Source organism: Parapedobacter luteus (assembly GCF_900168055.1).
In the GTDB taxonomy this organism is placed as follows: Bacteria; Bacteroidota; Bacteroidia; order Sphingobacteriales; family Sphingobacteriaceae; genus Parapedobacter; species Parapedobacter luteus.
This window is the reverse complement of sequence record NZ_FUYS01000008.1, coordinates 1-57,671: the sequence shown is the minus strand read 5'-3', so window position 1 is coordinate 57,671 and position 57,671 is coordinate 1. Positions and strand designations below refer to the sequence as shown.

50 protein-coding genes, 1 tRNA gene and 1 other RNA gene (1 of these 52 running past the window's edge) are annotated in these 57,671 nt (G+C 48.7%); 30 read left to right on the top strand and 22 right to left on the bottom strand.

Translation table 11 applies throughout. The features are described from left to right. The 6 genes in view from mraY to mraZ are tightly spaced (at most 28 nt apart) and all read right to left on the bottom strand, a layout consistent with a single transcriptional unit that may run on beyond the window. On the bottom strand, positions 1-564 hold the beginning of the coding sequence (gene mraY / locus B5X72_RS15015) for a phospho-N-acetylmuramoyl-pentapeptide-transferase (RefSeq protein ID WP_079717736.1). It extends 681 nt beyond the left edge of the window; only the first 564 of its 1,245 coding nucleotides appear in the window; its start codon is at positions 562-564; its stop codon lies off the left edge, out of view. A gap of 8 nt (positions 565-572) precedes the next feature. After that, on the bottom strand, positions 573-2,030 hold the full coding sequence (locus B5X72_RS15010) for a UDP-N-acetylmuramoyl-L-alanyl-D-glutamate--2,6-diaminopimelate ligase (protein WP_079717735.1): 1,458 nt from the start codon (positions 2,028-2,030) through the stop codon (positions 573-575). Next, positions 2,027-4,120, bottom strand: coding sequence for a penicillin-binding protein (locus B5X72_RS15005; RefSeq protein ID WP_079717734.1), 2,094 nt, complete (start codon positions 4,118-4,120; stop codon positions 2,027-2,029). Before B5X72_RS15005 ends, B5X72_RS15010 begins: the two co-directional genes overlap by 4 nt. Positions 4,121-4,148: 28 nt before the next feature. After that, positions 4,149-4,556, bottom strand: a complete 408-nt coding sequence (locus tag B5X72_RS15000; protein WP_079717733.1) for an FtsL-like putative cell division protein — start codon at positions 4,554-4,556, stop codon at positions 4,149-4,151. Between the two features lie 17 nt (positions 4,557-4,573). Beyond that, positions 4,574-5,503 carry a 16S rRNA (cytosine(1402)-N(4))-methyltransferase RsmH gene (gene rsmH, locus B5X72_RS14995; RefSeq protein ID WP_079717732.1) on the bottom strand — a complete coding sequence of 310 codons (930 nt, stop codon included), beginning with the start codon at positions 5,501-5,503 and terminating at the stop codon, positions 4,574-4,576. Further along, positions 5,496-5,969 (bottom strand): division/cell wall cluster transcriptional repressor MraZ, encoded by a 474-nt coding sequence (mraZ, locus tag B5X72_RS14990; RefSeq protein ID WP_079717731.1) that lies wholly within the window; start codon positions 5,967-5,969, stop codon positions 5,496-5,498. Before mraZ ends, rsmH begins: the two co-directional genes overlap by 8 nt. A gap of 316 nt (positions 5,970-6,285) precedes the next feature. On the opposite strand from mraZ, the gene B5X72_RS14985 reads away from it, so the two are divergent. From B5X72_RS14985 to ggpS, 5 genes are all read left to right on the top strand, one after another. After that, entirely contained in the window at positions 6,286-6,627 is a 342-nt protein-coding gene (locus B5X72_RS14985; RefSeq protein ID WP_139378719.1) for a hypothetical protein, read from the top strand. A 155-nt stretch (positions 6,628-6,782) separates the two neighbouring features. After that, on the top strand, positions 6,783-7,466 hold the full coding sequence (locus B5X72_RS14980; protein ID WP_079717729.1) for a response regulator: 684 nt from the start codon (positions 6,783-6,785) through the stop codon (positions 7,464-7,466). 88 nt (positions 7,467-7,554) lie between these two features. Beyond that, complete coding sequence (gene aspS, locus B5X72_RS14975; protein ID WP_079717728.1) at positions 7,555-9,297, top strand: aspartate--tRNA ligase; 1,743 nt, start codon at positions 7,555-7,557, stop codon at positions 9,295-9,297. Positions 9,298-9,376: 79 nt separating this feature from the next. Beyond that, entirely contained in the window at positions 9,377-10,762 is a 1,386-nt protein-coding gene (locus B5X72_RS14970; protein WP_079717727.1) for a LutB/LldF family L-lactate oxidation iron-sulfur protein, read from the top strand. A gap of 98 nt (positions 10,763-10,860) precedes the next feature. After that, complete coding sequence (gene ggpS / locus B5X72_RS14965) at positions 10,861-13,116, top strand: glucosylglycerol-phosphate synthase (RefSeq protein ID WP_245826946.1); 2,256 nt, start codon at positions 10,861-10,863, stop codon at positions 13,114-13,116. A gap of 5 nt (positions 13,117-13,121) precedes the next feature. On the opposite strand, the gene mgrA is transcribed toward ggpS, so the two are convergent. Together mgrA and tsaD are read right to left on the bottom strand one after the other, a co-directional pair. After that, entirely contained in the window at positions 13,122-14,153 is a 1,032-nt protein-coding gene (mgrA, locus tag B5X72_RS14960) for an L-glyceraldehyde 3-phosphate reductase (protein ID WP_079717838.1), read from the bottom strand. A gap of 37 nt (positions 14,154-14,190) precedes the next feature. Continuing rightward, entirely contained in the window at positions 14,191-15,192 is a 1,002-nt protein-coding gene (gene tsaD / locus B5X72_RS14955) for a tRNA (adenosine(37)-N6)-threonylcarbamoyltransferase complex transferase subunit TsaD (RefSeq protein ID WP_079717726.1), read from the bottom strand. 11 nt (positions 15,193-15,203) lie between these two features. Here tsaD and B5X72_RS14950 point away from each other — a divergent pair, with 11 nt between their 5' ends. Both B5X72_RS14950 and B5X72_RS14945 read left to right on the top strand, forming a co-directional pair. Further along, a complete protein-coding gene (locus B5X72_RS14950) occupies positions 15,204-19,601 on the top strand; it encodes a translocation/assembly module TamB domain-containing protein (RefSeq protein WP_079717725.1) in 4,398 nt (1,465 codons plus the stop codon). A gap of 398 nt (positions 19,602-19,999) precedes the next feature. Continuing rightward, positions 20,000-20,869: a hypothetical protein gene (locus tag B5X72_RS14945; protein ID WP_079717724.1), complete on the top strand. Its 870-nt coding sequence runs from the start codon at positions 20,000-20,002 to the stop codon at positions 20,867-20,869. Between the two features lie 94 nt (positions 20,870-20,963). Here B5X72_RS14945 and mnmE read toward each other — a convergent pair whose 3' ends face one another. The 5 genes from mnmE to B5X72_RS14920 form a co-directional block, all read right to left on the bottom strand. Beyond that, positions 20,964-22,322, bottom strand: coding sequence for a tRNA uridine-5-carboxymethylaminomethyl(34) synthesis GTPase MnmE (mnmE, locus tag B5X72_RS14940; protein WP_079717723.1), 1,359 nt, complete (start codon positions 22,320-22,322; stop codon positions 20,964-20,966). A 107-nt stretch (positions 22,323-22,429) separates the two neighbouring features. Then, a complete protein-coding gene (locus B5X72_RS14935) occupies positions 22,430-23,698 on the bottom strand; it encodes a glucose-1-phosphate adenylyltransferase (protein WP_139378727.1) in 1,269 nt (422 codons plus the stop codon). A 6-nt stretch (positions 23,699-23,704) separates the two neighbouring features. Next, positions 23,705-25,156 carry a glycogen synthase gene (locus tag B5X72_RS14930; protein WP_079717721.1) on the bottom strand — a complete coding sequence of 484 codons (1,452 nt, stop codon included), beginning with the start codon at positions 25,154-25,156 and terminating at the stop codon, positions 23,705-23,707. A 1-nt stretch (position 25,157) separates the two neighbouring features. After that, entirely contained in the window at positions 25,158-27,200 is a 2,043-nt protein-coding gene (gene glgB / locus B5X72_RS14925; protein ID WP_079717720.1) for a 1,4-alpha-glucan branching protein GlgB, read from the bottom strand. A gap of 48 nt (positions 27,201-27,248) precedes the next feature. Next, positions 27,249-29,705 carry a glycoside hydrolase family 31 protein gene (locus tag B5X72_RS14920; protein WP_079717719.1) on the bottom strand — a complete coding sequence of 819 codons (2,457 nt, stop codon included), beginning with the start codon at positions 29,703-29,705 and terminating at the stop codon, positions 27,249-27,251. 655 nt (positions 29,706-30,360) lie between these two features. Between B5X72_RS14920 and hisG the strand changes: the two genes are divergently transcribed. From hisG to rpsJ, 9 genes are all read left to right on the top strand, one after another. Next, entirely contained in the window at positions 30,361-31,212 is an 852-nt protein-coding gene (hisG, locus tag B5X72_RS14915; RefSeq protein WP_079717718.1) for an ATP phosphoribosyltransferase, read from the top strand. Positions 31,213-31,220: 8 nt separating this feature from the next. Next, a complete protein-coding gene (gene hisD, locus B5X72_RS14910) occupies positions 31,221-32,507 on the top strand; it encodes a histidinol dehydrogenase (protein ID WP_079717837.1) in 1,287 nt (428 codons plus the stop codon). 70 nt (positions 32,508-32,577) lie between these two features. After that, positions 32,578-32,945: a transfer-messenger RNA gene (gene ssrA, locus B5X72_RS14905) on the top strand. A 214-nt stretch (positions 32,946-33,159) separates the two neighbouring features. Further along, complete coding sequence (locus tag B5X72_RS20620; RefSeq protein ID WP_139378717.1) at positions 33,160-33,384, top strand: hypothetical protein; 225 nt, start codon at positions 33,160-33,162, stop codon at positions 33,382-33,384. Positions 33,385-33,423: 39 nt separating this feature from the next. Further along, positions 33,424-34,119 carry a hypothetical protein gene (locus B5X72_RS14900; protein ID WP_079717717.1) on the top strand — a complete coding sequence of 232 codons (696 nt, stop codon included), beginning with the start codon at positions 33,424-33,426 and terminating at the stop codon, positions 34,117-34,119. A 122-nt stretch (positions 34,120-34,241) separates the two neighbouring features. Further along, entirely contained in the window at positions 34,242-34,655 is a 414-nt protein-coding gene (gene rpsL, locus B5X72_RS14895; RefSeq protein ID WP_079717716.1) for a 30S ribosomal protein S12, read from the top strand. A 19-nt stretch (positions 34,656-34,674) separates the two neighbouring features. Further along, the gene (rpsG, locus tag B5X72_RS14890) at positions 34,675-35,142 is read left to right on the top strand and encodes a 30S ribosomal protein S7 (RefSeq protein WP_079717715.1); all 468 of its coding nucleotides are present in this window, start codon (positions 34,675-34,677) and stop codon (positions 35,140-35,142) included. 104 nt (positions 35,143-35,246) lie between these two features. Continuing rightward, the gene (gene fusA / locus B5X72_RS14885; protein ID WP_079717714.1) at positions 35,247-37,361 is read left to right on the top strand and encodes an elongation factor G; all 2,115 of its coding nucleotides are present in this window, start codon (positions 35,247-35,249) and stop codon (positions 37,359-37,361) included. A 61-nt stretch (positions 37,362-37,422) separates the two neighbouring features. Then, positions 37,423-37,728: a 30S ribosomal protein S10 gene (rpsJ, locus tag B5X72_RS14880; protein ID WP_079717713.1), complete on the top strand. Its 306-nt coding sequence runs from the start codon at positions 37,423-37,425 to the stop codon at positions 37,726-37,728. Positions 37,729-37,810: 82 nt separating this feature from the next. On the opposite strand, the gene B5X72_RS14875 is transcribed toward rpsJ, so the two are convergent. Further along, complete coding sequence (locus B5X72_RS14875; RefSeq protein ID WP_079717712.1) at positions 37,811-38,482, bottom strand: outer membrane beta-barrel protein; 672 nt, start codon at positions 38,480-38,482, stop codon at positions 37,811-37,813. Positions 38,483-38,719: 237 nt separating this feature from the next. On the opposite strand from B5X72_RS14875, the gene B5X72_RS14870 reads away from it, so the two are divergent. Together B5X72_RS14870 and B5X72_RS14865 are read left to right on the top strand one after the other, a co-directional pair. Beyond that, positions 38,720-38,790, top strand: a tRNA-Cys gene (locus B5X72_RS14870). 30 nt (positions 38,791-38,820) lie between these two features. Then, positions 38,821-39,003 carry a spore protein gene (locus tag B5X72_RS14865; RefSeq protein ID WP_079717711.1) on the top strand — a complete coding sequence of 61 codons (183 nt, stop codon included), beginning with the start codon at positions 38,821-38,823 and terminating at the stop codon, positions 39,001-39,003. Positions 39,004-39,014: 11 nt separating this feature from the next. Here the strand turns inward: B5X72_RS14865 and B5X72_RS14860 are convergent, their stop codons facing one another. Beyond that, positions 39,015-39,749 (bottom strand): copper homeostasis protein CutC, encoded by a 735-nt coding sequence (locus B5X72_RS14860; protein ID WP_139378716.1) that lies wholly within the window; start codon positions 39,747-39,749, stop codon positions 39,015-39,017. A gap of 152 nt (positions 39,750-39,901) precedes the next feature. Between B5X72_RS14860 and B5X72_RS14855 the strand changes: the two genes are divergently transcribed. The 6 genes from B5X72_RS14855 (at position 39,902) to B5X72_RS14830 (ending at position 47,035) form a co-directional block, all read left to right on the top strand. Then, positions 39,902-41,968, top strand: a complete 2,067-nt coding sequence (locus B5X72_RS14855; protein ID WP_217698151.1) for a TonB-dependent receptor plug domain-containing protein — start codon at positions 39,902-39,904, stop codon at positions 41,966-41,968. Positions 41,969-42,009: 41 nt separating this feature from the next. Next, positions 42,010-43,113, top strand: a complete 1,104-nt coding sequence (locus tag B5X72_RS14850; protein WP_079717709.1) for an HmuY family protein — start codon at positions 42,010-42,012, stop codon at positions 43,111-43,113. 91 nt (positions 43,114-43,204) lie between these two features. Next, positions 43,205-44,071 (top strand): heme/hemin ABC transporter substrate-binding protein, encoded by an 867-nt coding sequence (locus tag B5X72_RS14845; protein ID WP_079717708.1) that lies wholly within the window; start codon positions 43,205-43,207, stop codon positions 44,069-44,071. Positions 44,072-44,083: 12 nt separating this feature from the next. Next, positions 44,084-45,133: a FecCD family ABC transporter permease gene (locus tag B5X72_RS14840; RefSeq protein ID WP_079717707.1), complete on the top strand. Its 1,050-nt coding sequence runs from the start codon at positions 44,084-44,086 to the stop codon at positions 45,131-45,133. Between the two features lie 73 nt (positions 45,134-45,206). Next, complete coding sequence (locus tag B5X72_RS14835; RefSeq protein ID WP_079717706.1) at positions 45,207-45,998, top strand: heme ABC transporter ATP-binding protein; 792 nt, start codon at positions 45,207-45,209, stop codon at positions 45,996-45,998. 11 nt (positions 45,999-46,009) lie between these two features. After that, complete coding sequence (locus B5X72_RS14830) at positions 46,010-47,035, top strand: hemin-degrading factor (protein ID WP_079717835.1); 1,026 nt, start codon at positions 46,010-46,012, stop codon at positions 47,033-47,035. 383 nt (positions 47,036-47,418) lie between these two features. On the opposite strand, the gene B5X72_RS14825 is transcribed toward B5X72_RS14830, so the two are convergent. The 4 genes from B5X72_RS14825 to B5X72_RS14810 form a co-directional block, all read right to left on the bottom strand. After that, the gene (locus B5X72_RS14825; RefSeq protein ID WP_079717705.1) at positions 47,419-48,774 is read right to left on the bottom strand and encodes a M23 family metallopeptidase; all 1,356 of its coding nucleotides are present in this window, start codon (positions 48,772-48,774) and stop codon (positions 47,419-47,421) included. 260 nt (positions 48,775-49,034) lie between these two features. Beyond that, positions 49,035-49,358 (bottom strand): nuclear transport factor 2 family protein, encoded by a 324-nt coding sequence (locus B5X72_RS14820; RefSeq protein WP_079717704.1) that lies wholly within the window; start codon positions 49,356-49,358, stop codon positions 49,035-49,037. Between the two features lie 19 nt (positions 49,359-49,377). Next, positions 49,378-50,172, bottom strand: a complete 795-nt coding sequence (locus B5X72_RS14815; RefSeq protein ID WP_079717703.1) for an SDR family oxidoreductase — start codon at positions 50,170-50,172, stop codon at positions 49,378-49,380. 200 nt (positions 50,173-50,372) lie between these two features. Beyond that, complete coding sequence (locus B5X72_RS14810) at positions 50,373-50,717, bottom strand: winged helix-turn-helix transcriptional regulator (protein ID WP_079717834.1); 345 nt, start codon at positions 50,715-50,717, stop codon at positions 50,373-50,375. A gap of 117 nt (positions 50,718-50,834) precedes the next feature. Between B5X72_RS14810 and B5X72_RS14805 the strand changes: the two genes are divergently transcribed. Further along, positions 50,835-51,692: a pirin family protein gene (locus tag B5X72_RS14805; protein WP_079717702.1), complete on the top strand. Its 858-nt coding sequence runs from the start codon at positions 50,835-50,837 to the stop codon at positions 51,690-51,692. 223 nt (positions 51,693-51,915) lie between these two features. Continuing rightward, on the top strand, positions 51,916-52,539 hold the full coding sequence (locus tag B5X72_RS14800) for a DUF2652 domain-containing protein (protein ID WP_176146230.1): 624 nt from the start codon (positions 51,916-51,918) through the stop codon (positions 52,537-52,539). Between the two features lie 63 nt (positions 52,540-52,602). On the opposite strand, the gene B5X72_RS21200 is transcribed toward B5X72_RS14800, so the two are convergent. Together B5X72_RS21200 and B5X72_RS14790 are read right to left on the bottom strand one after the other, a co-directional pair. Beyond that, positions 52,603-52,719 carry an SDR family oxidoreductase gene (locus B5X72_RS21200; RefSeq protein WP_394332958.1) on the bottom strand — a complete coding sequence of 39 codons (117 nt, stop codon included), beginning with the start codon at positions 52,717-52,719 and terminating at the stop codon, positions 52,603-52,605. 40 nt (positions 52,720-52,759) lie between these two features. Next, positions 52,760-53,755 carry an SDR family NAD(P)-dependent oxidoreductase gene (locus B5X72_RS14790; protein ID WP_079717699.1) on the bottom strand — a complete coding sequence of 332 codons (996 nt, stop codon included), beginning with the start codon at positions 53,753-53,755 and terminating at the stop codon, positions 52,760-52,762. 339 nt (positions 53,756-54,094) lie between these two features. Between B5X72_RS14790 and B5X72_RS14785 the strand changes: the two genes are divergently transcribed. From B5X72_RS14785 to B5X72_RS14770, 4 genes are all read left to right on the top strand, one after another. Next, positions 54,095-55,207, top strand: a complete 1,113-nt coding sequence (locus B5X72_RS14785; protein WP_079717698.1) for a helix-turn-helix domain-containing protein — start codon at positions 54,095-54,097, stop codon at positions 55,205-55,207. A 129-nt stretch (positions 55,208-55,336) separates the two neighbouring features. Next, the gene (locus tag B5X72_RS14780; RefSeq protein ID WP_139378714.1) at positions 55,337-55,954 is read left to right on the top strand and encodes a hypothetical protein; all 618 of its coding nucleotides are present in this window, start codon (positions 55,337-55,339) and stop codon (positions 55,952-55,954) included. Positions 55,955-56,001: 47 nt separating this feature from the next. After that, positions 56,002-56,886 (top strand): hypothetical protein, encoded by an 885-nt coding sequence (locus B5X72_RS14775; RefSeq protein WP_176146229.1) that lies wholly within the window; start codon positions 56,002-56,004, stop codon positions 56,884-56,886. A gap of 194 nt (positions 56,887-57,080) precedes the next feature. Further along, positions 57,081-57,362 carry a hypothetical protein gene (locus B5X72_RS14770; RefSeq protein WP_079717695.1) on the top strand — a complete coding sequence of 94 codons (282 nt, stop codon included), beginning with the start codon at positions 57,081-57,083 and terminating at the stop codon, positions 57,360-57,362. Here the strand turns inward: B5X72_RS14770 and B5X72_RS14765 are convergent. After that, the coding region (locus B5X72_RS14765) for an IS66 family transposase (RefSeq protein ID WP_139378464.1) at positions 57,344-57,671 on the bottom strand (328 nt) is incomplete at its 5' end. The two genes, B5X72_RS14770 and B5X72_RS14765, sit on opposite strands and share 19 nt — an antisense overlap.

Sequence of the window (57,671 nt, the reverse complement as noted above, 5' to 3'; positions counted from 1 at the left end):
GACGCCCCTCGTATAAAATTTTCGACCTGTGTCTTCCTGCACCTGTACCTGCACCTCGCTGTTGGGTGTTGGATTTGCGACTTTTTCACGAACGACAATATCGGGGTGGAAATGCATGGTGCAGGCTATAATTGCACCCAATCCAACCTGACCGACGATTTTGAACCGTCCGGCCAAGCCTTCTTTATTTTTCCGGAATACCTTGATGTAATCGTCCACGAAACCAATTGTCCCCATCCATACTGTCGTGACCAGCATCAGAATAACATAGATGTTTTCCAATTTGGCAAACAATAAGGTGGGCAACATAATGCCGGCGATGATAATCAACCCGCCCATCGTGGGTGTACCCTGCTTTTGCTTTTCGCCTTCCAACCCGAGATCCCGGATAGTCTCCCCGACCTGCCTGGCTCGCAAAATGCGAATCAGCCGACTGCCGTAACCGGTAGTGACCACCAACGACACAATAACCGCCATAGCCGTACGGAACGAGATATACTGGAATAATCCCGATCCGGGAATGTGTGTATGTTCTTCTATCCAAGTAAATAAATAATATAACATATCGCGTGTTATTGTTCGTTAAACGCACCGACTAAAACCGCCTTATCATCAAAGTCATAGCGTTGCCCCTTAATTTCCTGATATTTTTCGTGCCCCTTGCCCGCGACCAATACGATATCGCCGGGTTGGGCCAGATGGCACGCCGCGCGTATCGCTTCGCGGCGGTCAGCAATGGAAAAAACGTTGCGTTTTTTGTCTTGGGGGATACCGCTTTCCATATCCTGGATGATCTGCATAGGGTCCTCCGTGCGCGGATTGTCCGATGTGATAACCACTTTATCACTGTACTTCACCGCGACAGCTGCCATCACCGGCCGCTTTGCTTTGTCCCTGTCGCCACCGCACCCGAGCACGGTGATGATATGTACCTTGTTCTTGCGCAAATCCCCGATGGTCTCCAGCACGTTCTGTACCGCATCCGGCGTGTGCGCGTAGTCCACAATACCAATAACCCCGTTTTTGGAAATGGTGGTATCAAACCGGCCTTCCGCCCCGGTAATGTTACTAAGTGCGGTAAGTATTTTCATCGTCTCCTGTTCCAGCAGTATGGCCGCTCCATATACGGCCAAGATGTTGTAGGCATTGAAATTACCGACCAACTTCACCCATACCTCCTGACCATCGAGATAAAGCAGCATGCCGTCAAAGTGGCTTTCGATTACCTTAGCCTTGAAATCGGCCATGTGTTTAAGCCCGTACGTCTTTTTATGCGCAAACGTATTTTGGAGCATCACCGCGCCATGTTTGTCGTCAGCATTGGAAAGCGCAAAAGCAAACCGATCAAGGCCGTCAAAAAACGTCTTTTTGGCCTTAATATACTCGTCAAATGTCTTGTGGAAATCCAGGTGATCGTGCGTAATGTTGGAAAAGATTCCTCCGGCAAAATTTAACCCGGCTATCCGCTGCTGTACAATTGCATGCGAGCTTACTTCCATAAAGCAATAGTCGCATCCGGCGTCGACCATCTCATGCAAAAGTTTGTTCAAGGCCAACGGATCCGGCGTGGTATGCGTTGCAGCTACCACGCGGTCGCCTACAAGATTATGTACAGTGGAAAGCAACCCCACCTCGTATCCCAGTTTACGGAACAGTTTATAAAGTAAGGTGACTATCGTGGTTTTCCCATTGGTACCGGTTACCCCCACAAGGCGCAATTTCCTGGAAGGATTTCCAAAATAATTGGATGCCGAAACGCCCAGTGCAAAAGCGCTATCATCGACCTGCACATAGGTAATATCGTCCTTTGTTATTTCGGGCAATTGTTCGCAGAGCACTACGGTCGCCCCTTGGTTTATGGCCGCATCAATATACTGATGTCCATCCGTATGCAGCCCTGCGACCGCCACAAACATACCATTGGGCATCACCTTGCGTGAATCAAAATTCAGGTCAGAAACGGCCACGTTTAAATTACCGATGACCTGACGCACCGGAATTCCATGAAGTATGTCTTTCAGCTCAATCATTTCAGCTCAATCAATACCGATGCGCCCATCTTTACTTTTTGCCCCGCGGGCAACGATTGCGCGATTACTTTTCCCTTACCTTTTACCTTGGTTCGATAGCCCGAGTTTTCAAGGGCATAGAGGGCATCGATAAGCCCCATACCTGTGACATCCGGCACGATTCCCTCCTTAATCTCTTCATCCGAAAACGAAATACCTTTCACCGTATCGATATGCTGCATTGGCTCCGCAGACGCATAGGTGGTCTTGACTCCCAGTGCATTGAAGACGCGCAATGTAGCGGCTTTTGATCCCTTAAGCGAGGGAGGAGGTTCGGTATTTCCCACGAACCGCATCCGTTCGAAATCCTGATGCAGGTTGAGATCATTTGCATAAACCATATCTGCCAGTTCACGGAATACCGGCCCGGCTATGGAGGCCCCATAATATCCATTGCGCGGATTCCGAATGACAACAATCATGGAATATTTCGGGTTGTCTGCCGGGAAGTAACCTGCAAACGACGACTGGTACCGGCGATTGGCATATCCGGCAGCGCCATCGGCCATCTGTGCAGTACCGGTTTTTCCGGCAGTGGCAAATTGCGGATTGCGCAACCGCTTGCCCGTGCCTTCAACCATGACACCTTCCAGCATGGCGCGCAGTTTGCCAATTGTTTGCTCGGACGCTATCCGTTCTTCAATGACCCGCGTTTCAAACCGTTCAACCGTATTGCCCAGGTGCCGGATTTCCTTCACAAACAGCGGAGCCACCATCTTGCCATTGTTGGCAACGGCATTATACAACGTAAGCATCTGCAGCGGTGTCATCTTCAACTCATATCCGTACGCCATCTGTGGCAATGACAGCCCGCTCCAGCTCTTACTGCTGGGTGTTTTGATCAACGGATTGCCCTCTCCGGGAATTTGCAAACCAAGTGGCTCGTTGAGGTGCAACGCGTGCAGGCGCTTGGTAAATGCTGCCGGATTTTCCCGGTAATGTGTATTGATAATTTTCGTGATGGCTACGTTGGAAGAAACCTCGAAAGCTTTCTTCACCGTCACCGTACCGTATGCATGGGTATCCCTGATGGTATGGCGGTGTACCTGATACGTACCGTTGCCGGTTTCTATGACCGTGTTCGTGTCTATCTTTCCATCCTCCAATGCCACGAGGTATGAAGCCAGCTTGAACGTCGAGCCCGGCTCGGCACTTTGTGCAATGGCATAATTGAATTTTTCGCGGTAGACGCCGTCTGCATCTTTCGTAAAATTGGCTACGGCCCGAATTTCGCCTGTCGCCACCTCCATCAGTATCACACAACCATTGTCCGCATTACTGGCGATGAGCTGTTTTTCCAATGCCCGCTGGGCCATGTCCTGCATGTTGACGTCAATGGTCGATATGATGTCTGCACCATCCACCGGTGCGACTTCAATTTCGCGATTTACCGGCATCCATACACCACCGGCAATGCGTTGAACCAAACGCTTGCCGCTCTTACCGTCAATATATTCGCCATAGGCGCCCTCCAGACCCACGTGCACATTTTCCGCAGGTATCTTATATCCGATCGTCCGCGCGGCCAGATTCGTAAATGGAAGTATCCGCTTGTTCTTACGCTCGGCTATCAACCCCCCTTTATATTTGCCGAGGTTAAAAATCGGAAACTCCATGATTTGTTTTAACGCTTGATGACCGACATTGCGTTTGAGCAAGTAATACCGATTTTTGCGCTTGCGTGCCTCCTTGAGCAAACGTGAATATTGGGCTGAAGATTTATCGTTAAAAAATGCGGAAAGCTTAGCAGCCAATGAATCCACTTTGGAGTAAAACACCTCATCTGATTCAATACCCGGAGCCAGCAAATCCATCCGCAAATCATATTCCGGTATAGACGTAGCCAATAAGCTGCCATCGTTTGAGAAAATATTGCCCCGCACGGCTTCAACATCCACATAACGCGTGGAAAGGCTATCGGCCATCTCCCGCCACTCAGCCCCTTCTACATATTGCAGATGAAAAAGCTTGGCCAACACCGCTATCGCAATAAGGACAATCAGCCCAAAAGACAAATATACCCTAAGCAGTATGTCGGTCCTGATGTTCATGCCACGTATATTATATTAAATACTTTTTCTATTTTTTTGATTTTACAACGACTATTTTTTTTGGCGGTTCCGTCCGCTCTTTCAAGCCAATGCTATCGGCCCGTTTGGCAATTTCCGTTTGGGTCGTCAGCTTCATCAGATCCGCCGAAAGCGATTTGTAATCCCAGTTCATTTCTTTCACTTCACGGCCCAAGCGATCAATTTCCCGAACGGTGCGTTCCGCATAATGCCGGTTGGCGATGTAAATGATCGCCAGTAGCCCAACGAATGCGATAAAAGGGATATAACCGACAAACGCCGAAGATGAAAACCGATCGGAAGCAAAGAGCGACTGAAAAAAGGTACGCGTGGCGTCCGCCTTTTCCTCCACAGTTTCCTGTAATTCGGCCTGCTGTTCATCACTCAACGGCTGCTGTTTGTACGCATTTCTTACCATAGTCAATTCATCTGAAATCAGCTGTCTAAAGTCCGGAACTCATTAACTTTTTCCGCCACCCTTAATTTTGCACTTCGTGCCCGATTATTGCGGCTTACCTCTTCTTCACTTGCGGTAAACGCTTTGCGGCTGATAACCTTGAACGGTTTAATCTCATTGCCAAAAAAATCCTTATCGACCTCACCCCTGAATTTCCCCTTCGCCATAAAGTTCTTCACCAACCGGTCTTCCAGCGAGTGGTATGACATGACCGCCAGCCGCCCACCCGGTTTTAAGACGGATACGCTCTGTTGAAGGAACTCCTGTAACGCATCCAATTCCTTATTGACCTCAATACGCAATGCCTGGAACAACTGAGCATAGTATTTATGCTCCTTGCCGCGGGGCACCACAACTTTTACAACCGTCTTCAATTCGCCAACTGTACGGATTGGCTGCGTAATACGCGCCGTAGCGATGACCTTCGCGAGCGTCCGTGCGTTCTGCAATTCGCCATACATGCCAAAAATACGATGCAGTTCGGCTTCCGGATAGGCATTGAGCACCTGCTTGGCGTCCAATTCGCCTGTCTGGTCCATACGCATGTCCAGCTCCGCGTCAAACCGCGTCGAGAAGCCTCGCGCTGCATCGTCAAACTGATGCGAGGACACGCCTAAATCGGCCAAGATACCGTCTACCTCCTTCACGCCATGAAGCCGCAGGTTGTTTTTTAAAAATCTAAAATTCTGATGGATAAGCACAAACCGCTCATCATCTATGACGTTTCGCAACGCATCGGGGTCCTGATCAAAAGCAAACAACCGCCCCTTTTCCTTCAGGTGTTTTAACAACTCCCTGGAATGTCCCCCGCCCCCAAAAGTCACATCCACATAAATCCCTTCAGGCTTAATCGCCAATGCATCCATGCATTCGCGCAACATCACCGGCACGTGGTATGCGTCATTCATCGTCATCGTCAGCCAAGTTATCATCCCCCATTACTGCTTCTGCCAGTTCGGCGAAGTCATCATCCTCACCATCCTCCCACAACTTATCATACGCTTCTTTAGACCATACCTCAATCTTACTAAACTGACACAGGAGTTTGACATCCGTCTCAATACCTCCGTATTCAAGCAAGGATTTGGGCAGCAGCAAGCGCCCTGCCGAATCGAGCGTTAATTCAGTGGCACCCCGGGTAAAATCGCGAATAAACTTCCTGTTCCTTGCCACATATTGATTTAACTTGGCCAGCTTACGCGTAATCTTATCCCACTCACTCCTTGGGTAAAGCACGAGGTTTTTCTCGAAACCACGACTGACAACAAGCCCATCACGCTCGACATCAACTATTTGTCTCTTGAGCGCGGCGGGAAGAACCATCCTTCCCTTTGCATCCAGCTTGCAATCAAATTCGCCAATCAAATGCCCCATAAATACACTTCACCCATAATCTGATGTAAAAGTAGGCATTTGCTCCACTTTCTCCCACTTTTCCCCACAAAAAAGTTTTCCACATTTAGTTTCAGCGAGTTCCGGCTGCCCACCAACCAATTTTACCCGCATGACGAAGGCAGTAGAGGTTGTAGTGGATCGCCTACAAAACAAAAAATAGCCGCGAGGTTTGTCGATATTACGGGTGTTTTATCGGCATCTTTGCGCTGTTAAATACCTGTCTACGACTATGCGCTTAGCGATTATAAAACTGATGGCCTTCATTCTATTCCCGTTTTTGTCTTGCGATAAAAACATGGAGTTGTTCCCTTGGCAGTGCGACTGTGACATCGACGTCATACGGCTTTCCAAGCCAAGTTCAGTCACGTACCGAGTTTTTGCCCAAGAGGGGGCCACGGTATCATCCATTACCTACCGGACGAGCTCCGGCTTGATGACCGCACAGAACCCGGAGCTTCCGTTTAGCACCATGATCCATTTAGACAAGGACCAACCCATGGCCCTTACCGCAAAGGGCAATCCAAAGGAAGGCAGTATCGTACTGACGTATGAGGTACAGGAGCATGGCGAGGCACCAGGCCTCCTGAGCAGCAGCGTTTCTAAAGTATGGATACTGAAGGACGGCGTTTGCGAATAACCGACACACCCACCATTAAACCACTTAATTACAAGCGACTTACAACAATGTAGCCATATTCCTACAGCAAATTACGTACAACCTGCATACTTTAGTTGCAACATTTAGATAAGCATCGAAACTGAATAATAACGTAGGATAACCGGATTAACCCCATGAAAAGAAAAAAAATACTTATCGTAGAAGATCAACTTATCATCACCATGGATCTGGAGTACATGCTGGAAGAATTAGGCTACCAAGTATGCGGCGTCTCTACAACCTACGAAGATGCGATAGCAGCCATTAAAAGCAGCCAGCCGGATCTTATCCTGGTTGACATTATTCTCTCCGGCGAAAAAACGGGAATCGATCTTGCCCACAAAATCAACAGCACATTCCATATACCATTTATTTTCCTTACTTCGCATGCCGATCGCAGTACGATCGAGGCTGCCAAATCCACCAGGCCGGCGGGGTACATTGTCAAACCGTTCAACCGGAATGATGTATACGCAGCCATTGAAATTGCGTTCAACAACATCGAGGCGCATGACGAAAGCGCCAACATTTTTCTTCCCGACGGGAAACACAAGACTAAAATCCACATAGACGAAATGATCTACGCGCACGCCGAGGGGAACTATACGACGTTTATCACAACCAATCGAAAAATCGTACTCCGCAAGTGCCTCAAAGAAGTTTCCGAAACGATCTTGAACAACAAGAAGTTTGTGCGGATACACAAATCATACTTAGTCAACAGAGATGCCATCCGTGCGCGTAGCGCGTCCAATATCCTGCTAAACAACGGGGAAAACGTCCCATTGGGCAGAGCTTACGCCGGATGTTTATGCTAATCGGCGCAGTGCTGAAAAATTCCTAAGCTAAACGCTGCGTGTTCTTTTTAAAAAACCGCTATTTTTGCCGCTTAAGACAAATGGTAAAATGCATAGAACACATACATGCGGCGAACTGACCATCGCTGATTTAGGAAAAACGGTTGTATTGAGCGGATGGGTCCAAAAATCCCGTGATTTGGGAGGAATGACATTCATCGACGTGCGCGACAGGTACGGTGTAACACAGCTGGTCTTTGACACCGCCGATGACGGGGCGCTGCGCAGTAAAGCGCGGGAGCTTGGCCGGGAATATGTCATCAAAGTCACCGGGCGCGTCATTGAGCGGGAAAGCAAAAACCCTAAATTGGCTACCGGAGAAATTGAAATCAAAGTTGTGTCGCTGGAGGTGCTTAACGCAGCAAAACTTCCCCCCTTTACCATTGAAGATGATACCGACGGCGGCGACGATTTGCGAATGAAATACCGCTACCTCGACCTCCGCCGCAATCCTGTCCGCCAAAACCTGGTGTTGCGACACAGGCTTGCCCAGGAAACCCGCAAATATCTTGACGCCCAGCATTTCCTGGAGGTGGAGACGCCGGTATTGATTAAATCCACCCCAGAGGGGGCCCGCGATTTTGTGGTCCCGAGCCGTATGAACCCTGGTGAGTTCTATGCCTTACCGCAATCTCCCCAGACGTTCAAGCAATTGTTGATGGTGTCGGGATTTGACCGCTATTTCCAGCTTGTCAAATGCTTCCGAGACGAAGATCTTCGGGCGGACAGGCAGCCCGAATTTACACAAATAGACTGTGAGATGGCTTTCGTAGAACAGGAAGACATCCTTAACCTCTTTGAAGGACTGGTGAAGCACCTGTTTAAGGCGGTCAAAGGCATCGACCTTGGCGCAATCCCGCGCATGACCTACGATGAGGCTATGCGACTGTATGGATCCGACAAACCTGACCTTCGGTTCGGGATGTCCTTCGTGGAGCTCAATGATATCGTCAAAGGGGCCGGATTCCCCGTCTTTGACAGTGCAGAGCTGGTTGTGGGCATCAATGCGGCAGGATGCGCATCCTATACGCGTAAGCAACTGGATGCATTGACGGATTTTATTAAACGGCCTCAAATCGGCGCAACAGGGCTTGTCTATGTCCGCGTCAACGAAGATGGTTCGCTCAAGTCCTCAGTCGATAAATTCTATAGCCCCGAGGAACTTCAAAAATGGGCGCAGGCATTTGATGCAAAGCCAGGCGATCTCCTGTTGGTGATGGCCGGCCAGGCCGATAAAGTACGCAAGCAGTTAAACGAGCTGCGGCTCGAGCTGGCTGCCCAATTGGGGCTGCGCGACAAAAACACGTATGCGCCGCTGTGGGTGGTGGACTTCCCGCTATTGGAATGGGATGAAGAAAGTGGGCGCTATCATGCCATGCATCACCCATTCACATCGCCAAAACCCGAAGACATTCCGTTGTTGGACAGCCAGCCGGGCGATGTACGGGCAAATGCCTATGATCTCGTCATCAATGGCACGGAAATCGGCGGCGGCTCCATCCGGATCCATGACCGCGAACTGCAATCGCTGATGTTCAAACATCTTGGATTTTCGCCGGAGGAGGCACAGCAGCAGTTCGGCTTCCTGTTAGATGCATTCACTTACGGCGCACCACCCCATGGCGGCATTGCGTTTGGCTTCGACAGGCTTGTGGCCATATTTGCGGGGCTCGATAGCATACGCGATGTGATCGCTTTCCCGAAAAACAACTCGGGGAGGGATGTGATGATTGATTCACCCGCGCCGATATCGGACGGGCAGCTGGCCGAGCTGGCAATTTCGGTCAAGTGACCCGGACGGTGCCGGCATTAAGCTCCGGCACAACACTTTCCGTCTTTTAACGTTATCATAATAAGAAAAACCGATACGTATGTCGTCTGCACAAGAAACCACTTTTCTGAAAGACAGTGCCGCAAAGGCCTTTGACATGCGCCATCGGCAGATTATCAATTACAACATTGATAAATATGACGTAGCTGTACAAAGCGGTCTGCTACAGTTTCAGCACCTTGAAAACGCCAGGCGGAAAGCCCATATCATCAAGTGGAAAGTGATGGAAAACCTGGACAAGCTATTGCCCGAGTTCGAATCGAACTTTCTGCGCAAAGGGGGCAAAGTTATCTGGGCCAACGACGCCGAGGAAGCTCGCCAGGAAATCTGGAAAATCATGGAACGCTCGGGCGCCAAGACTGTCGTTAAATCCAAATCGATGACCACCGAAGAAATCGAGTTGAATCACTTTTTCGAAGGAAAAGGTGTAAAAACGGTGGAATCCGATCTGGGCGAATACATCGTGCAGCTGTTAAACCAAAAGCCATACCATATTGTGACGCCGGCCATGCACCTGAGCTTGCAGGATATCGCGGCGCTCTTCCACCAGCATTTCGGCACCCCGCCGGATGCTACGGCACAGGACCTCACCCTGCAGGCACGTAAGCTCCTGCGTGAGCAGTACACAGCAGCGGACGTGGGTATTACTGGTGCCAACTTCCTCATTGCGGATACCGGTAGCATCGCACTTACCGAAAATGAAGGCAATGCCCGGCTGACCACCACATTTCCAAAAATACATATCGCCATCGTGGGCATAGAGAAAGTCATTCCATCCTTGGCCGACCTTGATCTCTTTTGGCCGCTGCTGGCTACTCATGGCACCGGACAGCGGCTTACGGTCTACAACAGCATCATCGGCGGGCCAAGACAAGAAGGCGAGACCGACGGGCCCGAGGAAATGTACGTTGTTCTACTTGACAACGGCCGTACGGATCTGCTCGCACAAAAGGAACAGCGCCAAGGCTTGTACTGCATTCGTTGCGGGGCATGCCTTAACGGATGCCCTATCTATAAAAATGTAGGCGGTCATACGTACAATACCACCTATAGCGGCCCTATTGGCTCCATCATTACCCCCCACCTTCGGGGAATGGAAGCATTCAAGCACCTAAGCTATGCTTCAAGCCTGTGCGGCAAGTGCACCGAAGTGTGCCCCGTAAAAATAGACATCCATCAGATGCTGTTACTCAACCGGCGCGATGCAGTAGCAAGCAACATCGTTTCCAAGTCTGAGAAGGCAACATGGAAAGGGTTTACTTTTGCCATGACGAAGCGCTGGGTAGTCGACTTATTAGGTGGAAAACTAAAAAACATACTGCTCAGCCGTTTTTTCAAAAAGGCTTGGGGAAAGCGCAGAAACCTGCCTTTCGTCGCCCCAAAGTCATTCGCCCAACAGTGGAAGGCTAAGGACAAGGCCGATTAAATTTGCCATTGGCCTGAGAAATTCTTATCTTTGCCCACCTTTCATCACCATTGCGGCATTATCGCTTTCATCATGCAATGGTCCAAAATCAAGTCAATATGATGCTATTAGCTACAGATCTCGATGGTACTTTTTTGGGCGGCAAACGTGTTGATAGGCTTCAATTGTATCGCCTTATCCGCCAAAATGAAAACATCAAATTGGTCTTCGTCACCGGAAGAGGCGTGGAGACCGTTCTTCCACTGCTCAATGATCCCATTATCCCACGTCCATCCTACGTCATCAGCGACGTTGGTGCGACCGTCGTAGATGGCCATACACTGGAACCCGTTGAACCTATCCAAGCGGGGATAGAGGACAAGTGGCCCGGTATTTTCACCATTAAGCAGGCCTTTAGCAACATCGAAGGATTGCGGTTCCAGGAGGTACCGCAGCAACGGCGCTGCTCATTTTATTATGATGACAGCACCGATTTAGACGCTGTCAACGCCATCGCCAGTGCCATGAACTGCTATGTATTGCTTTCGGCGGGCAAGTACCTTGACATCCTGCCTAATGGTACAAGTAAGGGCAGTACGCTTCGGCAATTGGTCGAACACATCGGCATCGCCGATAACGCGGTATTGGTCGCCGGCGATACGCTGAACGACCTATCGCTGTATCAAACCGGATATAAAGGCGTAGTGGTCGGCCAAGCCGAGGAAGCCTTGTATGAGGCCACCTCCGGCAATCCGACGGTGTATGCTGCGGAGGCACCGGGGGCAGGCGGCATCATCGAAGCTATCCAGCATTACACCGACTTCAGGAAGTTCTACCTGACGGCCGGGGCCAAAAAGAAAATCAAGCAATCGGGAGAAACACAATTGCTGATGGTGTATCATCGTTTACCGTTTGACAAAGAGGTAGTTGACGGCGTCGAAAGACGTGTACCGCCTAAAAGCCCGAATGGCATCATCCCCTCGCTGCTGGGCTTTTTCGAAAAAGGACGATCCGGGGTGTGGATCGGCGAGGATGTCGTTGAAAAGCATGAAACGGGCCTCGCCAGGAATGAATACATCAATGAAGATCGGTATCCCAATCTCATTGCATCGGCTATACCGCTTTCCAAGAAGGACATCGACCTTTTTTACCGCATTTTTTCAAAAGAAGCATTCTGGCCGACGATCTTTTCGTTTGTAGACAAGGCCACCTTCAACCACAGCCATTGGGCGCATTACGTCAAAATCAACAAGTTATTCGCTGACCGCATCGCCGAAGAAGCCGACCAGGATGCGCTGGTCTGGATACATGAGTATAATCTTTGGATGGTGCCCGGCTTCCTGCGGCAGCTGCGCCCTGACGTAAAGATAGGATTCTTCCATCACACCGCTTTTCCGCCAGCAGACGTTTTCAACATCATTCCCTGGCGACGCGAAATCATCGGCAGCCTATTGCAGTGCGATTTTGTTAGTTTTCACATTCCTCGATACGTTGAGAATTTTGTGGATGTCTTGCGCAGCCATGCTCCTGTAAAGGTGATCGAACGGGTCAATGCGGCAAAGCAATTTCTTACGTACAGTTGCGCGTTGGGTATCGACCAAATGACCAAAAAAGTCGAGGTTGGCAACCGCCTAATTCGATTGGGAGCTCAGCCAGTGGGCATCAATGTCGACAATATCAAACGCATCTATGCACTCAAAAAAACGAAACAACGCATTGCTACCCTGGAAAAACGCACCAGCGGAAAACAAATTGTGCTTTCTGTGGAGCGATTAGATTATGTAAAGGGTCCACTTGAAAAAATACAAGCCTTTGGCGAGCTATTGCACGAACATCCCGAACTGCACGGGAAAATCGAATTGATAAATATCTGTACGCCCCCTTCACAGGGCATGAAAGTATACGATAAAATACGGCAAGAGCTCGACCGTGCTGTCGGCCAAATCAACGGCAGGTACTCCAACCTCGAATGGACGCCCATTCGGTATTTTTACCGTTCTGTACCATTTGAAGAGGTGGTCACCTACTATGCCATTGCTGATATCGCATGGATCACCCCGCTGCGTGATGGGCTCAACCTCGTAGCCAAGGAATACGTAGCCGTTCAAGGCCAGAAGGAAGACGCCGACGGTGTATTGGTTCTGTCGGAGTTTGCCGGCGCGTCTGTCGAGCTCCCTTACGCTGTACTGACCAACCCCTATGATGCTAAAAACCTCAAGGACAGCTTACTGCATGCCATCCACATGGAAAAGAGCGAGCGGGTGTTGCGCATGCGAAGGCTGTACGAAATCATTTCTTATTATGATATCGAACGATGGGGAAAAGAATTCATCCAGGAACTGGAGTACGCTGCGCATAGTGAGCCATTGCGATAGCCGGGCTATTCCAATTCGGCCGATTTAGCCCAGATATTGATAGCGCCATCTTTGGCGTGGTTGTCTATCTCGGCCAATTCATCCGCTGAGAAATCCAGTTTGCTGAGCGCACCCACACAATCAACCACTTGCTCGGGCCTGCTGGCGCCGATCAATGCCGATGTCACACGGCTATCCCGCAACACCCAAGCAATGGCCATTTGCGCAAGTGTTTGCCCTCGCCGCTGTGCGATGGCATGAAGTGCCCGCACGTTAGCGAGGTTCTGATCGCTGAGAAACTCACGCCGAAAAAAGCCCCTGGTATTGGCTCGGCTGTCTGCCGGCACGCCATTCAGATACCTATCGGTAAGTAAACCCTGTGCCAATGGGGAAAAGACGATGGAGCCCATGCCCAGCTCCCCCAGCGTATCCAATAACCCGTCCGTTTCTATCCAACGATTGAGCATGGAATAGCTGGGTTGGTGGATGAGACAGGGCGTACCCAACTCGCTGAGGATAGCCGCCGCCTCCCGGGTACGCTTCGTATTATACGACGAAATGCCTACATAGAGTGCCCTGCCTGAACGCACAATGTGATCCAGCGCCATCATGGTTTCTTCAAGCGGCGTCTCGGGGTCAAACCGGTGAGAATAGAAGATATCCACATAATCCAATCCCATTCGCTTCAGGCTTTGGTCGCAGCTGGCAATTAAATACTTACGGCTCCCCCATTCGCCATAAGGGCCGGGCCACATGTCATAGCCGGCCTTCGAAGAAATGACCAACTGATCGCGAAGCCCGGCGAAATCCGCTTTCAGTATACGGCCAAACGCCAGCTCGGCGCTTCCCGGCGGGGGGCCGTAGTTGTTGGCCAGATCAAAATGAGTAATGCCCAAGTCCAACGCTTGCCGGCATATTGCTTGTTTGGTTTGATGCGGCACATCGTCACCAAAATTGTTCCACAGACCAAGAGAAATAGCAGGAAGTTTCAGCCCGCTTTTGCCGCAACGGTTGAACGGCATGTTTTCGTAACGGTCGACATTGGGTTTCCAGTTCATTTTTTCTATATGTTTTTTATTGGCTTTCAGCCGGATGCTATACACTGTATCTCGCCAGCGGTGCCACATCTTGCCCCACAAAATCACCGGCGCGATATTTATGATGCCCCGCAATCGCTATCATGGCTGCATTATCCGTACAATACTCAAAGCGCGGGATAAACACCCGCCATCCCAAGTGTTCGCCCAGCGTTATCAAGCTGTTGCGGAGGCCCGAATTGGCGGAAACTCCACCGGCGATGGCGACATCCCGCACGCCGGCCTCCTCTGCCGCCCGCCTGAGTTTGTTTAGCAAAATGGAGACAATACGTTCCTGTACCGAGGCACAGATATCGTGGAGCCGGCTCTGCAAAAACCCAGGATCCTCCTGTTCCTTTTGCTGGACGAAGTAAAGGATGGCTGTCTTCAAGCCGCTGAAGCTGAAATTAAGCCCCGGAATCTGTGGCTCGGGAAATGCAAATGCCTTTGCATTGCCCTGCTGGGCATAGCGGTCAATCAATGGACCGCCAGGATAAGGAAGGCCAAGGATTTTGGCGGTTTTATCAAATGCCTCACCTGCTGCATCATCCAGTGTCTGCCCCAGCAGCTCCATCTTAAAGTAGTCCTTAACCAACACCAATTGCGTATGGCCACCAGAGACCGTCAAACACAGAAAAGGGAATTCAGGCACCGGCTCCTCTATAAAATGAGCGAGAATATGCGCCTGCATATGATTCACTTCAATCAGGGGAATATGGCGTGCAAGGGCGAACGCTTTGGCGAACGAAGTTCCGACCAGCAGCGAGCCCAATAAGCCCGGACCCCGCGTGAAAGCCACCGCATCTATATCATTTTTATGTACTTTTGCCTCGCGAATGGCCTGCTCGACGGCTGGAATGATGTTTTGCTGGTGTGCGCGTGAAGCCAACTCCGGCACTACGCCGCCAAATTTTTCGTGGACGGTCTGGTTCGCAATAATATTCGATCGGATTTTTCCGTCTATACTAATGGCTGCTGATGTTTCATCACATGATGATTCGATACCGAGGATGACGGGCATGGGACACGATATTGGATACGTTTAAACGAAACAAAAATATAAAAAAAGTATTAAAAATAACGTTATGGACGCTGGCCGGGCTGTTGCTACTGCTTGCCGGGCTGACCTATTCGCTTCGGTACCCGGCTGTCCAGACCTATTTCGCAAAAAAAGCCGCTGCCTACCTTTCCCGGGAGCTGCACACCACCGTGTCGTTGGAAGGCTTATATTTCCGGCCGTTTTCCTCGCTGGTGCTTAATGGGCTATTTGTAGCAGACACCACCGGCGACACGCTGTTGTATTCGCGTCAGCTGACCGCAGCGGTAGATTTATGGACACTGCGTGAGGGCCGGGTGGTCGTCAAACATGCAAAACTCGCTGATGGCGGCCTGTATCTCAAACGGTCTGCAAACGGCAGCAACCTCTCGTTTATTCTGGATTACTTCCGCCCCACCGCGCCGTCGCAATCTTCAAAGCGGCATATATCGTTGGAAATCCGTTCCGTGGACCTATCCAATATCACATTGGAGTATACGGACCTGGAAGACCGTTCGGCTGTAAGCGGCATCAATTTCAAAGATATTCAACTGACAGCGCTTAAGGGCAATTTTTCTGAAATCGATTTTACCAATCATCTGTTTAAATCAACCATCAAAAACCTTTCGTTTCGCGAGAAAAGCGGGTTTGTCCTTCGCGAAATGAATGCAAAGGCGGTGGTAGACACGAGTAGTATTGAGCTGCAGGAGCTGTATGTCGAAACCAACCGGAGCCGGCTGCGGGATTACCTCCGGCTCGAGTATGATGATTTTTCGGCGTTCAACAATTTTGTCCACGATGTTACGGTGGAATTGAATCTCGATCGCTCGCAGCTCCATTCTGAGGATATCGCATTTTTTGCGCCAAACGTTGCGACCACCCGTTTTGACGTTGCACTCTCGGGCACGTTTAAGGGTCAAGTCGCCTCCTTCGTGGCCAGGCGTGTGGCCATGCAACTCGGCAGCAATACCCAATTACAGGGCGATGTTACCGTTGCCGGATTACCGGATATCAGCCAGACGGTGTTTGCCATGCAAATCCGCCGACTGGTCACCAGCAGCCAAGAAATCGAATCGTTGGTGCCTCAACTCAGTGGTATGCCTGAATTGGTTTTGCCAGCGCTGTTCGACCCGATGGAAACCATCGTTTACCAGGGTACGCTCAAGGGCTTTTACTACGATTTCGTTGCCGACGGCACGGTTGAAACCGCGCTAGGATCAATCACTGCCGATATAAACCTTGACATCCGTGATGGAGGGCGCTATCAGGGAAAGCTATCGTCTGAAAATTTCAATGTGGGGGTATTGTTTCCGGGGATGCAACTTGGCCATACGGGGTTCGATGTTACGATAGCCGGCACGGGCTTGGTCATCGACGAGATGGATAGCCGGGCGGCGGGCTATATCAGCCACTTGGACTTCAAGGGGTATCGCTATTCCCACATCGACGCAAAGGGCGCGCTCGCAAAAATGCGGTTTATCGGTAATGCAGCGATAAACGACCCGAACCTACAGTTGACCGTCGATAGCGACATCAGCTTTTCCCCCCAACAGCCTGAATACGGATTTAATGCCCATGTAAGATACGCGCATCTGCGCAACATCCACTGGTATGAAAATGATCCCGTTACGGTTAAAGAGGCTGACTTGACGACTCAGTTGACGGGCAACACGTTAAATACCCTCCAAGGCGCGGTTGCTATGCATAACGTTAGCTTTCAGGTGGGCGATGATACACATACCGTAGACTCGCTGGTACTTACCGCAGCAGGATTAGGAGCAGGACGGACGTTTCAGCTGCGTTCGACCATCGCCGATGCGGCCTTAACCGGAACAGTCGATTTAAATACACTGGCCGACGACTTCAAAGCCAATGCCATGCGTTATGTCCCAGCCTTGGGATGGGATGTAGGAGCCACCGGAAAACAGGCATTTGATTTCAATGTGACCCTTAAAGACGTCGCGCCCGTCGCCGCTTTGTTCGTGCCGAAGCTTACCTTGTCTGACGAAGTATCGATGACGGCTCGTTTTTCCACGACAGACACATCGACTTACGTCAACCTCCTGATCCCCCAATTGTCGTATGGCAACATAAGCCTGAAACGATTGATTATCGACGAATCCACGCGCGAAGGGATGTTGCGGCTACTGGTTACCGCCGATCGCCTGAGCCTCACCGACAGCCTCTATGTAGACAACGTAAATCTGGCGAACGTCATTGCAAATGACAGCCTGTTGTTCAATTTGAAACTTGCGGATGTGACAGCCCATAACCAATTGGATTTAAACGGGTTGGTAAATTTTGAAAGAAACGTACCCTTGCGGATGCAGTTGCTTCCTTCGGCACTGGTGTTGAATAAGGAACCATGGCGGCTCGATGAGAAGGCTTTGTTTTACCTCAATGAAGGCAAGGTTACCGTACATGGCCTCGAAATTTCAAACGACAATCAGGTTGTCCAACTTGATGGAACGATTTCATCCGCGCCAAGTGACAACGCATTACTGACCTTCGAAAACTTCGACCTGAAAACGCTGAACTCCCTGACCTTGCCCTCGGGCATCGAGCTTGAGGGGATACTGAATGGCCGCATGGATGTCTCGTCCGTCTTGAAAAACCCCTACGCTTTAGCCGACATGGAAGCCAGGAGCGTGCACTTCAACCGCACTGCGCTGGGCGATGTATTATTGCAGGCCGATTTTGACCGGACCACCGAATTGGTGAATGTAAGACTGGAAGTGGTCAATGGCCAAGTGAACACCCTTAGCGCCACCGGCACCTACAATGCCGCCGCTGCAACAGACAAATTGAACGTAAAGGCCACGCTCAACCAAAGCGAACTGGTCGTTTTCCAACCGTTTCTCAGCAACCTTGTTTCGGATATCAGCGGCACGGTCTCTGCGAATCTCCGCATCTCCGGCTCGGTGCTGGCACCGCAAATAAATGGCACCTGCTACTTACATCATGCCGGATTTACGGTCAACTACCTAAAAACACCTTATCGTATCAACGACGAAGTGTCGTTGTCAAACAGTACCATCATGTTTAACGATTTGGAGATCACCGACCCGGGAAATAATAAAGCCATCGCCAACGGAAAAGTGGACATGAGCAATCCACAGGTACCGGATATCGACGTCGCCGTTGATGCTACCAATTTCCTGCTGCTTAATACCACATTCAGGGACAATTCACTATATTATGGAACCGCGTACGGCACCGGAAGGTTTACATTCAATGGCCCGACAAACGCGATAACCATTAATGTGCAGGCCCGCACAAACGATAAGACAAGCCTGCATATTCCGCTCAATGCAGTGGGTACGGTGAGCGACAATGATTTTATCCGGTTTGTCAGCCATGATACATCGGGCACACAGCGTCCCCAATCACGCCTGTTCAAGGGGTTGAGCATGAACATGGATTTACAGATCACACCAGAGGCGGAAGCCAGTTTATATACCGACCTGGGCGAGCTTTCCGGGCGGGGAGAAGGGCTGTTGTCGCTACGCATTTCCAGTCTCGGCGACTTCGAAATGTTCGGTGATTATTCGATAAATACGGGCAAATTCACCTTTGTCGCACAGGACTTCATCAATAAGATCTTTGACATCAATCAGGGGGGGACGATCCGTTGGACAGGGCAGCCCGCTGATGCTACGATCAGCCTTTCGGCCGTCTATGGACATCGTACCAGCCTTGCCCCGTTGTACAATGCCGCGGGCAGGGAAACTGTGGAACAACGCGTATTGGCCCAAGCCGTTATGAACCTTAACGGCAACCTCATGCGTCCGGATATCACGTTTGCGCTCAACTTCCCAAATGATCCGTATGTGAAAGACGAGCTTCAGAGTTACCTTAGCGACATTAACAACATCAACCAACAGGCGCTTAGCCTTATCGTGCGCCGCAGCTTTGCCCCGGGTTCGGCTACCGACTTCAGCAGGGAACTGAATAACACGCTGCTGAGTGCCGGCACGGAGCTTGCTTTCAATCAGCTCAACAATCTCATTGCCCAGTCGCTCAACTTAAATTTTGTCGATCTCAATATCCGGTCACTCAACGACGCCAGTGCGTCATTCAGGTTTTTTAACGACCGATTGATTTTTACCGGCGGAGTCACCGACAGGCGGAATCTTAATGACCTCAATGTATTCAGCGATCGCGTTGTCACCGATGCCGAATTGCTGTACCTCATCCGCAAGGATGGGCGACTGGTGCTACGCGGTTCAAACCGGTTGAACAGCCGCAACTTCCTGCCACTGACAATGAATGAAAATTATGTCAGCGCCTTGGGGTTGGTCTATCGGCAGGAATTTTATACCTTTCAAGAGTATTTCCGGCGGTTATTTGCAATACGGCGGAAGACGGTGAAAGAAGAAGCCGATGCACAATAGCGAAGCCATCAACACAAGAGCCGTGATGACCTATTTGTGCTGAAACAGATTTGGATAATCGGTATCGATTGTTTAATTTTGGGTAGCGTCTGCCGATGCCCTGAACGTACCCTAATGATTGTTCGATACATAAATACACGAGCTTCGCGATTTCCGGGAGATTCCTTCGGGATGAGTCCATAATAAGTCCATAAAGAGTCCATGATGAATCCATTATTTGGGCATTATTTATGGAGTCATTATGGATTGTTTATGGTTACGCAATTTAGACATGGCGAAGGTATATCGAACATGGCCTTGCTTGGAGCTTTACGCGGCAGAAAAGAAAGGTAACCACAGGTCTTACGGTAGTTGACATACGAAGATAACATAATTAAAAACACGTCAAAACCATTATCATGGCATTACGGGATAAAAACGGGAAAATCCGGGGCAAAATCGACAACATCGTCTACCGGGGATATAAAGAAAAGCAAATCATGCAAATTGCGCCCAAACGAGTGAAACAGACGCTTTCCACAAAACTGAGTGCACTCGAATTTGGCCTGGCTGCGAGGCAAGCTAAATTCATACGCAGCATTTTCGATAACGTATATGAGGAATATGACGGCAATATGGTACGGCGGCTCACGGCGAAGGTAGCGGCCTGCATCCGTACGGCCGAATCGGAGATTGGCGAACGGGATCTCCACGATGCTGACCTCAACCAATTGAAGGGGTTTTCATTTAACGAGAACGCACTATTTGAAAAACTTGTCGCTGTACCGCCGTCCTTTAATGTGGCGCCCAACGGCACCATCCGATTCAAGCTAGGGCCTTTCATTCCAGCGGACGATATCGTATATCCGCCGAATTTCTTGCGGCCCAATTGCGGTTTCGGTATTTTCGTTACGGCGCTCGATTTTAGGGAAGGCAATGCGTACATCATAGACTGTGCAGGATTTGATGTTGCAAAAACCGACCATGACTATACCGAAATCGATTGGCAATGCAGCAAACTGCTGCCCGAAGGGTATATCGTGTTTGTCGTGTTGAATTTGCGTTATTTCACGTTGAACTGGCTGGGACAACGCTCACAAACGACCGACAAAGCCTTCTATCCCGCTATCATTTTGGATGCCTTCCATGTGACGCCCGAAATGGCCGCATCGGGAGCGCGCGATCTGCTCGAACCACCGTCAGATGAAGATTTTCAATCCTTTGGAGATACCCGGCAGCAAATCTCGCAGAAAGTATCACGGTTAAAAGCCAATGCGCCAAAAAGGTAGCGTTATTCCGATGCAAAGACAAACCGTTGTTGTATTCCGTAATCGGCTCAAATATAAATAAAAAATGAGCCGATTATACACTTCCCAAGTAGCCTCACTTCCCGATGCAAAACTTCGAGAAAATATTATCCAACAAATCATCGGTAGATACGCTTCCGGTGATCTCGCCCAAGTGATGCAATGCCTGCCGGATATCCATAGCGAGAAAATCGGATGTCACCGTGCTATCGATACCTGCCAGCACACGCTGCAGAGCACCTTCCGTCTTTCGCAGGGCGTCCACATGGCGGATGTTGGTCACCAACACGTCTTCCGCATCAAGGTTATGCAGATTTACTTTGCGCAATAACTCGTATTTCAGATCCTCTACGCCGACATTGTTTTTGGCGGAGATAAACAACGGTTCGATGGCACGAAGCGCCTCAAGCTTGTCTTGTTTCAGCAAATCCACCTTGTTGACCACCACCACGAAGGGCACGTCAAGCTGGGCCACTTCGGCAATCTGGCTTTTTATTTCGTCAACGTCATCTTGCTGCGGATCTGCCAAGTAAATGATGAGCCGAGCCTGCCGCATTTTCGCTCGGGTACGTTCGACACCCTTTGCTTCAATGATATCGTGCGTATCTCGGATACCCGCTGTATCAATGAACCGGAACATGACACCACTGATATTGATTTCGTCTTCGATGGTGTCGCGCGTGGTGCCTGCTATATCCGAGACAATGGCCCGCTCTTCATTTAGCAGCGTATTGAGCAACGTAGACTTTCCGACATTGGGCCTGCCTGCAATGACCACGGGCACACCATTTTTGAGCACGTTGCCCCGTTCAAACGAAGCAATGAGCTTCTGGATAACATCGTTGATCTCAGCGATGAGCACCCTAAGCTGTTCCCTGTTGGCAAACTCCACGTCTTCTTCGGAAAAATCCAGTTCGAGTTCCACCAGTGAAGCGAACTGAATGAGCTGTTCGCGGAGCTGCTTCAATATGGTAGAAAAACCGCCCCGCATCTGCTGTATAGCTACCTGGTGGGACGCCGCTGATGTAGAGGCAATAAGATCGGCTACGGCCTCTGCCTGCGAAAGGTCCAGCCGGCCATTGAGGAATGCCCGCAAGGTAAACTCGCCAGGCTGCGCCGCGCGCGCACCGTGCTGGATCAGCAGTTGAATCATTCGCTCGACAATATATCGGGAGTTGTGCGCGGAGATCTCTATGACATGTTCTCCGGTATAGGAATGCGGTGCAATAAAAACAGATACCAGCACCTCATCCAGGATGTCGCCGTTATCGCGTATCGTCCCAAAATGAATGGTATGGGACGGTTGTTGGGCTAAGTCCTTACCTTTAAAAATTTTATTCACTATCGCTATCGCCCCAGCGCCCGAAAGCCGGATGACCGCTATAGCGCCGTTTCCGGTAGCCGTAGCCAAAGCCACAATTGTATCGTGATTCATAACTGCAAAGTTAGCAGCATGATGTTTAAAGTCCGTCCCAATTATAATCTTTTTCGGGTTGTCCCCCAAAACGTCTTACTGTACAGCGATATGACAGGCGCCCCTAATCAGCCGATGACGGTGCCAGCAGGCAAAATGGCACGCTTTTTCACAACGACAATACCGTCTCTTATCGCATGGGTATCGAAATCGCCATCAGCCAGATGCGCCCCGCCCGTGATGCGTACGTTGTCTCCGATGCAGCAGCTCTTATCCAATATGGCGTTCTCGATGTAACAGTTTTCACCGACGCCGACCAAGGGAAAACCGTTGGCCCGTGCATCTTCGATCTCATGCAACGTTTGGTAGAAATCACTGCCCATCATATACGTAGTTTTGATGACAGAGCCCACCCCTATCCTTGATCGGATCCCAATCACAGAGCGCTCAATGCGTTCGGCAGCCACGATGCAACCGTCTGCGATGACTACATTGTCGAGCGTAGTGCCCGACACTTTGGAAGGCGGCAACATCCGGGCGCGGGAAAAGATGGTGTTTCTATCGAATAAATTGAACTGGGGAATATCGTCTGTGAGTCCGATATTGGCTTCGAAAAACGAGTCTATGTTACCGATATCCGTCCAATACCCGGGATATTGGTAGCTGTGTATCTTGTAACGCCCTATGGCCTCCGGCAGGAGCTCTTTGCCAAAATCCACCCCTTCGCTTTCCTCCAAAATCTGCGTCAAAATACTTTTATTAAATACATAGATACCCATCGATGCCAAATAAACCCTGCCTACCGCCTTCATCTCATCATTCACCTCAGATTCCCACGGTGGAAGGAGCGAACTGTTCGGCTTTTCGATAAATGACGTGATGTTTCCTGCTTCGTCGGATTTCAGGATACCGAATGACGTTGCATCCTTCGCATTGACCGGAATGGTGGCCACCGAAATTTCCGCGCCGGTTTCGATATGGGCCTCTATCATCTCCTGAAAATCAATCTGGTATAATTGGTCACCCGACAGGATGAGTAAATGTTCGTAATCATGATGCTGCAGGTAACGTTGTAAATGCCGCACCGCATCGGCAGTACCCTGATACCAACGCTCACCCTCGTTGGTCTGCTCGGCCGCAAGGATCTCCACGAACCCCTTGCTGAACACGCTGAAATTATAGGTATTTTTGATGTGCGAATTCAACGATGCCGAATTGTATTGCGTCAATACAAAAATCCGGTTGTAACCAGAATTGAGGCAATTGGAAATGGGAATATCCACCAACCGGTATTTGCCCGCTATCGGCACAGCAGGCTTGGAACGTTGATGTGTCAATGGGTAAAGGCGACTGCCCTTACCCCCTCCCAGTACGACGGAAATCACATTGTGCTTAATCATAACTTATGCGGTTACTTGTTGGTAAATTTCGATATACTTAGCTGCTGATTTATCCCAAGAAAAGTCGAGTTTCATGAGTTGTTTCTGCAATTGTTGCATCCTTTTTTTATTGTTATACAGCTCCAAAGCCCGGTAGATAGCTGCCGTCGCATCAGCTGGGGTCGCATCAGCAAAGGTGATGCCGTATCCGCCCGGCTCATCAATATCTTGAACGGTATCCTTAAGCCCGCCTGTCTTCCGCACGATGGGAATGGTACCGTACCGCATGGAATAAAGCTGATTCAGCCCGCATGGCTCCACCCGTGAAGGCATAATCAGGAAGTCTGCCGCTGCATAAATGCGGTGTGATAGCTCTTCCTGGTAACCGACATGTACCCCCAATTTCCCTTGGTACTTTTCTGCCAAATAAGCCATGGCGGATTGTACCCGTGAGTCTCCTGATCCCAATATCATGATATTTAGCTCAACACCTTCATCGCCCAATATGTTTTCAATGATTTCAGGCAAAAGATCAGCGCCCTTTTCGCCGGCAAACCGACCGATATATGCCAACAGCGGTTTGCGAGCATCCAACCCGTATGCATCGCACAGCGCTGCTTTATTTTTGTATTTTCCAGGCTGCACGTCTGTGATTTGATACGGCTCATGCAAGAAGGCGTCCTGCTCAGGACTCCATACCGCTGTGTCGATTCCGTTGACGATACCAACGCTCTTGGCTCGTTCCATTGCGAATAATCGTTCCAGACCATTGGCTTGCTCCATGAGTTCGTAAAGGTATCCTTCGGATACGGTCGTGTATAGCGTACAGCACTTAATCAATGCCGCCAGTGGATTGATAACGCGATCCCAGTCCAGTAGCCCCCATTTCCAAGTATCAAATGCAGGTAAAAGAATGGCCTGGTTCCAATTCATCCATCCTTGATATTGCCCGTTATGTACAGTCGCGACCGTCGGCACCTTCCGCAGGGCCGTAAACTTATCGCCGTGGTACATCAAAAAAGGAATGAGCCCGGTATGGTGATCATGGCAGTGTATTACATCGGGCACGATGCCCGTCTCCGTAATCCAGTGCAAAAAGCCATGCTGGAAAGCAATGAACTGCTCGCTTTCATCCGCGTATCCGTAGGGTTCGTCCCTATCCAATAATTCAGGAATTTTAATCAGGTACAGCTTAAAGCCCAGCACATCGTCCCGTTCCTTTTCTACTTGTACTTCCAGACGCCTGGAGCCTTGATAAAAAACGCCCCGGTACACCACATCAAAATTATGCTGGCTGACGAAAGGCTTATTATACCAAGGTATGACCACCCACGTGTCCAGCCCCGCCGCCTGCAGGTATTTTGGCAACGCACCGACTACATCGCCCAAGCCACCGACCTTTGCCACTGGGTAACACTCGGCACTTAAATGGATCACATGTTTTGCGGGCTGAGCGTTCTTTTTGTTGTCTGTCATACTATGCTTCGTTACCCGAGTCCTTTTTTGTCCGTCTCCCTTTGGGCGATTTATCCGCCTTTACAGTCGGCACCGTGGACGTATCGCGTGGTCTTCTTTTAAGCCGCTGCACATTTTTCTCGTCGTTTGGCTTCTCAGGGCGCCGTTTGAGCACAAGGCCAGCCAACGGTGGCAATGTCAATTGAGCTGACCAGTTTTGATTCATCCAGTGGACAGGCTCCGCCTGCACGGGCGGCTGTTCAATACCGCTACCGTAATAGTGCCTGTCATCTGAATTAAGCACCACCGTCCATTCACCTTGTGAAGGTAAACCACATCGGTAAAAATAACGTACAACTGGTGTTAAATTTATGATAATCAGCAAATCGTTTTCCCGATCAACCCCTTTCCTCAAGTAAGCCAACACGCCATGGTATGCATCGCCCCCTTCTATCCATTCAAAGCCTTCGGCACTGAAGCTATGTTCGTAAAGCGCAGGTTCTTGTCGATACAGATGGTTCAGCGATTTTAACAACTCAAATACACCTTTATGCGGTTCGTATTGCATAAGATGCCAATCTAATGATTGGTTGAAATTCCATTCTGCCGTCTGTCCAAATTCACACCCCATAAACAGCAGTTTGGTACCCGGATGAGTATACATATAGAGGTACAACGTCCTTAGGTTGGCGAACCGCTGCCAGTCATCGCCAGGCATTTTGTACACCATCGACCCTTTGCCATGCACGACTTCATCATGCGAAAGCGGCAGCATGAAATTCTCGTGGAAGGAATACAACAAACTGAACGTGAGCTGCCCGTGGTGGTGGTGCCTGAATAACGGGTCTCGGCTGAAATATTGCAATGTGTCATGCATCCAACCCATCATCCATTTCATACCGAATCCCAGCCCGCCACTGTATACCGGACGGCTGACGCCTGGCCAGGAAGTAGACTCCTCTGCGATGGTCTGCACATCGGGGAAGGCCGCATAGACCGCCTCATTCAACTCCTTAAGAAAACCAATCGCCTGCAGATTTTCTCGGCCACCGTATTCGTTGGGTATCCACTCGCCTTCCTTCCGGGAATAATCGAGGTAAAGCATCGACGCCACCGCATCCACACGCAGACCATCGGCATGGTACCTTTCCAGCCAAAAGATCGCGTTGCTTATAAGAAATGAGCGCACCTCATTGCGCCCGTAGTTGAAGATATAAGACCCCCAATCAGGGTGGTATCCCTGGCGGGGATCCTGATGTTCATACAAATGCGTACCGTCAAAACGATGCAAACCATGCACATCCCCCGGGAAATGAGACGGCACCCAGTCCAATATCACGCCGATTCCATTCCGATGCAGTTGTTCGATCAGATACATCAAATCCTGCGGCGAACCATAGCGCGAGGAAGCTGCAAAATAGCCCGTGATCTGATAACCCCATGACGGATAATAGGGATGCTCCATGACGGGCATCAGTTCAACATGCGTAAAACCGGTTTCCTTGATATAAGGGACCAGCTTATCAGCTACCCCCCGATAGTCGAGCAACTGCGTTGGATTATCAGGGCTGCGTATCCAAGAGCCCAAATGCATCTCGTAAACAGCAATAGGTTTATTAAGCCCATTGTGCTCATGTCTTACACGCATCCAATCTTCATCTTTCCACTCATACCAGGTAGTGGATACCAGCGATGCTGTCCCTGGCGATTGCTCCCATTGCAGGGCGAAAGGATCCCCTTTTTCCAGTATTTCACCTTGATAAGATTGCATGCGGTATTTATACAATTCACCGACACCGATGCCCGGGATAAAGCCTTCCCAGATGCCTGACCCATCCCAACGCACATACAAGGCATGTGAGTAAGGATTCCACCCGTTGAAATTGCCGACAACAGCGACCGACTCCGCATTGGGTGCCCACACGGCAAAATAGGTGCCAGCCTGGCCGTCGCGCATCAAAGTATGCGAACCGAACTTTTCATAAAGTTTGTAATGCTTGCCTGCCTGAAACAGGCTTACATCAAAATCGGTGAACAATGAATGGACTTCTACCGTACGCTGCATAACGAATGGGCTTGCTAATTATCAATGATGATATTAAACGATCTACCGTCAAGTAACGATAATGTTTTTGAAATCCTTCGGTACCGTCACAACGTACCGGCCTTGACTGTCTTGTTTTGCTACTGCAGGTTTATCGTCTACAACGATACGTTTTACGTTAAACGGTAGTGACACCAGGTGCAAATCATAGGTATCATATCGTTCAGAATATAAGCCATCAACAAATTGCTTGATTTTTAAGCTGTTGGAGGTCCCCTTTACCACAAACCTTTTCTCCAGGTAAATCTGCTGCTCATACGCAAAGGTGTCTCCATGATCTTCGTACATATACGAATTGGTTTCCTGCACCGCATGATAAACCAGCAGCTTGAGTGATTCTATTTTTTTTTCGTAGACATGCTGCATCACCGGGTATTCAGGCAGTACGGTACCTGCCTTTACGAAGATTGGCATTTCATCCATAGGGGTCTTTACTTCATGCTCTTTGCCCCCTTCGAACCGGCTGTCGTTCCAGTAATAATACCAGTCGCCTGCAGGCAGGTAAACCGTCTTGTGTTGTTGCCCCGGAGACAAAACGGGCGATACCAGCAGCTTGTCGCCGAAGCAGAACTCCTCCTCGCGCGGAATATTGCTCTCAAGCCGTTGTTCCACCATGGTCAATGGGCGGAGGATTGGAAAACCGTATTTACTGTGTTCCCAAAATACCGAATAGATGTAGGGAAGCAGTTTGTATCGCAACTCGATAAATTTGCGGTTGAGCGCTTCATGCTCGGGCCCAAAGCTCCAAGGCTCACGTTCGGCAGTATCGCCTGCCGAGTGTGCCCTCATAAAGGGCGAAAACACACCAAACTGAATCCACCGCGTAAACAACTCCGCGTCGGGCTCGCCACTGAACCCGCCAATGTCCGTTCCGCAGAAGGGCATGCCCGAAACGGAAAGCCGTTGAAGCTGCAAGGCTCCGAGGCGCAGGTGCTCCCAGGTAGCTACATTATCGCCGGTCCAGACCGACGCGTACCGCTGGGTACCTGCATAGGCAGCACGGGTGATGGTAAAAGGGCGTTTTTTCTGAAACAGCGTTTTCAAGCCTTCGTAGGTAGCGCGCACCATCTGCATACCATATACATTATGCGCTTTGCGATGCGACCCCCGGTAGCCGTCAAAGTTATGACGGACATCATTGGGGAATGTCCCCCTGCCGAACACCGCCGGCTCATTCATATCGTTCCATACGCCGGCCACCCCCGCCTCTACTAAGCCCTTGAACAATCCACCCCACCACTCACGGACTTCCTGATTGGTAAAATCCGGAAACTGGCATCGACCCGGCCATACGTACCCTTCCATAAAATAGTCGTCGCCTCTACGGCAGAAATAACGGTTTTTCTTTCCTTCCTTAAATACCCAATAGTTTTCATCTACCTTTATTCCCGGATCGATGATGACCACCGTATGGAAGCCATCATCTGCCAGGTCTTTGATCATTTTTTTCGGGTCTGGGAAATAACGTTTGTTCCATGTAAAGCAACGGTAGCCGTCCATGTAATCGATATCCAGATAAATGGCATCACATGGAATATTACGCTCACGAAAATTCCGTGCGAGGTCTCTCACCTTGCTTTCGGGGTAATAGCTCCAACGGCACTGATGGTACCCCAACGCCCACAGTGGCGGCAGATAATGAGTACCCGTAATGCTGTGATAGCGCTTGACCACGTCCATCATGTGCGGGCCGTGGATATAGTAATATTGAAGTTCACCGCCTTCAGACCAAAAGCTCGTTTGGTCATGGGCCTCTGCAGCGAAGTCAAAATACGTTTTGAAGGTGTTGTCGAAAAAAATACCATAAGCATCCCCTTCATGCAGGCCGATGTAAAATGGGATACTACGGTAGAGTGGATCTTGGTTAAATTGGAACGAATAGGTATCCGAATTCCAGTTGACGAACCGCTTTCCACGGATATTCAGGTTCGTGGGTTTGTCCCCCAGGCCGTAAAAAGCCTCATTGGCTTGGGCTGCTTTGGTACAATACACATAATAACCGCCAAAATCCGGGTTTTCCTCCCAATGCATCGGCGAATAATCCTTGTTGTATTCCTTGCCTTCGCGATCTTCGAAAGCTATCAGAAAATCAGCTTTACGGATGACACAGGTCACGGTGTTGGTCTTAACGCGATACGCCTGTTGGTCTTCCTCAAAATTATATACCGCCACATGCTGATCAGACTGCGGCACGGCGTAGGAAAAATCTTCCAAAAACTGTCCTTTAGGAGCCAGTCGCACCCGGATGATTTCATCACTGACCACCTTAACCTCGACGCTCGCCCCCCCGTCAGTGAAATAATAGTTGTTGTTTTCCTGGTGATATCCAGTAACCGGTCCCAAATAATTCTTGACGATCTCCGGCAAGTCAAGCACCGGGTTGTTCACGTGGTGTACTCCTTCTTCTAATACCTGGGTCGTACTTAAGGTATCGCTGTCTTGTTGTTTAGTCAAATCCTTCGCCATAAAATAAACGCCTTATTCATTTAGGTACATCTTAAAAGCCATTGGTACTCGACGCGACGCTGAGCTTTTAATCATATACTTTTTTTTAGCCAAAGTACATTTTTTGAGCATTTAAAACAATTTATCTCATCATAAATTCACCCCAAAACAAACAAAACGTTCGTTATCAACAAATTGACGGTGCAGCAAAACTTTATCGCGCTGGACAAAAATTTGCAAACGCCGTATTTACCTCCTATATTTGCCGACCAACTTTATGGATTATTAATGGAAAACATACAGATTGCCCTTATTCATTGCATACATTTCCATCATCGCCTTTGCGGCGATGTATAATTTGTATGTTTCTACGTGAAGCAATTTGTAACCCTGATGTTTTTGAATCTTAGTAAAATTAATCATTTAAAATCCATTGAAACCTGAGCTGCCGCTCAAAAAAAGGACATGAACTTAGCGAAACGAATTCCAGAACGCCGTTGAAGAAGCATAAGATGTGAAACGAGGATAGCTTATGCACACCTACGGTAACAGATGGATTTCGTCGCCACCAGAAACGTTTATTTAAAATGAACCTGCATAAAATACCACAAAAGATGAGTATTAATGGTGAAAAATCATTATGCAAGCTTCATTGCCGCTTAAAAATACTATTCGAATGAAAAATCTGAAAATAGCCATCCAGAAATCAGGCCGGCTGAATGAAAAATCCGTACAGTTGTTAAAAAACTGCGGACTGAATTTTGAAAACTATAAAAGTTCCCTGATCACTACCGTCGCCAACTTTCCGCTGGAAATTCTTTTCCTGCGGGATGACGATATCCCTGAATACGTGCAGGATGGCATTGCCGACCTTGGGATTGTCGGTGAAAATGTAATTGCCGAAACCGAAGCCGATGTGCGGTACCTCCAGCGACTTGGATTTGGGAAATGTACGCTTAAAATAGCCATTCCCAATCACAGCGAGACCAAGACACTGGCCGACTTAGATGGCAAGGCCATTGCCACCTCCTACCCCACCATCCTCAAGAAGTTCCTTGATGAACACGGCGTATCGGCCGAGATACGCATGATCTCAGGCTCAGTGGAAATTTCCCCGGCGTTGGAACTAAGTGATGCCATTTTTGATATTGTTTCCACTGGCGGCACGTTGCGCAGCAACGGCCTGAAGCCCTTTGCCGATGTGATGGCATCGGAAGCCATCCTAATCAGTAAAAACGGCATCGATAGCAACCCCGTGGTACGCGAACTCATGCAACGCATACAATCCGTACTTCGAGCCGCGGAAACCAAATATGTGGTGCTCAATGTGAATCGAAGCAACCTTGATGAAATCATCAACCTGCTTCCGGGCGTCAAAAGCCCTACCATTGTACCGTTGGCCGAAGAAAATTGGGTAGCAGTACATACGGTCATTTCGGAGCAGGACTTCTGGGATAAAATCAATAAATTGAAAGCAGCGGGCGCGCAAGGCATTGTCGTCATGCCCGTAGAGAAAATCATCATGTAGCAATGGCCATATTGAAGACATACGACTATGGTTCGCTCGGCGAGCCGGACTACCGGCAACTCGTCTCGCGCAATGCCGATCCTTCCCAAGCGATACACCATGTGGCGGCGGAAATCATCGAAGATGTGAAAGTAAACGGAGACTCGGCACTCAAGCGGTATGCGGAAAAATTTGACAAGGTGCAGTTGGATCGGCTATACCTCACAGCAGATGAAATCGCTGCCTTGGCATCATCTATCAACCGCGAGCAGCAACGTGCGCTGGAAATAGCCTTTGCCAACATTTACCGCTTCCATGAGACTCAACTCCGCAAAGAACGGGCTATAGAAACCATGCCCGGCGTAAAATGCTGGCGCGAGCCCCGCCCAATTGAAAAAGTAGGACTGTACATCCCCGGTGGCTCTGCGGTATTGCCGAGTACACTCTTGATGCTTGGTGTGCCCGCCCGCATTGCTGGCTGCAAAGAAATTGTAGTGTGCTCGCCCCCGCAGGCTGACGGCAAAATCAATGGGTATGTTGCCTATTGCCTGCAATTGCTCAAAATTGACCGCGTATACTTGGTCGGTGGCGCCCAAGCAATTGCGGCTATGGCTTACGGCACGCCGACTGTGCCCAAGGTGGATAAAATTTTTGGCCCGGGCAACCAATACGTCACAAAGGCGAAGAGCTTAGTACAGTCGCTAACAAACGTAAGCATCGACATGCCAGCAGGCCCCTCCGAAGTACTGGTCATTGCAGATGGTTCTGCCAATCCAGCGTATGTAGCTGCGGATTTATTGGCGCAAGCCGAACACGGCGCCGACAGCCAAGCGATATTGGTGAGTACGGATCAGCACCTTATCGACGAAGTACAAATAGCCCTGCGTGCCCAGCTCGCCCAACTCCCCCGCGCAGAAGTGGCCACAAAAGCCATTGCAAATTCTTATGCCCTGCTGTGCGCTAATCTTGATGAAGCCATCACGTTCAGCAACCGGTATGCTCCGGAGCATCTCATCATCGAGACGGATGACTGGGAACAACTACTGCGGAAGGTAAGCAATGCAGGTTCTGTCTTTGTAGGACACCTTACTCCGGAGAGCGCCGGCGACTATGCCTCAGGTACCAACCATACCTTACCCACAAGCGGCTATGCCCGCTCGTACTCCGGGGTATCGGTGGATGCATTCGTCAAAAAAATCACCTTCCAGCACATTACCGAAGAAGGACTGCGAAACATTGGCCCCACCGTAGAGGTGCTGGCCGAATTAGAAGGCCTGGAAGCACACAAGCATGCTGTGTCTGTGCGGCTGCGTTGACAGGGAGACGGGCAACTGTCCATTTTGATATGGATTAAATTTTTTGTATCTTTGCGGGCTATTCATAATCGGGGTCGACCGGAATTGACAGGATGGAGACGGTTATGTAAGCATGCAGCGCGTTGGAAGTATGGCGCTTTAATCTCAACTTTCAGACTTATAAATGGCGAAAATAACTACGCCTTAGCTGCCTAATTTAGAATTAGATCAGCTTTTGTCCCGCTCACGCTTGGTTCCGTAGCGTAGCATCCGGGGCATCGAATCACGGAACTGGCCGGCTTGGCGTTGCGACGGGCCGGCGAGAAACAGCAACTAAGGAAAACGGTATAGGCGAGCGTCCGGCCTTCCCTTTCCCGACAATGAAACGGAAGCTAAGCATGTAGAAAGCGTATATTGTACCATGTCTGGACGAGGGTTCGAATCCCTCCGACTCCACAAAGCAACAGCAAGCCCGACGTCAGTCGGGTTTTGTTGTTTTACAGGTTTTGCGAAGCCCCGCTTCAGCAAAGGCGGAAAACAACAAAAGAAATGAGCGCAGCGAATGGCTTGCTGTTGCTTTACTCCCCCCTATCAAGGGATGGCTGCGGAATGAGTGCGGGGCAGCGGGACGCAGCCAATCCCGCTTCAGCAAAGGCGGAAAACAACAAAAGAAATGAGCGCAGCGAATGGCTTGCTGTTGCTTTACTCCCCCCTATCAAGGGATGGCTGCGGAATGAGTGCGGGGCAGCGGGACGCAGCCAATCCCGCTTCAGCAAAGGCGGAAAACAACAAAAGAAAAGGGATGGCTGCGGAAATGAGTGCGGGGCAGCGGGACGCAGCCAATCCCGCTGAAATCACGCTCCCTGCAAACAATCCCCTGCCCTGGCCGTTTACCTAACTGGAGCGGATTGTTTAACCGATAACGAGGAGGACGATTATGCGACGGTTGTTTTTCAGTGCGACAGCCACATTGTTATTTTTGGCAGCCTGTGAAAAAGATGAAGACACGGATCAAACCATCTCGATCCATACGGACTTTTCCGATGGCAAAGACGGTTGGCAAGGCGGCTTTTCCGAATACAGCGGCACAAATGCCGAAATCTATGAACTCGAAGAAGGCATTGCCCCGCTGCCCCCTCCTTTGGATGAAAGCAAATCCGGCTATCGAACATCGGGAATCAATCGCAGCGACGACCTTTTTATGTACCTGACCAAACGCGTTCAAGGCCTCAAACCGAACACATCGTACCGTGGTCGATTTTCGCTGCAGCTTGCCTCCAACGCCCGCAGTGGCGGCGTAGGTGCCGGGGGCGCTCCCGGTGAATCGGTAGGCCTCGGTATTGGGCTTACGATAAAGGAACCCCGATCGGCCCCCGATAACGATAATTTTTACCGGATGAATATAGACAAGATTCATCAATGCTGCACAGATGGCAACGACATGATTGTCATTGGCGATATTGCGAATGGGACGGATGATTACGTCTACACATTGATCGATCGTTCCGGGGAGTTTACCGCCACGACCGACCATCAAGGCGTTCTGTGGATCATTGTCGGCACGGATTCCGGCTTCGAAGGCCGGACCACGCTGTACTATTCTATCATCAACGTGACTCTTGAAGAAATTTAACGTGTATAGCGCATCCCACACATTATTTTTTCGCCAAACACCTTGATAATCAAAAATAAACTTACTACCTTTGCCGTCCTTAAAATAAGTTTAGGACAAAAGCATAAATTAAAAAACTGTAAATGCCTACTATTCAACAATTAGTTAGAAAAGGTAGAGTAGCTCTGGAAGACAAGAGTAAGTCCCCAGCGTTGGACAGCTGTCCACAGCGAAGAGGCGTATGCACCCGTGTGTATACCACTACCCCTAAAAAACCCAACTCAGCAATGCGGAAGGTGGCCCGTGTGCGTCTTACCAATGGAAAAGAGGTGAACGCGTACATCCCCGGCGAGGGTCACAACTTGCAAGAACACTCCATTGTATTAATCCGTGGTGGTCGGGTAAAGGACCTTCCGGGTGTACGTTACCACATTATCCGTGGTGCATTGGATACTTCCGGTGTTGCAGGGCGCAACCAACGCCGCTCTAAATACGGAACAAAGCGGCCTAAGCCAGGACAGGCAGCAGCGGCTCCAGCAAAAGGCAAGAAAAAATAATTAAACGGAGGACAATAAGATGAGAAAGTCAAAACCAAAGAAAAGAATCATTCTGCCTGATCCGAAGTTTAATGATGTTCAGGTAACCCGTTTTGTAAATAACATGATGATTGACGGCAAGAAATCACTTGCCTACAGTATATTCTACAAATCCATGGAATTGGTAGAAAAGCGTACCAATGAAAACGGCTTGGATACTTGGAAAAAAGCATTAAACAATGTAATGCCTGCGGTAGAAGTGAAATCACGTCGTGTAGGTGGTGCCAACTTTCAAGTCCCTACGGAAGTGCGTCCTGAGCGCAAAATTTCGTTAGGGATGAAGTGGTTAATCAGTTTTGCCCGCAAACGGGGTGAAAAAACCATGTACGAAAAATTGGCAGCTGAAATTATCTCGGCATCAAAAGGTGAAGGTGCGGCCGTGAAGAAAAAGGAAGATACTCACCGGATGGCGGAAGCTAACAAGGCGTTCTCACACTTCAGGTTCTAATTTGGCAGATAGCCTATGAAATTACACCGGTTTGAAGGAATATAAACATCCAGCAAAATCGGTGTGATTTTTTTAGTGAACAAGTGAAACAATAGTATAACAACATGGCAAGAGACTTAAAATACACAAGAAATATTGGCATTGCTGCGCACATCGATGCCGGTAAAACCACTACCACGGAGCGTATACTCTATTACGCCGGTGTAAATCACAAAATTGGTGAGGTGCATGAAGGGGCATCCACCATGGACTGGATGGTTCAGGAGGCCGAACGTGGTATTACCATTACCTCTGCGGCTACAACCGTATTCTGGAACTACCGCGGCGATAAGTATCAGGTAAACATTATTGACACCCCGGGCCACGTAGACTTTACCGTGGAAGTGAACCGTTCGCTCCGCGTACTGGACGGATTGGTATTTCTGTTTTCGGCAGTCGATGGTGTGGAACCGCAATCGGAAACCAACTGGCGGCTGGCGGACAACTACAAGGTATCCCGTATCGGCTTCGTCAATAAGATGGACCGCTCCGGAGCAGACTTCCTCAATGTAGTAAAACAGGTGAAAGAAATGCTTGGCGCTGAGGCTGTGCCCCTGCAATTGCCTATCGGTGCAGAGGACAACTTCAAAGGCGTAGTAGACCTCATCAACAACCGCGGCATTATTTGGAACGAGCACGACAAAGGAATGACGTTTACGGAAGTGCCTATTCCGGACGACATGGCGGATGACGTGGCGCATTGGCGCGAAAAACTGTTGGAGTCCGTAGCCAGCTACGATGAATCGTTGATGGAGAAGTTTTTCGACGACCCGGACTCCATTACCGAACGGGAAGTGTTAGACGCGCTGCGCAAGGCAGTACTCGACAATTCAATTGTGCCCATGGTCTGCGGTTCTTCCTTCAAAAACAAGGGTGTTCAGACCATGCTGGACTTGGTCATGGAGCTGCTGCCCTCACCGCTGGATCAAGAGGCTGTAAAGGGAACCGACCCCCGTACCGAGCAACAGATTGCGCGTAAGCCAGACTCTGCCGAGCCTTTCGCTGCCTTGGCTTTCAAAATTGCCACGGACCCGTTTGTTGGCCGCTTGTGCTTTATCCGGGTTTATTCAGGCAATTTGGAGGCTGGTTCGTATGTATACAATACGCGCTCAGACAACAAAGAGCGGATTTCACGCATCTTCCAGATGCATGCCAACAAGCAAAACCCGATCCCGAATATCAGCGCAGGTGACATTGGTGCCGTGGTAGGCTTTAAAGACATCAAAACCGGTGATACCTTATGCGACGAAAAGCACCCGATTGTGTTGGAGTCGATGGTATTCCCTGAGCCGGTAATTGGTTTGGCTATCGAACCCAAAACGCAGGCCGACGTAGATAAATTGGGTATCGCATTGGGTAAATTGGCGGAGGAAGATCCGACATTTCGCGTACAAACCGATGAGGAAACCGGCCAGACCGTCATTTCCGGTATGGGCGAGCTCCATTTGGACATCTTAATTGACCGCTTAAAACGTGAATTTAAGGTGGAAGTCAACCAAGGTGCGCCGCAGGTTGCTTACAAAGAATCCATCACAGGCACGACACAGCACCGTGAAGTGTACAAGAAGCAAACCGGTGGCCGTGGTAAATTTGCCGACATTCAGATCGTCATATCTCCGGTAGATGAAGATTGGGATATTTCCAAATCGCCATTGCAATTCGTTAATGAAATTGTCGGTGGTGCTATTCCGAAAGAATACATTCCTTCGGTACAAAAGGGCTTTGAGGCATCGATGTCAAATGGTGTATTGGCAGGATACCCCTTGTCAAGCATGAAAGTACGGCTGATTGACGGTTCCTTCCACCCGGTTGACTCCGACTCACTGTCGTTTGAAATCGCTGCACGCACAGCCTTCCGGGAAGCATTGCCTAAATGTAAGCCGGTACTGATGGAGCCCATCATGAAAATTGAAGTACTCACCCCAGAAGAAAATATGGGTGACGTAATGGGTGACCTCAACCGTAGACGCGGCCAGTTGCAAGGAATAGACACACGTGCCGGTTCGCAGGTAATCAAAGCGATGGTACCGCTTTCGGAGATGTTTGGATATGTAACCCAGTTGCGTACCATTACCTCCGGACGGGCAACTTCAACCATGGAATTCGATCACTACGCGGAAGCGCCACGAAATGTCCAGGACGAAGTAATAGCCAAAGCAAAAGGCAAAGTAAACGTTTAATACACTCGGCTGCCTGTTGTAAATAGCTCTAACAGGTAGCCTTAACTTTTAACTAAATAACATGAGCCAACGAATCAGAATCAAATTGAAATCGTACGATTACAACTTGGTGGACAAATCTGCCGAGAAAATCGTTAGAACTGTAAAACCTACGGGCGCTGTGGTAAGCGGTCCTATCCCCTTACCTACTGAGAAGAAAGTATACACCGTCTTGCGTTCACCGCACGTGAACAAAAAGGCTCGTGAGCAGTTTCAACTCTGCGCTTACAAACGGTTGTTGGATATTTACAGCTCCAATTCAAAAACAGTGGATGCATTGATGAAACTCGAACTTCCCAGCGGTGTAGAAGTGGAAATCAAAGTGTAATGATTTCATGTTTAAAGCAAAACGGCCTGCCAATTGGCAGGCCGTTTTGCTTTAAGGTAGCGCTTTACTCATTAATCAACCTTTATAACGCAAATCCCAAACCTACTGTCCATACGCGATTGGTCAACTTCTCGTCTCCGGTGAAGAAATTATTGTTAGAGCCGCGCAGATCGGTAATCCCCAGGCCATAGCCGCCATGGATCATCAGCCCATTAGACAACTGGAAACCGCCGATAAAGTTAAAACCAAAGTCCGTTCCCTTAATGGTACCGTCTCTATCAAATTCAAAATCCTGCGTGGTGGTTGTCCAACCATTATCATATTTATTTTTACCAGAGATACCAAACGCTACATATGGACCAGCACCGAGAAAAAAGCTTCCCGCGGTTTGTACAGGAAACTTAGCGACAAAGTTGACCGGCACTTCAATCCACATTGTGTTTTGTGTTGCTTCTAAATTCTCGGTATCGACAAATTTGGCACCTTTCCCCTGCAACGATACGCCTGGCTGGATGTAGAACCAGTTGGTCGCTATCGGGGCATCAAGAAATGCCGTGACATGAAAATTGGTCGCTGCTTTCGTTTCGTATGTATTGGTATTTCCCGACCAATGGTATTTGGGGAAATTAACTCCCGCTTTGATACCAAATCCCAGGGGCTGGCCTTGGGCAAATACACCCGCCGAAATACTCACCGCCATTATTGCTAATACTAACTTTTTCATCGTTGTTCTCCTTTCTTTCTTAGTTTGCATGAATTATTTTTGTTCGAACTAACGACGAGGTTGCAAGATATGCGCCAGCTTGCCCACCAATCCACTAAAACACTTATTCACAACTATTTAATAAAAAAAATTGCATACTGCCCAAGTGTATGGATTATTATACACTTACGCGCCAAATGGGCAATAGCGGACAACGCTGATTAATTATGTGCACAATCCTTCCAATTGTCAATAATTTATCTTAGTTTTGCAGTCCTTTAGAAAAAGGGTCGGGTGGCCGAGTGGCTAGGCAGAGGTCTGCAAAACCTTTTACAGCGGTTCGAATCCGCTTCCGACCTCGTTTTACACTGGTTAAAAAAATAAAGAAAATGGGAGTTACACGCTTAAAAAGAAAAGATAGAAGGAATAAAGTGGTAGCGAAGAACGAGGTTCAATTTTTGAAGCTTGGCCGCAACTTAGAAATCGGCAGCCGTTCAAAGATGCCGGCTAATAGCCAAATTGTTAAGAACAATGAGGTATTGGCCAAGCTGGAAGCTGAAATAAAGAAATAACAAGCCTGCCCCTACAGGCTTTCCAATATATCCGCCATTTGGCGGATTTTTTCTTTTGAGGATAGCCAAACAGTTCCTCCCATCCCCTCCACCGCTTCATTTGTATACCGCATTCCGCTTACCATCGCTACTTTCGCCGAGGAATGGAATGCCTGTGCACCTGTCAATCCAGCGATTTGCGCGATATTGGTTTCGTTGATGCCAGAGCCGGGCATAATTTCAATCCGTCCCGCCGCTTGGGTCACAAGTTTTTCGATTAAACCCGCCCCTGCCAAAGCGGTGTTTTCCATGCCGGAGGTGAGCAATCTGCGGCAACCACAAGCGATGATGGCTTCCAAGGCCTCAAGTGGATCACGACTGACATCAAATGCCCGATGGAAAGTCACTTGCATCGGTTGAGCCAATTCGACCAGTTCTGAGGTACGCGCTATATCCACGCGGCCTTCAACATCCAGCAGTCCAATCACCACGCCATCGCACTTGGCCTCCTTACAAAACATAATATCCGCTTTCATTTCCTGAAACTCCAAATCCGAATACAGGAAATCTCCCGCCCTGGGCCGGATAAGCACATGCAACCCTATCTTCAATGCAGCCCGTGTCAACCAAATCTGCCCCGATGACGGCGTAGTGCCCCCCATTTCAAGGTTTTGACAAAACTCTATTCGATCCGCGCCGCCCTCCTGTGCTGCTAACGCAGAAGCCACAGAGTTAGCACATATTTCCAACCGGTACAATTTCCCCATGATAAGTAGTTCTAAGTGCCAAAGGTAAAAAAATGTCGCTTGACGTTAAAATTCAAGGTTGCCCATAAAAACACAAAGATTAATTCAATATTATTTGTAATTAGTCTTAATAACACATATGTTTGCCTTGTTATTTAAATGTATTCTAAATAATGGAGAGATTAATCCTGTGCATGTTCTGTGTTTCTGCACCATACCTACTGTGTGCGCAAGCAACCCCCCCCTTATGGAGCAACGATTCGCTGAGGGTAAATACACTTGATGAAGTGGTCGTAACCGGCCAATATGAGCCCCAATCCATTAAAAACTCCGTATACCGAGTACGCACCATCAACAACAACCAAATTCGATTGCGCGCTGCCACTTCTGTAGAAAACATCTTAAACACCCAATTGGGCATGCGGTTTTCCAACGACCTCACATTGGGCGAATCAGACATCCAATTAATGGGCATGTCAGGCCAAAACGTCAAGGTGTTGGTAGACGGCATTCCGCTGATTGACCGGGGTGCCACCAAGCAAAGCCTCAGCCAGATTGACGTCAATAACATCGATCGCATCGAGGTCGTGGAGGGACCCATGTCCGTGATCTATGGCACCGATGCCTTGGCTGGCGTCATCAACATTATCACGAAAAAAGGACTGGCCACGGATAACCTGTTGATTTCGGCGCGCGTGCAGGAAGAAAGTGCAGGAAGTGAATACAAAGCTTTCTCAAACGAAGGTATGCATAACGGCAACCTCACGGTCAACTGGCAACATAAAGGGTGGCTTGCCCAGGCTTCGGGAAGCCGCAACAATTTCGGTGGCTGGAAAGGCAACAGTAGCGGGCGTGCACTTGACTGGAACCCGAAGAGCCAATGGCTCGCCTCCGGAACCTTGGGGTATCGTAACGAAGCATTAGATATGTGGTATCGCCTGGATTATCTCGATGAAGATATCTATACACCCGGCCCTCTGAACCAAAACACGGGTCGAGCTGTAGATAAAAACTATCTTTCCAGCCGTTACACCCATGTATTGCAGGCACAGTGGAATATCAATGAACGATTCAGCTTTACTGGATCAGCGTCCTATCAAGACTATGAGCGGCGCACAAGAACCATCCGCCATGATTTCCGCACCGGGACATCGGAACTGACCACCGGCGCTGGCGAGCAAGATATTGCCGGGTTCACCTCAGCGGTGTTCAGAAGCACATTGCAATATAAGCTTTCGGATAAGGTGTTTTTCCAGCCAGGAATCGAAATAAACAGCAATGACGGCAGCGGGCAGCGGATATCTGGGAATCCGCGTATCAATGACTATGCACTGTTCATCTCGTCTGAAATAAAACCGACCGGATGGATGAACATCCGGCCTGGCCTGCGCTTCGTCAAAAATTCGGTGTACGATGCACCTCCCGCAATCCCTTCACTTAACACCAAATTTCGGTTAAGTGAGTCTTTCGATATCCGAGCGGCGTACGCCAGGGGCTTCCGGGCACCTGCATTACGCGAACTGTATTTTACCTTCTTCGACGCTAACCATTCGATTACCGGCAATGAAAACCTAAAAGCCGAATATTCCAATAGCTTCAACACGTACGTGAGCTGGTATGGGAACAAGTGGGGCGCATGGCGTATCACGAGTACCTTGGGAGGATTTTACAATGATTTCAATGATCAGATCGCGGTTGGAGTCGATCCCGAAAATCCTTCGGCGAACACATACATCAACATTGAAAAATACCGTACGGCAGGAGGCACGCTGGAAAATGCGATCTTTTGGAAAAACATGGAAGCCAATATAGGCTTCTCTTACATCGGCCGGTATAACCGCTTGTCCGAAACGGAGGCCAACGTACCACCCATGGCCTGGTCGCCCGAAGTAAACAGCAACATCATGTATTACATCCCCAAATGGGGCGCCGGCATCAGCCTGTTCTACAAATTCAACGGAAAGCGCCCGAGTTACGAAGCCGTTGTACAAACCGACGGAACGGTAATGCCTCGTCGGGCAGCTGTTGCCTCCTACCATAACGCGGATGTCAGTCTCAATAAAAACATTACCCGCTATGTCACACTTGTCGGCGGCGTGCGGAACCTATTTGACGTGACCCGTATCGAAAGCACGTCGCTTGTAGGTGATGGTGCACACAGTTCGGCTGCCAGCGCGCTTCCGGTTGGCTATGGGCGGTCATTCTTTCTGGGACTCCACATGCAATGGTCGAAAAATTAATCCATATCATATTCATTCTATATCCAATAAATTAAAACGATATGAAAACAACAATCAACACGTTCAAATACCTTTATCTAGCACTGGGAATAGCTACGGTAGCTACGTCTTGTTCGCGTGATAATAATCCGGATCCGATCATCCCACCGTCCGAAGGGACCGAAATGACTTTAAATGGCGGCGTCGGAGGCAGTGGCGCCCAAAACACGGTATTCGTGGATTTAAGTGCCGCTAGGCAGGATTCGGCAAAGCGGGCCAGCTGGAATCTTGGATTTTACGGTGGCAGCCAATTCCGGGTGATCCTTAACAACACCAGCGGCGCTTCAGCTATTGCGGTCGATGAAACAGACATCAATGCGGTATCAGCAAGCGACATCAATTTGGGTGACCTGGCCATCGCATTGGGGCAGCCCGGCGCCTTCGGCAATATCGATGACGTGACGGGCGACCTCAACCATACCGTAATTTCGGAAATATCCGCCACCGACGCTGACAATAAGGTATATGTAATAAACCCTGCCGGAGGTAGTTTTGGTGCAGTCATCTCAGAAGACAACGTATATAAAGTGCGCGTGCTGCGGTCCGGTAATGACTACACCTTGCAATACGCCAAACTCAATGCTTCTACCTTTGAAACGTTGACCGTACAGAAGGACAGTGATTTTAACTTTAAATATATCTCCTTTGAAACCGGCCCCGTGACGGTAGAACCGCCGAAAGCGGACTGGGACTTCCAGTGGACTTGGAGCATTTATTTCGGCGGAGCGGGAGCTACTGCTTATCCTTATGGTTTTTCTGACCTTATCTTCATTAATTATCTGGGGGGTGTGACCGCCGCGGAGGTCATCTTTGAGGATTCGGAAGGCACTCCCACAGGCCAACCAAGTTATGAGGAATTTGCAGAAACCCATATCAGCAGTGTTTCGTTCAGCAGCGCCCGCAACACCATTGGTTCCAGCTGGCGTGTCACTTCTCAGTCACCGACAGACCCTTCGCCGCTTGGCAGGCGAGTCGATCGGTACTATGTCATTAAAGATGCTGCCGGCAATGTATACAAATTGCGTTTCAACGCCATGGGTGCGGGAAGTGACGGCGGTGTACGTGGTTATCCGGAGCTGGAATACCAACTGGTAAAACAAGGGTGATTCGCCTTAATCTTAATTAACATGCAGCCGGGAATCCGGCTGCTTTTGGCACATAAAAAGAGTAGTCGGACACAATCCGTATATTTACAATATGAATAAGAACATTCCTTTTATCGGTCTCGCTTTTCTGTTGGTGCTTGCTTTTGGCTCCTGTAACGTATCCACGCCGAATGGAGGCGTCATCACCGATTCAACGAAGATCGTGTCCACCAATGGCACGTTGTCGGAGACCCTCGTAGCCCTGGGTTTTGAAGACCATATCGTTGGCGTGGATGTAGCCAGCACCTATCCCGCCAGCTTGCAGCAAAAGCCCAAGATTGGGCATAACCGTGATATCGCTGCGGAGGGCGTCCTTGCCTTAGGTGCCGATCTGGTACTGGGTGTCACCGACATGGTAAAACCGGAGGTGGCTGAACAGATCCAGGCCACGGGCACCAGGCTCCTGCTTTTTGATCATGAATATTCAATAGAAGGGGCTAAACAACTCATCCGGGCTGTGGCCGACAGCATGGGGCAGGCGGCAAGAGGCGATTCGCTCCTTGCCGTGTTGGACAGCGACTTGGCGAAGGCCGATTCCATCGTTGCCCAATCACCAAGTAAACCCAAAGTATTATTTATCTATGCCCGTGGTACGGGAACGATGATGGTGTCAGGCCAAGGTACGCAACTGGATGAAATGATTAAGCTTGCCGGTGGCGAAAATGCCGTTCAGGGATTCAGGGATTTCAAACCGTTGACCGCCGAAGCGTTGGTAGCCGCCGACCCCGACGTTATCCTCTTGTTCGACAGCGGCCTCTCCAGCCTTGGCGGCATCGACGGATTGTTGCAAGTGCAAGGAATCAGCCAAACCAACGCAGGCAAAAACCGCAACGTAGTGGAAATGGACGGGCAATTTCTCACTGGTTTTGGCCCCCGGTTGGGCAAGGCTATTTTAGCATTAGCGGAGAAAATACATTGAATTGAGGGAGCCGTGAAGAATTATAGCCTCCTACTCACTTTCCTTTTTGTGCTGTTGATTGCGGCGTGCGTGCTTTCCGTATGTGTTGGCGCCGTAAAAATAAGCGCCCCGGAATTGTGGTCCATCATTGCCTATCGAGCGGGATTCAGCAGCCACATTGATTTCACCAGTCAACAGGAGGCCGTCTTGCTCAATATCCGCCTGCCGCGCGTTGTTTTGGGCGTGTTGGTCGGAAGCACACTGGCCATTGCTGGTTCCGCTTTACAAGGACTTTTCCGCAATCCGTTGGCAGAGCCGGGACTTATCGGTATCTCCTCAGGCGCATCGCTTTTTGCGGTGATGATAATTGTACTGGAACACCGCTTCTTCAGCTTTCTGACATCGGCATTCGGCTACCATGCGTTGGCCATCGCCGCCTTCATGGGGGCATGTATAACGACTTTTGCTGTGTACCGTTTGGCGGTAGGCAACGGAAAGGCTGATATCACGACGTTACTATTGGCAGGCATCGCAATCAATGCATTGGCCGGTTCGTTTACCGGCTTGCTCACCTACATGTCTACGGATGAACAGTTGCGCAACATCACTTTCTGGACATTAGGAAGCCTGGGCGGCGCCAGCTGGAAAACGGTGACGGGCATCCTCCCTTTCGTATCCGTGTCGCTCGCGGCGCTCCCTTTTTTCAGTAAGGCCCTGAATGCCCTGGCTCTTGGCGAATCACAAGCTGGACATATGGGCATCCATGTAAGCCTGCTCAAAAAATTCATCATCGTCTTGGCGACTTTGGGTGTAGGTGCCTCCGTAGCCGTGTCCGGCATGATCGGATTTATCGGCTTGGTTATCCCGCATATCCTGCGAATGGCATTTTCGGCGGACCACCGTTTGGTTGTGCCAGGCGCTGCGTTGCTGGGCGCCGCGGTACTGGTCTTAGCCGATGTTATCGCACGCACTATTTTCGCCCCGGCGGAACTACCCATCGGTATACTTACCGCAATCATTGGTTCGCCGGTATTTATCTACATCATTTTGGCAGAACGGCGAAGGCGAGGTATCGGCAAGTAATAAATTGCACATTTTCAACGTACGATTGTTGACATATGGCTGGAATTATTAATTTTAACTTGATTTTTGGCAAATGATTGAAGTCAAAGACATTCACTACTCGGCGGGATCCGCAAAATTGGTTGACGGGATAAGCTTTCATGTCCGGCCCGGGGAACTCTTGGCTATCATCGGGGCCAACGGCGCTGGCAAGAGCACGTTATTAAAATTGCTGTGCAAAGAGATACAGGCCTCAGCAGGCGAAATCCTTATCCGCAAGCAGCCAATTGGAGAGTATAAATTAGCGAATTTAGCGAAATTCCGTTCCGTACTGGCCCAAAGTAATACATTATCCTTGTCCTTTAAAGTACATGAACTCGTTATGATGGGCCGGTACCCACATTTCGACAACCAGCCGCAGGATGATGATCTCCGTATCGTAAAAGCCGTCATGGATGAAACCGGCATCAGTGAGTTCGCAAACCGCGATTATAATACCCTGTCAGGCGGTGAGCAACAGCGGGTGCAACTGGCCCGCGTCATTGCTCAAATTTATGATCAGCCCGAAGGTATACTTTTTCTCGATGAGCCTACCAATGGACTCGATCTGCTTTACCAGCAGCAAATTTTAGTTCTGGCCCGAAGCCTGGCCAACCGGGGATACTGTGTGGTAAGCATTTTGCATGACATTAATTTTGCAGCACGGTACGCAGACAACATATTGATTTTAAAAAAGGGGAAACGAATCGCTTTTGGTCACCCGCGGGACGTGATTACCCAAGAAAACATCCATCAAGCCTTCAACATTCAGGTGCGGTTGCTGCATGACGATGCGTTCAATTGCCCGTTAGTTATCCCCGCTGTGATGGTATCCGAACACGTATAAATACAATGAGCATGGAAAACACAATCATTTCACTCAAAGAGCAATATCAATCGTTCAAAGCGGAAAACCCTAAAGTACGCATCCGTGATGCCGCTAAACAATTAGGCGTTTCGGAAGCCGACTTAGTCGCTACCGGCGACCACAACATCGCGCTAAAACCGGACTTTGAAGCAATCCTAAAAGAAGTCAGCACGCTGGGAAACGTCATGGCACTTACACGCAATGACCATGCCGTGCACGAACGCAAGGGCGCTTATACCAAAGCCACGTTTAACGGACATGTCGGCCTTGTGGTCAATCCGGATATCGACCTCCGGTTGTTCATGAATGCCTGGCATTTCGGCTTCGCGGTGCAGGAGGGTGATCGCCGAAGCCTTCAGTTCTTTGATAAGGACGGCGAAGCCGTGCATAAAATCTATCTCACTGAACAAAGTGATACGCAGGCTTATGAAGCTTTGGTAGCCAAATACAAGGCCCCCATCCAGAATGCAACACTGCAAACCACCGCCATCGACAAATCGGCAGTGGAGCGTCCCGATAGCGAAGTCGATATCGCTGGCTTCCGGCAGGCTTGGCTGGATTTGAAGGACACCCACCATTTCTTTGGCCTTTTGCGTGATTTCGGTGTAACTCGGCGTCAGGCCATGCGCTTAGCACCCGAAAATCATGCCACGCAAATTACGACAGCGTCGCTGAAACGCATACTCGAAGGGGTATCCGAGCGCGACTTGGACATTATGGTATTCATTGGCAGCCGTGGCTGTATCCAAATCCATACCGGAAAAGTAAAAAAATTACTGCAGACCGGTCCCTGGTTTAATGTACTGGATCCGGAGTTCAACATGCATCTACGCGAAGATGGCATCGAAAGCGTATGGCTGGTCAGAAAACCGACAGAAGACGGAATTGTCACCAGCCTTGAGGCATTTGATACCGATGGTAACATCGTCGTCCAATTTTTCGGCAAGCGCAAACCGCGCATCCCGGAACGTGAAGACTGGCGGCAGGTCGTAACAGACTACGCCGTCATGCAATAACCATAAACAGCGAAGTTGGATAATACTTCCCTGCAGTATTTCTCCAACTTCGCTTACGTCAGCTTTCAATAAACTATTGTTAGCCTACCTCACCGTGCTTCATTAACCCGCCCGCAGCACAGCCGCCCACAGTCGCCACAAATTCCACAAAGCTATTATTTCAAAAATATAACACTAATAACCAACGCATTACATAATGCCCTTGAATTTATTTATAATCTTTCTAAATAATTTATATCTTTGAAGGCGTAAGAAGAATGTTAATCAAGGTCTATATATGGTTTGTTTTTATAGTTGTTTAGTTTAGTTAGTAGAAAACCCCGCTGATGTGAATCACCGGGGTTTTATTATGTCATTTGGACTAAGAGTAAGCCCGATTTTCATCAAAGGATTTGAGCGGAGAATCCATCCAGGATACGGCTATTATCTTCGGTCGGTTCAAATAAGCGCTCGATGGTAAATGCGAGGGTACTGTAAGCTTCCAGATTACTTTGCTTTTCAAATCCTACCGAGGCCAAGGTATTCTGCTGCATATTGAGCACATTGTTGAATGCGACACGATATCTTTCATTAATGGGCTCGGATGGAGGGAATACTTGCGCGAGGGCATCTACCTGCCGGCCGTTTTTCCAGAAGCGATAGCAGACATGCGGTCCGGTTGCCAATCCGGTGCTTCCCACATAGCCGATTACCTGGCCTTGCGCCACCCGCTGTCCCTTTTTTACCGCCCGTTTGCTCATGTGCAGGTATTGGGTTGCGTAAACATTATCGTGTTTGATTTTGACATAATTGCCATTTCCCCCACTGAACGTTGATTCGGTGACCACACCTGCAGCAGTGGCCACGATGGGAGTACCATGTGGTGCCGCAAAATCCGTCCCTAAATGAGCTTTCCATCTACGTTGCACGGGATGAAACCGGCGCATCGTAAAACGGGATGAAATCCGGCTATATTTCAAAGGCGCTTTAAGGAAGGTCCTACGAAGGCTTTTGCCATTTTCATCATAATACGCGCCAGGCTGGCCATCATTTGGCTCAAAATAATAGGCTTGATACTCCTTTCCATTGTGGCCAAATACCGCCGATTGTATCCGTCCCGGACCGATTGGCTCGCCGTCGATATACTTGCGTTCGTAGACGAGCTTAAACCAATCTCCCTTATTAATCCGGTAAAAATTAACTGCCCAGCCGTATATCTCTGCCAGTTGAACCGCTAAATCCGGACTTGCACCGTTGCTTTCCAACGTTTGGTACAGCGAGTTTTGGATAACACCGGCTACCGTTTCAATCTTCGTATCCACGGCCTTTTGTTCTTTATACACCGCTATGCTATCCCGTAAGTCGTAGACCACATAATCTATTGCATTGGGCTGATAAACGAAATAAGCCGCCTTTCCGGTCGTATCTTTGAATACGGTATAGTCATGCCCAATCGCTATTTTCCTTACATCGAAAACCGGTTTCGACTTATCGGCCAAGATTGCGATGCTTTGGAGATCTATCTGATAGCGTTGAAGGATATCAGAAAGAAATTCGTTCCGCCCTACGGACTTCGTTTCAATGTCATAGCCATCCATAGCTAATCCAAATAAAAGCCGGGGGGCACTGATCGGTTCGGTTTCAGTGGTTGGCGATACAGGTTCAGACGTCGTATCAAAAGAGGAAAGGAAAATGAAACTGGCACCCAATGCAACCACAACAAGCACAACAAGTGCAAGTACATTCTTTTTTAAAATCATTTTTTATTACAGGTAGTTAGAATCTCCAACGTCGATTCGGTATTTATTTAAGTTTAGTGGCAACTATACCCCAAGTTGCCATCGCTTTACACACACATAAACGCAAATAAAGCAATTTTATTGAAGACCACCCTGTTTTTTAACATTTTTTTACATTTGAAACCGTCTGATTTACGTTACAAAAGAAGCCCGGCACCATAAACACCCCGGCCGAATCACTGAAGTTGACGTTGATATACGCAAATTAAACACACATTGCATCACCCTGTCACCTTAAGTGACTGGATCAAGTCATCTGCGATTCCAACATAAAATTTTAAAACAGCCGGGCTACCCGGAAATGTTCCCGAAACGGCAGCAGTGAGTACACCTGTCGCTTCCGTTCCTTCAAAGCTGACCGGCTGCATGACGGTCTGGTATTTTTCATTGGCATTGGCAATCCAGTCATGAATTTCGGTTCTTCCGCGGTAGATGCGTCCCTCGTCAAACACGACAGCCGTTTGGGAGAAACAGTCGGCATAAGCGGCACTATCGTGGTCGCGTTGTGCATTTATTAACGCTGTAATAATTTTCGGTAAGTCCATTGCTTGTGTTTTAGGATTGTTAAATCGTGGGTATCGTTCCACCATCTATCACATATTCCGTACCCGTGAGGTAGCCGGCTCTCGGTGAAACCAGAAACCCTACCAATTCGGCAACCTCCTCCGGTTTGGCGGGCCTGCCGTAGGGTATGCCTCCCAAGGCGTCCATCACGCTCTGGGTAGCTTGCGCCAAGGTGATGTTGGAGCTGCTGGCAATCCGTTCCGTCAAGCGTTCCGAAGACGTTGTGTAGACCCAGCCGGGCGACACCGTCAGCACACGCACACCTTTAGGCGATACTTCCTTGGACAAGCCTTTGCTGTAGTTGATTAATCCCGCCTTGGCGGCTGCATACGGCAACGTAGAATCATACAATGGCAATTTCCCCTGGATAGACGCGATATGGATGATAACACCACTCCGTCGTTCGATCATCTGGGGCAAAAACGCCCTATCCAACCGGACGGGTGCGAACAGATTAGCTTGCATCGTGGACATCCAGTCATCGTCTGTCAACACAGCAAAACCTCCGCCCGGCGTTTCGGAGCTGCCAAGATTATTCACGAGAATATCCAACCTGCCGTAGCCAGCCAACACCGTTTCCACCACATGTTGTGTCCCCGCTGGTTTGCTCAAGTCCGCCGCGATAAAATGTAAACCGGGATGCACCGCTTCGGGCTTGTTTCTTGCGATGATGACCACGGTCGCCCCAGCCTGCAAAAGCCGTTCGGCGATGGCTTTCCCTACACCCTTTGTACCGCCCGTTACTAACGCGACTGCACCCGACAACTCACTGCCAGAATTAAAGTTTTGTTCCATTTTTCGATCTTTTGCACAAAAATCGGGTGTACCAATGGTGTGTACAAGTACGGAAAACCGAATCAAATAGGGGTAAATTTCTCACTATATACGGGCCGGGTATGCACTACCTGCTATATGAACGAGCAATCTATCAGAAGGCCGTACACGACTAACTAAGCCGCGCCGGCAGGTTTAGACATGCTGGTGGCTTTACTGCGTTACCTACCGAGGACGACTTTCCTGTGCAGATCCCCCCACTCTTTAAGCTCACCAATTAATTTATGGAGCGATTGGCCATGCGTGGTCAGATCATATTCAACCACAGGTGGAAACGCATCGTAAACGGTTCTTTTCACCAACTGATTAAGTTCCAGATTCTTCAATTCTTTAGAGAGCATCTTATCCGTTATTCCGGTTACTTCCCGCGCGATTTCCCTGAATCGTTTCGGGCCAAACGACAATGCAATAATGACCTGCAATTTCCATTTTCCGCCCAGGACTTCCAAGGCGTCCTTTACAGGAAGGATCATCGCCGTGCATTCACTATGTTCCAGTTTGTCCATCTTGATGTTTTTATGTGTTTCCAACTTGCTTTACCAACGTATAGCGCTTTACAAAAGTATAGTACTATAAAAAATATAGCAAATGTACATAAATTTGCAGAATAAAACACAAACTTTATGATACAACGGAAAATTGCACGCATACAAACACATCATTCAGCTCAAGGCTTTTTGGGCAGCGGCCATCTCGCAGCGGCCGTGGTTGATGGCAGTAACTTTGAACAGACGGACCCGTTTTTCTTATTAATGGATGATCGACTTGACTTACCCGGTGGTCATCCGGTCGGCGGCCCCCATCCCCATGCCGGATTTGAAACAGCGACTTTGGTGCTGGAAGGTTCCGAAGCCAGTTGGCAGACAGGCGCCTTTGAGTTAATGACGGCCGGCAGCGGCATCGTTCATACGGAAGAAATCACCACCGAGACAAAACTACGGATACTACAGCTTTGGTTAATACTGCCTCCCGAGAAACGTTGGACAGAACCATTTTTCCAAGAAATCAAGCCTGAGCGCGTACCTACCCACATGACGGACAACAGCGAGGTAAGAGTCTATAGCGGAAGCAGCAATGGCCTTACATCGCCCGTAATAAATCAAACACCGGTGACGATCGTCGATTTCAAATTAGGAACGGGCACTGAACGTTCCCAACAGATTCCGGCGTCGTACAACGGATTTATTTATGTGATTGAGGGGACGGTTTCGATAGGAACAGAACAGGTCGAAAAAGATCAGTCGGCATGGCTTGAAAAAACCAGGCGGACAGGAACCAGCGAGATTATCTTTAAGGCAGGAAAACAAGGCGCCCGCTTTATCCTATATGCCGGTGAACCGCAGCATGCTCCCATCGTCAGCCACGGTCCCTTTATTGGGAACAGCAAGGAGGACATTCGCCGGCTATACCACGAATATAATCGAGGAAGAATGAAACACGTAAACGACTTGCCGGAAAGTCATGTGAGAAGGTATGTTTAGTATTCATCACAAAGGACCGCTAAACAAAATAAAACGGCCCGTTAAGCAAAGCGGCGATAAGCATGTCGCCCTATTTTTGTCTCAATAGCTAGCCGGCGGTATCCTTGCGCCAATTCGGGGATTCGGATACAAAGATCCCCGTTTGGGATACGTCGGGTTGTATGCAAAACCAGAATTTTGCTGCTTGCAGACAAAAATCATGTGCTTATAAAAAATGAAGATCATGAAAAGAAATAAAAAAGGCATTGTATTCATTCCGGACATTAGCGGTTATTCAAGATTTGTGAAACGAACCGACAGCAAAGTGGGAGCTGAAATTATCGCTCGCCTGCTCAATGCCGTTATACAATCGAACTACTTATCATTCCACATCTCCGAAATAGAAGGAGATGCCATTTTGTTTTACCGCTACGGCAATACGTTCCCCATAAAAAAGGTATTGAAACAATACGAAGTCATGTTGAACGCATTTAATACAGAGGTCAACCGATTAGCTATACGGTATCCCCAGGTAAAGGAGCTTTCGCTAAAAGTCGTTATCCATTATGGTGTGATCGAAGCATTCACACTGAAAGGATTCTATAAGCTATATGGAAATACGGTGGTGGAGGCTCACCGACTATTGAAAAACAACCTGGGCATGGATACCTATGCGTTGATAACAGACAGCTATCTCGACAATGAGAAGGTGAATGGCGACATTGGTGGCTATGCCGATGGCATCAACCAACGCGGCCAAATCTGTGAATTGTTCAATGATATTGGCAAAATATGCTACAGCTTTTTTCCCTTTGCGTCCGCTTCGCATTATAGCGGTGCCGATAAGTCCATGCTCGCCGAAGCATAGCCTTACTTGTCCCAGAAAGACCATGCGGTCATCATGTTATAACTGCACAAAAAGGGGAACAAGCTATGCGCTTTGTCCCCCATCAATCAAAAATTCGGAGCCTGTTATAAAGGCAGCCTCCTCCCCCGCTAGGTATGCAACCCGTTTTGCCACTTCTTGAGGTGTGCCAAAACGGTGCAACGGACTGAAAGGCAATTATTCATGTCTATCGTTTTTAAGGTTATTCTACATTGAATGTTATACCTGTCATTTCCTCACTTAGTGCCCATAGCCGTTTTGCATTGGATTCATCAAGTGAATACGATTTTACACCGTTCGAAAAAGTATCGCCATGCGCCAGGTCCGCTATGTTTACATCTTCGCAATACACCCCGCCCATGTCGCTGAGCAAAGGGCTTGTCGCGCACCAGATTGTTGTTGCCGCGCCTTGGGGGATTGTTTTTAGCGATGCTGCCACTTCCGGCAAAATATTGCCTTGTGCATCGCAAAATCCCATCTGCTGGAATAGTTCCAAAGGCGCTTCCCTGCCCAACTCCGTCCCGCCAATGGAACCGGGGTTCAATGAATAGGCCCTTACATGAAATGCCTTGGCTCGATTGTCCAGTTCGAGCGAAAAGAGGTTGACCGCTGTTTTTGATTGCCCATATCCCTGTAATGTTTCATATTCGCGGTCTAAAAAATTAGGATCTTCAAAATTGAATGCGGCAAACTGATGCCCCTGAGAAGATACATTAACCACTCTGGCGCCATTCGCTTTTTTAAGAGCCGGCCATAATCTTGCGGTAAGCTGAAACTGTGACAAATAATTAACCACCAGCTGTGATTCCAGGCCGCGGCTATCTCTTCGCAGGGGGACCCACATGATTCCGGCATTGTTTATCAGCAGATGGAGCGGTCTACCGGATGCCAGAAACTGTTCTGTAAACCTATCAATGGAAGCCGGGTCAATCAAATCCATTGCCGCTATCTCTACATTGGCAATTGATTGCAGGTTTCTGGCTGCCTTTTCGACATCCCTGGCGGGAACTATAACGGTAGCACCCGAACCTGCAAGCGTTCTGACCGTTTCTAACCCAATACCGGTATTGCCACCCGTCACAATAGCGATTTTTCCCGTGAGGTCAATCCCTTTAATCACCTCAGCCGAAGTCGATAACGCACTGAAAACCAAATCCAATGGTTTTTGCAATGCTCCTTGATAATTGTTTTGTGCCATTTCTATTTGTTTTGTTTTGACAAAAGTAGACGAACTCTATCAAGGCGATTTTGCTCAGCATATCAATTTTACTTTGTTCAAAATACCACCATTCCGCTGCCATGAAAACAAGTGGCGATAAGTTTGTTCTGCAACGGGTCCCTCCAAGCTGAATGTCACAAGTCTTTCATTAAATCACTGCGTTTTTTTAGTCCGCTTGGATAACAGCGAACCCAAGTAGAAGGGGACGTGTGTACTTTAACCGAAAATAACGGCAATGCCCAAACATATAACATCAGCATATGTAAGATTAGGAGTTTCGAGCAAATACAGTACATTTGGGAACAGCGTAATTATCGGATGGCTGACGTAAATATATTAGCTGCTTTCTATGCTTTTTCCGGAGGAGCATCATGGCTGCTTGGGTCGCTATCTTTCCTCGGTGTCAATCGGGTAAATGGCAGGGCCGACCAATGGCTTGGGGCATTCTATTGCCTTTTAGCCTGTACATTTACCCGAATTTTCTTTGAGGAATTTAGCATTGGAGGCGGATTTCTTCTACATTTACTTGAATTGCCTACATGGGCTATGCTGCCGTGTCTTTACTTAGCGATAACTCATTTTGTAACGCCTTCTACAGCCGATAAACACTGGCACCTACATTTCGTGCCTTTTCTGCTTTTTCTTCTATTTTCGCTGGTCTATTTAATGCCAAATCTCTTCAATGGGCAAAACCATTTGCCGGTATTACCTCCTTGGATGCGGTTTATCGTCCAGTACTTTTTCTTTGGCCAGATGGTTTATTATTGGATCGTTTGTTTCTGGTTGCTCCGGCGTCACCAAAAGAACTTAAAGATGGTGGCTTCATTTACCGAAAAAATTGATCTGGAGTGGCTAAAATATCTATTGATTTCCGTGTTACTTTTCATTCTTATTCGCATTTTGGGCATATCCAGCGTTCACGTAACTTACATTTCCCCTATCTTATATTTCCTGGGGATAATCCTATTGGCCTATTCAACGCTTACCCAAAAATCAATTTATGCAGTAGAAATCGATCCGTCGGCAAAAAAAGAAGGTGTGAGCCCTAAAAAAGCACTGAACGAACGGCTCACCGCAGAACAAGTGGAGGAACTAAAATCCATCGTCATGCGAAAAACAGTCGACGAAAAATTATACCTCGACCCCAGCTTGACACTTTCGGGACTTTCCGGTAAAATCGGCATCAGCACACATGAACTATCCTACGTCCTCAATAACGGACTTGGCAAAAACTTCTATCAGTTTATCAATGAACTGCGGACTGAGGAAGCAAAATCACTCCTATTATCAAAGGACACCAAGCATTTAGACATGCTCGGTGTTGCTATCCGAGCCGGCTTCAACTCCAAAACGACATTTTATACCACCTTTAAAAAAGCAACCAACCTCACTCCGAAAGAATACATTAAAGTAAATTCAGTGGCTGGCTGACCTCAATGCTGTTCATTTGCATCCATCCGAACTGTTGCTAATCGCTGGCGAGTTATCATTGCATCATAAAAAAATAATTAGATGAAAACAATGAACTCATTCAATTCTGCAATCGCCCCGAGCATCCGTGTGGTCATCGGCAGCATTTTATTCGCAAGCGCATTTCTTGCGGCAAACTGTTTTGCACAAGGAGATGTCCAGCAAGCAAAAACGGCAGCTCTGGAAAAGCTCTCCGGATATTACCAATTTCCCAATAACGTGGCTTTTGTTCAATTTAAGCTAAAAGACAATACACTTTTTGCCAAGCAACTATGGGATAACAAAGCATATCAGCTCACCCAGATCGAGGAAACGACTTTTGAATCAAAAGAGGAAGGCTACAAAATCGAATTCCTAATAGATAGTTCAGGTCGGTTTACTCATGCTAAAATAATGGGAAGAATCATGACAACAAAAGTTGGATTTGACCCCAAAGTAATCAAACAACTATCCGTGGCGCAACTCAAAAGGCTCGAAGGAACGTATAGCTTAACGGATGACAATAGCCTTAAGATCGATATCCGACCCTCCGCGAACGGATTGACAATAAAACAGCTATGGGACAATAAGGAGATCGCCTTTACGCCCAGATCGGAAACTTTTTTCCTGAATGAGGACGGTACGTTCCCGCTTACGTTTTTATTGAATGGCAAAGAAGCAACGCAGGTCACCTGTTTTGAAAATGATGTATGGCTAAAAGCAAAATAGGTAATATGACAAAAAAAATGGTTAATCGAATTTTCTTCATATGGCTTATGATAGTCTTTTGGGCATCCGAAGGGAATGCACAGCAAGTGGCAGACGAAAACTTTGACTATCCGGTTTCTACCCCTACATATACGGCCGGAAGCGGCCCCTTGATCCTATTTGATGAAGCACATCATAATGCCTCGACATTAAAGGGAGCCTATTCCACATTCGGTAAACTGCTCGTACGCGATGGCTATAAAGTGGCAAGCAGCAAAGACAAAGTAAGCTTGGATCTTTTAAAAGGAGCGAAGATCTATGTATCCGTGAATGCGATGTATGATATGGAAAACTGGAATCTGCCAGCGAGATCAGCTTTTTCCCCGGACGAAATAAATGAACTCTGCAATTGGGTAGCTGGTGGTGGAAGCTTATTTCTTGTAACGGATCATATGCCCTGCGGCGCCGCTGTCAATGAATTAGCTGGAAGGTTTGGAATAAACATCATGAATGGCTTCGCTATTCGTAAGGATGGTCGGCCGGAAGTATTTTCAAAAGAAAAGAAGACACTTATGGCAAATGAGATTACCAGTCCTCCCGGCAAAGCGATCGATAGCATCATGTGCTGGGGCGGGACGGGATTTATTGTTCCGTCCCATGCCCATGTTATTTCCATACTGGGCGACGATTACCATATTTATCTTCCTAACGATGTTTCTCAAATAAAAAAGCCGCTGCCGGATACTATTCCCTATGTCTCAGGGAGAGGATTGGTAAACGGCGCATACCTGACCTTTGGCAAGGGTAGAATTGTAATATTCGGGGATGGAGCGCCTTTTTCCGCACAGCTGCAGGGCATAAAAAGTGAGAAAAGGGGCATGAATCATCCCGGAGCGACACAGAATACCCAATTTCTGTTCAATATTATACACTGGCTCGACAGAAAATTGTAAATCAACTGTAGGTATTGCGAGTGACAGGTAACGAACCGTAGAACATCGCTTGAATGGGTAGTTGAATTCCCTGAAGCGATATATTTGTATTGGAGCTATTGTAAGATATTTCCGTAATTTTATCTGACGCAACCATTCATCGTTGTCGTTCGTCTTATGTTATAAAATTGGATAGACACTAAACAGTCGCTTAGATGGAACCTAAACTTATTGGCATTACCAAAAACTCTGTAATCAAAAGGAGTTATTGGATTGATTACCTGCGGTCAACGCTCACGATACTGGTCATTGCGCACCACTCTGCGATCGCTTACGCTACATTCGGCAAGTTTCATAAGGAACGGTATATAGCGTCCACAAGCCCTGTTGTAGACATGCGTAGCAATGTAGGCCTGGACATTTTCATAAACTTCAACGATATCTTCTTTATGTCATTGATGTGTATCCGCCCTATGAACTACATGTTTGATTTTTGAACTATCTTTTTATAGTTCTGCGGGTATAAGTCTTTGAGGTTTTTGTGGTTGATGGACATGATGTTTTCCAGCGTGTATTTGAGCCATTGGAAGGGGTTGACCTCATGTTTCCTGCAGATGGCGAAGAAGGAATAGATCATGGCTGCCCGCTGCGCCGCTTCGTGGCTTCCGGCGAACAGGTAATTTTTCCGGCCAAGGGCAACCCCACGAAGCGCATTTTCGCATAGGTTATTATCTATCTGCAGGTTCCCGTCATACAGGTAAGCCGACAGCCCGTCCCATCTGGCATAGGCGTAAGCCATGGCTTTG

Excerpts from the sequence above, each read along its gene's own strand:
- B5X72_RS15010 (WP_079717735.1), bottom strand. The coding sequence starts at position 2,030 with ATGATTGAGCTGAAAGACATACTTCATGGAATTCCGGTGCGTCAGGTC.
- B5X72_RS15005 (WP_079717734.1), bottom strand. The coding sequence starts at position 4,120 with ATGAACATCAGGACCGACATACTGCTTAGGGTATATTTGTCTTTTGGG.
- B5X72_RS15000 (WP_079717733.1), bottom strand. The coding sequence starts at position 4,556 with ATGGTAAGAAATGCGTACAAACAGCAGCCGTTGAGTGATGAACAGCAG.
- rsmH (WP_079717732.1), bottom strand. The coding sequence starts at position 5,503 with ATGAATGACGCATACCACGTGCCGGTGATGTTGCGCGAATGCATGGAT.
- mraZ (WP_079717731.1), bottom strand. The coding sequence starts at position 5,969 with ATGGGGCATTTGATTGGCGAATTTGATTGCAAGCTGGATGCAAAGGGA.
- B5X72_RS14985 (WP_139378719.1), top strand. The coding sequence starts at position 6,286 with ATGGAGTTGTTCCCTTGGCAGTGCGACTGTGACATCGACGTCATACGG.
- B5X72_RS14980 (WP_079717729.1), top strand. The coding sequence starts at position 6,783 with ATGAAAAGAAAAAAAATACTTATCGTAGAAGATCAACTTATCATCACC.
- aspS (WP_079717728.1), top strand. The coding sequence starts at position 7,555 with ATGCATAGAACACATACATGCGGCGAACTGACCATCGCTGATTTAGGA.
- B5X72_RS14970 (WP_079717727.1), top strand. The coding sequence starts at position 9,377 with ATGTCGTCTGCACAAGAAACCACTTTTCTGAAAGACAGTGCCGCAAAG.
- ggpS (WP_245826946.1), top strand. The coding sequence starts at position 10,861 with ATGATGCTATTAGCTACAGATCTCGATGGTACTTTTTTGGGCGGCAAA.
- mgrA (WP_079717838.1), bottom strand. The coding sequence starts at position 14,153 with ATGAACTGGAAACCCAATGTCGACCGTTACGAAAACATGCCGTTCAAC.
- tsaD (WP_079717726.1), bottom strand. The coding sequence starts at position 15,192 with ATGCCCGTCATCCTCGGTATCGAATCATCATGTGATGAAACATCAGCA.
- B5X72_RS14945 (WP_079717724.1), top strand. The coding sequence starts at position 20,000 with ATGGCATTACGGGATAAAAACGGGAAAATCCGGGGCAAAATCGACAAC.
- mnmE (WP_079717723.1), bottom strand. The coding sequence starts at position 22,322 with ATGAATCACGATACAATTGTGGCTTTGGCTACGGCTACCGGAAACGGC.
- B5X72_RS14930 (WP_079717721.1), bottom strand. The coding sequence starts at position 25,156 with ATGACAGACAACAAAAAGAACGCTCAGCCCGCAAAACATGTGATCCAT.
- glgB (WP_079717720.1), bottom strand. The coding sequence starts at position 27,200 with ATGCAGCGTACGGTAGAAGTCCATTCATTGTTCACCGATTTTGATGTA.
- B5X72_RS14920 (WP_079717719.1), bottom strand. The coding sequence starts at position 29,705 with ATGGCGAAGGATTTGACTAAACAACAAGACAGCGATACCTTAAGTACG.
- hisG (WP_079717718.1), top strand. The coding sequence starts at position 30,361 with ATGAAAAATCTGAAAATAGCCATCCAGAAATCAGGCCGGCTGAATGAA.
- B5X72_RS20620 (WP_139378717.1), top strand. The coding sequence starts at position 33,160 with ATGAGCGCAGCGAATGGCTTGCTGTTGCTTTACTCCCCCCTATCAAGG.
- B5X72_RS14900 (WP_079717717.1), top strand. The coding sequence starts at position 33,424 with ATGCGACGGTTGTTTTTCAGTGCGACAGCCACATTGTTATTTTTGGCA.
- rpsL (WP_079717716.1), top strand. The coding sequence starts at position 34,242 with ATGCCTACTATTCAACAATTAGTTAGAAAAGGTAGAGTAGCTCTGGAA.
- rpsG (WP_079717715.1), top strand. The coding sequence starts at position 34,675 with ATGAGAAAGTCAAAACCAAAGAAAAGAATCATTCTGCCTGATCCGAAG.
- fusA (WP_079717714.1), top strand. The coding sequence starts at position 35,247 with ATGGCAAGAGACTTAAAATACACAAGAAATATTGGCATTGCTGCGCAC.
- rpsJ (WP_079717713.1), top strand. The coding sequence starts at position 37,423 with ATGAGCCAACGAATCAGAATCAAATTGAAATCGTACGATTACAACTTG.
- B5X72_RS14875 (WP_079717712.1), bottom strand. The coding sequence starts at position 38,482 with ATGCAAACTAAGAAAGAAAGGAGAACAACGATGAAAAAGTTAGTATTA.
- B5X72_RS14865 (WP_079717711.1), top strand. The coding sequence starts at position 38,821 with ATGGGAGTTACACGCTTAAAAAGAAAAGATAGAAGGAATAAAGTGGTA.
- B5X72_RS14860 (WP_139378716.1), bottom strand. The coding sequence starts at position 39,749 with ATGGGGAAATTGTACCGGTTGGAAATATGTGCTAACTCTGTGGCTTCT.
- B5X72_RS14855 (WP_217698151.1), top strand. The coding sequence starts at position 39,902 with ATGGAGAGATTAATCCTGTGCATGTTCTGTGTTTCTGCACCATACCTA.
- B5X72_RS14850 (WP_079717709.1), top strand. The coding sequence starts at position 42,010 with ATGAAAACAACAATCAACACGTTCAAATACCTTTATCTAGCACTGGGA.
- B5X72_RS14845 (WP_079717708.1), top strand. The coding sequence starts at position 43,205 with ATGAATAAGAACATTCCTTTTATCGGTCTCGCTTTTCTGTTGGTGCTT.
- B5X72_RS14835 (WP_079717706.1), top strand. The coding sequence starts at position 45,207 with ATGATTGAAGTCAAAGACATTCACTACTCGGCGGGATCCGCAAAATTG.
- B5X72_RS14830 (WP_079717835.1), top strand. The coding sequence starts at position 46,010 with ATGGAAAACACAATCATTTCACTCAAAGAGCAATATCAATCGTTCAAA.
- B5X72_RS14825 (WP_079717705.1), bottom strand. The coding sequence starts at position 48,774 with ATGATTTTAAAAAAGAATGTACTTGCACTTGTTGTGCTTGTTGTGGTT.
- B5X72_RS14820 (WP_079717704.1), bottom strand. The coding sequence starts at position 49,358 with ATGGACTTACCGAAAATTATTACAGCGTTAATAAATGCACAACGCGAC.
- B5X72_RS14815 (WP_079717703.1), bottom strand. The coding sequence starts at position 50,172 with ATGGAACAAAACTTTAATTCTGGCAGTGAGTTGTCGGGTGCAGTCGCG.
- B5X72_RS14810 (WP_079717834.1), bottom strand. The coding sequence starts at position 50,717 with ATGGACAAACTGGAACATAGTGAATGCACGGCGATGATCCTTCCTGTA.
- B5X72_RS14805 (WP_079717702.1), top strand. The coding sequence starts at position 50,835 with ATGATACAACGGAAAATTGCACGCATACAAACACATCATTCAGCTCAA.
- B5X72_RS14800 (WP_176146230.1), top strand. The coding sequence starts at position 51,916 with ATGAAAAGAAATAAAAAAGGCATTGTATTCATTCCGGACATTAGCGGT.
- B5X72_RS14790 (WP_079717699.1), bottom strand. The coding sequence starts at position 53,755 with ATGGCACAAAACAATTATCAAGGAGCATTGCAAAAACCATTGGATTTG.
- B5X72_RS14785 (WP_079717698.1), top strand. The coding sequence starts at position 54,095 with ATGGCTGACGTAAATATATTAGCTGCTTTCTATGCTTTTTCCGGAGGA.
- B5X72_RS14775 (WP_176146229.1), top strand. The coding sequence starts at position 56,002 with ATGATAGTCTTTTGGGCATCCGAAGGGAATGCACAGCAAGTGGCAGAC.
- B5X72_RS14770 (WP_079717695.1), top strand. The coding sequence starts at position 57,081 with ATGGAACCTAAACTTATTGGCATTACCAAAAACTCTGTAATCAAAAGG.